This is a genomic window from Nonomuraea sp. NPDC050663, assembly GCF_044456985.1.
In the GTDB taxonomy this organism is placed as follows: Bacteria; Actinomycetota; Actinomycetes; order Streptosporangiales; family Streptosporangiaceae; genus Nonomuraea.
Map to the genome: position 1 here is coordinate 155,197 of NZ_JBITGL010000017.1, position 55,759 is coordinate 210,955.

53 protein-coding genes, 5 pseudogenes and 2 riboswitches (1 of these 60 cut by a window edge) are annotated in these 55,759 nt (G+C 69.7%); of the genes and pseudogenes, 17 read left to right on the forward strand and 41 right to left on the reverse strand.

Annotation, left to right across the window (positions count from 1 at the left end; all coding sequences use genetic code 11):
• Positions 1-32: 32 nt before the first annotated feature.
• From ACIBH1_RS38580 to ACIBH1_RS38605, 6 genes are all read right to left on the reverse strand, one after another.
• Complete coding sequence (locus tag ACIBH1_RS38580) at positions 33-968, reverse strand: TIM barrel protein (protein ID WP_181610911.1); 936 nt, start codon at positions 966-968, stop codon at positions 33-35.
• Between the two features lie 513 nt (positions 969-1,481).
• On the reverse strand, positions 1,482-3,986 hold the full coding sequence (locus ACIBH1_RS38585) for an ATP-dependent Clp protease ATP-binding subunit (RefSeq protein WP_397319007.1): 2,505 nt from the start codon (positions 3,984-3,986) through the stop codon (positions 1,482-1,484).
• 448 nt (positions 3,987-4,434) lie between these two features.
• Entirely contained in the window at positions 4,435-4,773 is a 339-nt protein-coding gene (locus ACIBH1_RS38590; protein ID WP_181610909.1) for an Lsr2 family protein, read from the reverse strand.
• A 464-nt stretch (positions 4,774-5,237) separates the two neighbouring features.
• Positions 5,238-5,708, reverse strand: a complete 471-nt coding sequence (locus ACIBH1_RS38595) for an RDD family protein (protein WP_397319008.1) — start codon at positions 5,706-5,708, stop codon at positions 5,238-5,240.
• Between the two features lie 100 nt (positions 5,709-5,808).
• The gene (locus tag ACIBH1_RS38600) at positions 5,809-7,362 is read right to left on the reverse strand and encodes an RDD family protein (protein WP_397319009.1); all 1,554 of its coding nucleotides are present in this window, start codon (positions 7,360-7,362) and stop codon (positions 5,809-5,811) included.
• An 86-nt stretch (positions 7,363-7,448) separates the two neighbouring features.
• Entirely contained in the window at positions 7,449-8,009 is a 561-nt protein-coding gene (locus tag ACIBH1_RS38605) for an amino-acid N-acetyltransferase (RefSeq protein WP_397319010.1), read from the reverse strand.
• Between the two features lie 253 nt (positions 8,010-8,262).
• Positions 8,263-8,400, forward strand: a riboswitch (cyclic di-AMP (ydaO/yuaA leader).
• A gap of 11 nt (positions 8,401-8,411) precedes the next feature.
• On the opposite strand from ACIBH1_RS38605, the gene ACIBH1_RS38610 reads away from it, so the two are divergent.
• Positions 8,412-9,464 (forward strand): NlpC/P60 family protein, encoded by a 1,053-nt coding sequence (locus ACIBH1_RS38610; protein ID WP_397319011.1) that lies wholly within the window; start codon positions 8,412-8,414, stop codon positions 9,462-9,464.
• Between the two features lie 29 nt (positions 9,465-9,493).
• Here the strand turns inward: ACIBH1_RS38610 and ACIBH1_RS38615 are convergent, their stop codons facing one another.
• A complete protein-coding gene (locus tag ACIBH1_RS38615; RefSeq protein ID WP_181610905.1) occupies positions 9,494-9,706 on the reverse strand; it encodes a LuxR C-terminal-related transcriptional regulator in 213 nt (70 codons plus the stop codon).
• A gap of 423 nt (positions 9,707-10,129) precedes the next feature.
• On the opposite strand from ACIBH1_RS38615, the gene ACIBH1_RS38620 reads away from it, so the two are divergent.
• Positions 10,130-11,023 carry a cytochrome P450 gene (locus ACIBH1_RS38620; RefSeq protein ID WP_397319012.1) on the forward strand — a complete coding sequence of 298 codons (894 nt, stop codon included), beginning with the start codon at positions 10,130-10,132 and terminating at the stop codon, positions 11,021-11,023.
• Here ACIBH1_RS38620 and ACIBH1_RS38625 read toward each other — a convergent pair.
• The gene (locus ACIBH1_RS38625) at positions 11,005-11,403 is read right to left on the reverse strand and encodes a winged helix-turn-helix transcriptional regulator (RefSeq protein WP_397319013.1); all 399 of its coding nucleotides are present in this window, start codon (positions 11,401-11,403) and stop codon (positions 11,005-11,007) included. The genes ACIBH1_RS38620 and ACIBH1_RS38625 overlap by 19 nt on opposite strands.
• Before the next feature lie 77 nt (positions 11,404-11,480).
• On the opposite strand from ACIBH1_RS38625, the gene ACIBH1_RS38630 reads away from it, so the two are divergent.
• Both ACIBH1_RS38630 and ACIBH1_RS38635 read left to right on the forward strand, forming a co-directional pair.
• Complete coding sequence (locus ACIBH1_RS38630) at positions 11,481-12,401, forward strand: NADP-dependent oxidoreductase (protein WP_397319014.1); 921 nt, start codon at positions 11,481-11,483, stop codon at positions 12,399-12,401.
• A gap of 96 nt (positions 12,402-12,497) precedes the next feature.
• The gene (locus ACIBH1_RS38635; protein WP_397319015.1) at positions 12,498-14,045 is read left to right on the forward strand and encodes an asparagine synthase-related protein; all 1,548 of its coding nucleotides are present in this window, start codon (positions 12,498-12,500) and stop codon (positions 14,043-14,045) included.
• Here ACIBH1_RS38635 and lysX read toward each other — a convergent pair.
• On the reverse strand, positions 14,029-15,486 hold the full coding sequence (gene lysX, locus ACIBH1_RS38640; protein ID WP_397319060.1) for a bifunctional lysylphosphatidylglycerol synthetase/lysine--tRNA ligase LysX: 1,458 nt from the start codon (positions 15,484-15,486) through the stop codon (positions 14,029-14,031). The genes ACIBH1_RS38635 and lysX overlap by 17 nt on opposite strands.
• 156 nt (positions 15,487-15,642) lie before the next feature.
• On the opposite strand from lysX, the gene ACIBH1_RS38645 reads away from it, so the two are divergent.
• Positions 15,643-16,125 (forward strand): hypothetical protein, encoded by a 483-nt coding sequence (locus ACIBH1_RS38645; RefSeq protein WP_397319016.1) that lies wholly within the window; start codon positions 15,643-15,645, stop codon positions 16,123-16,125.
• A gap of 52 nt (positions 16,126-16,177) precedes the next feature.
• On the opposite strand, the gene ACIBH1_RS38650 is transcribed toward ACIBH1_RS38645, so the two are convergent.
• From ACIBH1_RS38650 to ACIBH1_RS38670, 5 genes are read right to left on the reverse strand one after another with little or no spacing between them, the layout of a single operon-like run.
• The gene (locus ACIBH1_RS38650; RefSeq protein WP_397319017.1) at positions 16,178-16,960 is read right to left on the reverse strand and encodes a type III pantothenate kinase; all 783 of its coding nucleotides are present in this window, start codon (positions 16,958-16,960) and stop codon (positions 16,178-16,180) included.
• Positions 16,960-19,434: an L-aspartate oxidase gene (locus ACIBH1_RS38655; protein ID WP_397319018.1), complete on the reverse strand. Its 2,475-nt coding sequence runs from the start codon at positions 19,432-19,434 to the stop codon at positions 16,960-16,962. The genes ACIBH1_RS38650 and ACIBH1_RS38655 overlap by 1 nt, the downstream gene beginning before the upstream one ends.
• A gap of 32 nt (positions 19,435-19,466) precedes the next feature.
• The gene (locus tag ACIBH1_RS38660; protein WP_397319019.1) at positions 19,467-20,243 is read right to left on the reverse strand and encodes a hypothetical protein; all 777 of its coding nucleotides are present in this window, start codon (positions 20,241-20,243) and stop codon (positions 19,467-19,469) included.
• Entirely contained in the window at positions 20,240-20,887 is a 648-nt protein-coding gene (locus ACIBH1_RS38665; RefSeq protein ID WP_397319020.1) for a response regulator, read from the reverse strand. Before ACIBH1_RS38665 ends, ACIBH1_RS38660 begins: the two co-directional genes overlap by 4 nt.
• Positions 20,878-22,080 (reverse strand): histidine kinase, encoded by a 1,203-nt coding sequence (locus ACIBH1_RS38670; protein WP_397319021.1) that lies wholly within the window; start codon positions 22,078-22,080, stop codon positions 20,878-20,880. Before ACIBH1_RS38670 ends, ACIBH1_RS38665 begins: the two co-directional genes overlap by 10 nt.
• Before the next feature lie 135 nt (positions 22,081-22,215).
• Between ACIBH1_RS38670 and ACIBH1_RS38675 the strand changes: the two genes are divergently transcribed.
• Complete coding sequence (locus tag ACIBH1_RS38675; protein ID WP_397319022.1) at positions 22,216-22,863, forward strand: DUF998 domain-containing protein; 648 nt, start codon at positions 22,216-22,218, stop codon at positions 22,861-22,863.
• Complete coding sequence (locus ACIBH1_RS38680) at positions 22,863-23,468, forward strand: DedA family protein (protein ID WP_397319023.1); 606 nt, start codon at positions 22,863-22,865, stop codon at positions 23,466-23,468. Before ACIBH1_RS38675 ends, ACIBH1_RS38680 begins: the two co-directional genes overlap by 1 nt.
• On the opposite strand, the gene panD is transcribed toward ACIBH1_RS38680, so the two are convergent.
• The 4 genes from panD to ACIBH1_RS38700 form a co-directional block, all read right to left on the reverse strand.
• Entirely contained in the window at positions 23,398-23,808 is a 411-nt protein-coding gene (gene panD / locus ACIBH1_RS38685) for an aspartate 1-decarboxylase (RefSeq protein ID WP_397319024.1), read from the reverse strand. The genes ACIBH1_RS38680 and panD overlap by 71 nt on opposite strands.
• Before the next feature lie 25 nt (positions 23,809-23,833).
• Positions 23,834-24,643, reverse strand: coding sequence for a pantoate--beta-alanine ligase (gene panC, locus ACIBH1_RS38690; protein WP_397319025.1), 810 nt, complete (start codon positions 24,641-24,643; stop codon positions 23,834-23,836).
• Positions 24,634-25,524: a Rossmann-like and DUF2520 domain-containing protein gene (locus ACIBH1_RS38695; protein ID WP_397319026.1), complete on the reverse strand. Its 891-nt coding sequence runs from the start codon at positions 25,522-25,524 to the stop codon at positions 24,634-24,636. The genes panC and ACIBH1_RS38695 overlap by 10 nt, the downstream gene beginning before the upstream one ends.
• 256 nt (positions 25,525-25,780) lie before the next feature.
• On the reverse strand, positions 25,781-26,002 hold the full coding sequence (locus tag ACIBH1_RS38700; protein ID WP_397319027.1) for a chaplin family protein: 222 nt from the start codon (positions 26,000-26,002) through the stop codon (positions 25,781-25,783).
• 157 nt (positions 26,003-26,159) lie between these two features.
• Between ACIBH1_RS38700 and ACIBH1_RS38705 the strand changes: the two genes are divergently transcribed.
• The 4 genes from ACIBH1_RS38705 to ACIBH1_RS38720 are packed head-to-tail and all read left to right on the forward strand — an operon-like array spanning position 26,160 to position 30,147.
• A complete protein-coding gene (locus ACIBH1_RS38705; RefSeq protein ID WP_397319028.1) occupies positions 26,160-27,116 on the forward strand; it encodes an SAM-dependent methyltransferase in 957 nt (318 codons plus the stop codon).
• 4 nt (positions 27,117-27,120) lie between these two features.
• The gene (locus ACIBH1_RS38710) at positions 27,121-27,603 is read left to right on the forward strand and encodes a cation:proton antiporter regulatory subunit (protein ID WP_397319029.1); all 483 of its coding nucleotides are present in this window, start codon (positions 27,121-27,123) and stop codon (positions 27,601-27,603) included.
• Positions 27,604-28,770 (forward strand): cation:proton antiporter, encoded by a 1,167-nt coding sequence (locus tag ACIBH1_RS38715; RefSeq protein ID WP_397319030.1) that lies wholly within the window; start codon positions 27,604-27,606, stop codon positions 28,768-28,770.
• Between the two features lie 33 nt (positions 28,771-28,803).
• Entirely contained in the window at positions 28,804-30,147 is a 1,344-nt protein-coding gene (locus tag ACIBH1_RS38720) for an FAD-binding oxidoreductase (RefSeq protein ID WP_397319031.1), read from the forward strand.
• On the opposite strand, the gene ACIBH1_RS38725 is transcribed toward ACIBH1_RS38720, so the two are convergent.
• Complete coding sequence (locus ACIBH1_RS38725; protein WP_397319032.1) at positions 30,105-31,283, reverse strand: cytochrome P450; 1,179 nt, start codon at positions 31,281-31,283, stop codon at positions 30,105-30,107. The genes ACIBH1_RS38720 and ACIBH1_RS38725 overlap by 43 nt on opposite strands.
• Complete coding sequence (locus ACIBH1_RS38730; protein ID WP_397319033.1) at positions 31,283-31,999, reverse strand: TerC family protein; 717 nt, start codon at positions 31,997-31,999, stop codon at positions 31,283-31,285. The genes ACIBH1_RS38725 and ACIBH1_RS38730 overlap by 1 nt, the downstream gene beginning before the upstream one ends.
• 101 nt (positions 32,000-32,100) lie before the next feature.
• Positions 32,101-32,216, forward strand: a riboswitch (SAM riboswitch).
• Positions 32,217-32,251: 35 nt separating this feature from the next.
• Here ACIBH1_RS38730 and ACIBH1_RS38735 point away from each other — a divergent pair.
• On the forward strand, positions 32,252-33,541 hold the full coding sequence (locus ACIBH1_RS38735) for an aminotransferase class V-fold PLP-dependent enzyme (protein ID WP_397319034.1): 1,290 nt from the start codon (positions 32,252-32,254) through the stop codon (positions 33,539-33,541).
• Here ACIBH1_RS38735 and ACIBH1_RS38740 read toward each other — a convergent pair.
• Positions 33,538-34,275, reverse strand: a complete 738-nt coding sequence (locus ACIBH1_RS38740) for a DoxX family membrane protein (protein WP_397319035.1) — start codon at positions 34,273-34,275, stop codon at positions 33,538-33,540. The genes ACIBH1_RS38735 and ACIBH1_RS38740 overlap by 4 nt on opposite strands.
• Positions 34,276-34,395: 120 nt before the next feature.
• Here ACIBH1_RS38740 and ACIBH1_RS38745 point away from each other — a divergent pair, with 120 nt between their 5' ends.
• Both ACIBH1_RS38745 and ACIBH1_RS38750 read left to right on the forward strand, forming a co-directional pair.
• Positions 34,396-35,553 (forward strand): NADH-quinone oxidoreductase subunit D, encoded by a 1,158-nt coding sequence (locus ACIBH1_RS38745; RefSeq protein WP_397319036.1) that lies wholly within the window; start codon positions 34,396-34,398, stop codon positions 35,551-35,553.
• The gene (locus tag ACIBH1_RS38750) at positions 35,550-36,650 is read left to right on the forward strand and encodes an acyltransferase (protein WP_397319037.1); all 1,101 of its coding nucleotides are present in this window, start codon (positions 35,550-35,552) and stop codon (positions 36,648-36,650) included. Before ACIBH1_RS38745 ends, ACIBH1_RS38750 begins: the two co-directional genes overlap by 4 nt.
• 10 nt (positions 36,651-36,660) lie before the next feature.
• Here the strand turns inward: ACIBH1_RS38750 and ACIBH1_RS38755 are convergent, their stop codons facing one another.
• A complete protein-coding gene (locus tag ACIBH1_RS38755) occupies positions 36,661-37,488 on the reverse strand; it encodes a helix-turn-helix transcriptional regulator (RefSeq protein WP_397319038.1) in 828 nt (275 codons plus the stop codon).
• Positions 37,489-37,673: 185 nt separating this feature from the next.
• Here ACIBH1_RS38755 and ACIBH1_RS38760 point away from each other — a divergent pair, with 185 nt between their 5' ends.
• Positions 37,674-38,543, forward strand: coding sequence for an NmrA/HSCARG family protein (locus tag ACIBH1_RS38760; RefSeq protein WP_397319039.1), 870 nt, complete (start codon positions 37,674-37,676; stop codon positions 38,541-38,543).
• The gene (locus ACIBH1_RS38765) at positions 38,540-39,061 is read left to right on the forward strand and encodes a cupin domain-containing protein (RefSeq protein WP_397319040.1); all 522 of its coding nucleotides are present in this window, start codon (positions 38,540-38,542) and stop codon (positions 39,059-39,061) included. Before ACIBH1_RS38760 ends, ACIBH1_RS38765 begins: the two co-directional genes overlap by 4 nt.
• 2 nt (positions 39,062-39,063) lie before the next feature.
• On the opposite strand, the gene ACIBH1_RS38770 is transcribed toward ACIBH1_RS38765, so the two are convergent.
• The 14 genes and pseudogenes from ACIBH1_RS38770 to dacB all read right to left on the reverse strand — a co-directional run bounded on the left by ACIBH1_RS38770 (position 39,064) and on the right by dacB (position 49,987).
• A complete protein-coding gene (locus ACIBH1_RS38770; protein ID WP_397319041.1) occupies positions 39,064-39,522 on the reverse strand; it encodes a DUF3180 domain-containing protein in 459 nt (152 codons plus the stop codon).
• Positions 39,519-40,025, reverse strand: coding sequence for a 2-amino-4-hydroxy-6-hydroxymethyldihydropteridine diphosphokinase (gene folK, locus ACIBH1_RS38775; protein ID WP_397319042.1), 507 nt, complete (start codon positions 40,023-40,025; stop codon positions 39,519-39,521). The genes ACIBH1_RS38770 and folK overlap by 4 nt, the downstream gene beginning before the upstream one ends.
• The gene (gene folB, locus ACIBH1_RS38780) at positions 40,022-40,387 is read right to left on the reverse strand and encodes a dihydroneopterin aldolase (RefSeq protein ID WP_397319043.1); all 366 of its coding nucleotides are present in this window, start codon (positions 40,385-40,387) and stop codon (positions 40,022-40,024) included. Before folB ends, folK begins: the two co-directional genes overlap by 4 nt.
• On the reverse strand, positions 40,384-40,818 hold the full coding sequence (locus ACIBH1_RS38785) for a nuclear transport factor 2 family protein (protein ID WP_181610876.1): 435 nt from the start codon (positions 40,816-40,818) through the stop codon (positions 40,384-40,386). The genes folB and ACIBH1_RS38785 overlap by 4 nt, the downstream gene beginning before the upstream one ends.
• Positions 40,819-40,831: 13 nt before the next feature.
• Complete coding sequence (folP, locus tag ACIBH1_RS38790; RefSeq protein WP_397319044.1) at positions 40,832-41,710, reverse strand: dihydropteroate synthase; 879 nt, start codon at positions 41,708-41,710, stop codon at positions 40,832-40,834.
• Positions 41,711-42,020: 310 nt separating this feature from the next.
• Positions 42,021-42,374 (reverse strand): annotated as a pseudogene (folE, locus tag ACIBH1_RS38795) (GTP cyclohydrolase I); the annotation flags it as partial.
• 444 nt (positions 42,375-42,818) lie between these two features.
• Positions 42,819-43,115 (reverse strand): annotated as a pseudogene (locus ACIBH1_RS38800) (LAGLIDADG family homing endonuclease); the annotation flags it as partial.
• 219 nt (positions 43,116-43,334) lie between these two features.
• Positions 43,335-43,565: pseudogene (locus ACIBH1_RS38805) on the reverse strand (GTP cyclohydrolase I); the annotation flags it as partial.
• Positions 43,562-45,556, reverse strand: coding sequence for an ATP-dependent zinc metalloprotease FtsH (gene ftsH, locus ACIBH1_RS38810; protein ID WP_397319045.1), 1,995 nt, complete (start codon positions 45,554-45,556; stop codon positions 43,562-43,564). The gene ftsH and the pseudogene ACIBH1_RS38805, both read right to left, overlap by 4 nt.
• A 213-nt stretch (positions 45,557-45,769) precedes the next feature.
• Entirely contained in the window at positions 45,770-46,327 is a 558-nt protein-coding gene (hpt, locus tag ACIBH1_RS38815; protein WP_397319046.1) for a hypoxanthine phosphoribosyltransferase, read from the reverse strand.
• A gap of 20 nt (positions 46,328-46,347) precedes the next feature.
• A pseudogene (tilS, locus tag ACIBH1_RS38820) lies at positions 46,348-47,088 on the reverse strand (tRNA lysidine(34) synthetase TilS); the annotation flags it as partial.
• A gap of 135 nt (positions 47,089-47,223) precedes the next feature.
• Positions 47,224-47,457 (reverse strand): annotated as a pseudogene (locus tag ACIBH1_RS38825) (ATP-binding protein); the annotation flags it as partial.
• 27 nt (positions 47,458-47,484) lie between these two features.
• On the reverse strand, positions 47,485-48,564 hold the full coding sequence (locus ACIBH1_RS38830; protein WP_181610871.1) for a zinc-dependent metalloprotease: 1,080 nt from the start codon (positions 48,562-48,564) through the stop codon (positions 47,485-47,487).
• A gap of 22 nt (positions 48,565-48,586) precedes the next feature.
• A complete protein-coding gene (dacB, locus tag ACIBH1_RS38835; protein WP_397319047.1) occupies positions 48,587-49,987 on the reverse strand; it encodes a D-alanyl-D-alanine carboxypeptidase/D-alanyl-D-alanine-endopeptidase in 1,401 nt (466 codons plus the stop codon).
• Between the two features lie 80 nt (positions 49,988-50,067).
• Here dacB and ACIBH1_RS38840 point away from each other — a divergent pair, with 80 nt between their 5' ends.
• Positions 50,068-50,565 (forward strand): inorganic diphosphatase, encoded by a 498-nt coding sequence (locus ACIBH1_RS38840; protein ID WP_181610869.1) that lies wholly within the window; start codon positions 50,068-50,070, stop codon positions 50,563-50,565.
• On the opposite strand, the gene ACIBH1_RS38845 is transcribed toward ACIBH1_RS38840, so the two are convergent.
• The 5 genes from ACIBH1_RS38845 to ACIBH1_RS38865 form a co-directional block, all read right to left on the reverse strand.
• Positions 50,562-51,674 carry an NlpC/P60 family protein gene (locus ACIBH1_RS38845; protein WP_397319048.1) on the reverse strand — a complete coding sequence of 371 codons (1,113 nt, stop codon included), beginning with the start codon at positions 51,672-51,674 and terminating at the stop codon, positions 50,562-50,564. The genes ACIBH1_RS38840 and ACIBH1_RS38845 overlap by 4 nt on opposite strands.
• A 56-nt stretch (positions 51,675-51,730) precedes the next feature.
• Complete coding sequence (locus ACIBH1_RS38850; protein ID WP_397319049.1) at positions 51,731-52,372, reverse strand: hypothetical protein; 642 nt, start codon at positions 52,370-52,372, stop codon at positions 51,731-51,733.
• Positions 52,373-52,378: 6 nt separating this feature from the next.
• A complete protein-coding gene (locus ACIBH1_RS38855) occupies positions 52,379-53,896 on the reverse strand; it encodes an RNA polymerase sigma factor (protein WP_397319050.1) in 1,518 nt (505 codons plus the stop codon).
• Positions 53,897-54,064: 168 nt separating this feature from the next.
• On the reverse strand, positions 54,065-54,853 hold the full coding sequence (locus ACIBH1_RS38860) for a hypothetical protein (protein ID WP_397319051.1): 789 nt from the start codon (positions 54,851-54,853) through the stop codon (positions 54,065-54,067).
• A 64-nt stretch (positions 54,854-54,917) separates the two neighbouring features.
• On the reverse strand, positions 54,918-55,759 hold the 3' portion of the coding sequence (locus tag ACIBH1_RS38865) for an ABC-F family ATP-binding cassette domain-containing protein (RefSeq protein WP_397319052.1). It continues 769 nt past the right edge of the window; 842 of the gene's 1,611 nt are visible here — the last part of the coding sequence; the start codon falls outside the window, past its right edge; the stop codon is at positions 54,918-54,920.

The window sequence follows — 55,759 nt, forward strand, 5'->3', positions numbered from 1 at the left end:
CCAGGCCGCTTCAGCGGAGGATCGCCAGCACCTCAGGCGGCCAGTTGCAGGCCCAGGCCCGTGAGGTTGGTGCGGGCCCAGTCGAGCTCCTCCGCCAGCACCGACACCAGTGCCCCCGGGCCCTTGGCCTTCAGCGGGGCAGCCAGGTGGTGCATCTCGACCTCGATGTGCGCGGTGCCCGCCACGGCCCCCGACAGCATGGCGGCCAGCGTGTCGTGCAGCACGGCGCCCGTGTCGGGGCTCTCGTGGTTGTGCACGTGTCCGAGCTTCACCACGGGCGCCCCCGCCTGGGCCAAGCCGCGCAGGGCGGTGCCCGATTCCTCGGTGTCGCCGCACGCCAGGTTGCACGCGTCGAGACAGACGCCGAGATGCTCGGAGTCGATCCCGCCCACACGCTCCAGCGCCTGCTCGGTCGTCTCCAGGACGCATCCGGGCCACGGCTCGAAGCCGACGCGGATGGTCTTGCCGGTGACGCTGTAGATGCCGCGCAGTTCGCGGGCCAGCCGCTCCAGGCGGCGGGTGGCGATGGAGTGCAGGTCGGCGGGCCAGTCGCGGCGCCAGCCGATCGGGATCGTGGAGATGCTGCCGAACCGTACGTCTTCGGGCAGCAGGAAGGCGAGGATCTTCGCCAGTGCCATCGTGTAGCGGTATCGCTCGGGCTTGGCCCAGTCGGGGCCGGGCGCTTCCTGGTGCCGCCCGCCGGTGCCGTTGAGGCTGACGACCTCCAGCCCGCGCTCCTCCAGGGAGCGGCGCAGCCGTACGAGCTCGATGCGGTCGGCGGTCAGGTGGTCGGCGACGCCGGGAGACAACCACAGGCCGATGCCCATGCGCTCGACGCCGAGGCGCTTGCGCACGGGTACGGCGTAGCGGGTCAGGTGGGCGATGAGGTTCTCGAGGTCCTCGGCGGGGTGGACGCCGGCGTTGTAGGCCAGGTGAACGAGAGTTCCGTCCTCGTGACGCAGGCGCATCGGCTTCCTCCACGGCTTCGACTGTCGGCGTTCTCGCCTGCCTCGAGCATTCCGGCTCCGGGGTCTCCGGTGCGTCCGCCCTGAGTTGACTGCTTACTACTCCCCAGGGAGCAGCCTCACCCTAGGCGCATGCTCTTGGGGGAGACTTGCGTGAGACTTGGCGATGTCTTGCTCTACGGAGTGTAGTACTACTTCTGGTGGTGGTATAGCCGATCCGGCAACCATTCCATCTCAGTTCGCGAGACGCGCACTATGGGCGCTTTTCCCCACAGCGCCCTCAGGGCCGAGGGCGCCCGTGCCAGGGAATTGCCAGGAAGGGAAAATCGAGAAGAACAGCTTCCCGGACGCCGACCCGGTCTGGGACGAGGTCTCGGTGAAATTTACCGACGACACGCTCACCGGGGAGGGCACGTCAAGACCCGACGGCCCAAGGTCCGGCCCCCGACTCGCAGGTGAAATGAGAAAAGGCCCTCGCTCCGAAGCGGAGCGAGGGCCTTTCTCAGGCAGAACCGGTCAGTTCTGGATCGGCTCGGCGATCGCGGCGGCCGAGTCGGGGACCCGGGCCGGGGCGGTCTCGCCGACGAAGGCGAACGTGGCGTTGTCGCCCTCGCCCTCGACCGTCACCTTGATGATCTGACCAGGACGCAGCTCGCCGTACAGGATCTTCTCCGACAGCGAGTCTTCCAGCTCGCGCTGGATGGTCCGGCGCAGCGGGCGAGCACCCATGACGGGGTCGTAGCCGCGGTCGGCCAGCAGCTGCTTGGCCTCGTCGGAGACCTCGAGCCCCATGTCGCGGTCCTTCAGGCGCTCGGCGACCTGGGCGAGCATCAGATCGACGATCTGGATGATCTCCTTCGGCGTGAGCTGGTGGAAGACCACGATGTCGTCGACACGGTTGAGGAACTCGGGCCGGAAGTGCTGCTTGAGCTCCTCCTGGACCTTGGACTTCATCCGGTCGTAGTTGGAGTCGGCGTCGTTGTTCTTCGCGAACCCGACCCCGATGCCCTTCGAGATGTCTCGGGTGCCGAGGTTGGTGGTCATGATGATGACCGTGTTCTTGAAGTCGACGACGCGGCCCTGGGCGTCGGTCAGGCGACCGTCTTCCAGGATCTGCAGCAGCGAGTTGAAGATGTCCTGGTGGGCCTTCTCGATCTCGTCGAAGAGGACCACGGAGAACGGCTTGCGCCGCACCTTCTCGGTGAGCTGGCCACCCTCTTCGTAGCCGACGTATCCGGGCGGGGAGCCGAACAACCGCGAGACGGTGTGCTTCTCCATGAACTCGGACATGTCGAGCGTGATGAGGGCGTCCTCGTCACCGAACAGGAACTCGGCGAGCGTCTTGGCGAGCTCGGTCTTACCGACGCCGGACGGGCCGGCGAAGATGAATGAGCCACCGGGACGGCGCGGGTCCTTCAGGCCGGCGCGGGTGCGGCGGATCGAACGGGACAGACCCTTGATGGCGTCGTCCTGGCCGATGATCCGCTTGTGCAGCTCGTCCTCCATGCGGAGCAGGCGCTGCGACTCCTCCTCGGTCAGCTTGAAGACCGGGATGCCGGTGGCGGTCGCGAGCACCTCGGCGATGAGCTCCTCGGTGACCTCGGCCACGACGTCCATGTCGCCGGCCTTCCACTCCCGCTCGCGGCGCTCGCGCTTGAGCTGGAGCTGCTTCTCCTGGTCGCGGAGGGCGGCGGCCTTCTCGAAGTCCTGCGCGTCGATCGCGGACTCCTTGTCGCGGCGCACCTTCGCGATCTTCTCGTCGTACTCGCGCAGGTCCGGCGGAGCGGTCATCCGGCGGATGCGCATCCGCGAACCGGCCTCGTCGATGAGGTCGATCGCCTTGTCGGGAAGGTAGCGGTCGCTGATGTAGCGGTCGGCGAGCTGCGCGGCGGCGACCAGCGCCCCATCGGTGATGGAGACGCGGTGGTGAGCCTCGTAGCGGTCGCGCAGGCCCTTGAGGATCTCGATCGTGTGGCTGAGCGACGGCTCGGCCACCTGGATCGGCTGGAAGCGGCGCTCGAGCGCGGCGTCCTTCTCAAGGTACTTGCGGTACTCGTCGAGCGTGGTGGCACCGATGGTCTGGAGCTCGCCACGGGCCAGCATCGGCTTGAGGATGCTGGCGGCGTCGATCGCTCCTTCGGCGGCGCCCGCGCCGACGAGGGTGTGCAGCTCGTCGATGAACAGGATGATGTCGCCGCGCGTGCGGATCTCCTTGAGCACCTTCTTCAGGCGCTCTTCGAAGTCACCGCGGTAGCGGGAACCGGCCACGAGCGCGCCGAGGTCAAGCGTGTAGAGCTGCTTGTCCTTGAGCGTCTCGGGCACCTCACCCTTGACGATCTTCTGTGACAGGCCCTCGACGACGGCGGTCTTGCCGACGCCGGGCTCGCCGATCAGAACCGGGTTGTTCTTGGTCCTCCGGGAGAGGACCTGCATGACCCGCTCGATTTCCTTCTCACGGCCGATGACCGGGTCGAGCTTGCCCTCGCGGGCAGCCTGGGTCAGGTTTCGGCCGAACTGGTCGAGCACCAGGGAGGTGGAAGGAGCGGACTCCTGCGGACCGCCGGCCGCGGCCGGCTCCTTGCCCTGGTAGCCGTGGAGCAGCTGGATGACCTGCTGCCGCACACGGTTGAGATCGGCTCCAAGCTTCACGAGCACCTGGGCCGCCACACCCTCACCCTCGCGGATGAGACCGAGCAGGATGTGCTCGGTGCCGATGTAGTTGTGGCCCAGCTGCAAAGCCTCACGGAGCGACAGCTCGAGGACCTTCTTGGCCCGCGGGGTAAAGGGAATGTGCCCCGACGGAGCCGACTGGCCCTGGCCGATGATCTCCTCGACCTGCTGACGCACACCCTCAAGGCTGATGCCGAGACTCTCCAGAGCCTTGGCGGCAACGCCCTCACCCTCGTGGATCAAACCCAGAAGGATGTGCTCAGTGCCGATGTAGTTGTGGTTGAGCATCCTGGCCTCTTCTTGGGCCAAGACGACAACACGCCTCGCTCGGTCGGTGAACCTCTCGAACATCTCGTCGCTCCTCACAGAGCGGTCAGCCCAGGCCCGGCAAATCCGGTCCCGTCATCCCGCATGCTAGCCCTGGCTCGGCGATCCTTGGCCCTCTGCCGCTCTATAGCAGAGAACGTTCCCCGAGAGCAGGGCGTTCACCCTCCATCCAACTACTGTCTGAGGGTGGTGTGTTCCCGATACGCCGCAAGCGAACGAGGTTTAGGGGCTCTCGGAGAAAGCATCACGAGGCAGTCCCCACATCCTACGGGCCAGATGGCCGAAAGACCTCACGCGCTGATCGCCGAGGGCGAACACCCGACCGTGGCGGTGAACGGTCGTACGGCGCCGCGAGGGGCTGTGATCAAAGCGCGGAGACAAGAAAAGAACGCAAAACCTGACAGCAAGACGATCATGCGCTTATGGCATCCGCCGGGGTTCTTGGCGATCGTCATAAGCGCATGGGCGTCGACTAGTGAGCCGCTTCGTACTGCTCCACGATGTTTCCCGCGATGCGGCCGCGCTCGCTGACGGGCAGCCCCCGCTCCTTGGCCCAGGCGCGGATACGCGCGCTCTGGTCGCGGCTCATCTGACGAGAACTCGCCCGGCCGCCGCCACGACGGCGCACGGCGGTGGCGCCCGACTTGCGAGCACCCTGCACGAAAGGCGTCAGTGCGTCACGCAGCTTCTTGGCGTTTCCGTCGCTCAGGTCAATCTCGTAGGAGGCACCGTCAATAGCGAAGCTGACCGTCTCATTGGCCTCGCCTCCATCGAGGTCATCGATGAGAATCTCCTGGATCTGCTTGGCCATCTACGCATTCCTTTCCGGAGTATTGCTTCATTCGCCTGCCCAAACATATACCCGGAAAGGCGTCGGCACAATTCAACGCCACGTGATTCCGATGGGCGGCGGATCAGTTCTGGTTCTCGGGCCCTTCGGCGGCGTTTGACCGCCGGCCCGCAGCCTCCGACTTGACCAACTTCACCACGCCATAGATGAAGACGGCGGCCACGACAGTGGGCGGAAGCAACGCAGTGATTACATCGGTAACGGCTTGCATTCGTCCTCGACTCCACGGGGGGCACTTAATGCACAAGCAACACCACGGACGTGCGGCGCTGCTACGCGCCGCCGGACAGTACACGACCCTAGCGCGATCGACGTCCCACCCGCTCAGCGGGGGTGATGGGACACCACGTGCTCAGCCTAATACCAGTCTGGGCAGAGTTCTTACCGGATCATGGGAAATCTACGCAATTGTGTTGCTTGCCACGTCATCGTCCATCTTTGACCACTACCGTTCCAGCCCAGCGGTCATCGAGTCCTCGCTGGCGGGGCTTGTCGATCAAGATGAACAACCCCACGGCGAACACCAGCATTCCGGCAAGCAGATTGGCCAGCGGAATGCCCATCACGATCGCCGGGCCCGGATAGAGCAGGGCCCGTTTCAGCGCGGCGGTGCGGGTGTGCGGGGAGACACGAATCTTCATGATCGACTTACCGAAGGTGCGGCCACGCCTGGAAAGGGCGAGCCACTCATAGCCGGTATAGGCGGCGCCCGCCAAGAACCAGGCGCCCACGACGATCAGGCCATCCGGAAGGCCGACAGTCCGGAAGAAGAGCCACAGCAGGATGGACAGAATGTAATAGAGGACGCCGAAGACGAGCGCCTCAATGAGGCGCGCCGCGAAGCGTTCCCACCATTCGGCGGGGACCCCACGCGTCCCTGGCGGGGTCTCGGTCATATCCACTCACCTCCCACCGGGCTATATCGCACATTTTGGTTCGGGCCCGGGTACGAAACAGGGGCCGGCATCTGCCGGCCCCCGTTTGTGCTCGGTCGGGTTACTTGACCTTCACGACCACGGTCTTGGCCCACTTGTCGGCGAACGTCTGCTGAAGAGGCTTGTCCCACAGCAGCGAAGCGCCGTTCACGGCCACCAGCAGTCCGCCCAGCCCCATTCCGAAGGGAAGGAAGAAGGCGAGGCCGTAGAGAATGTAACCGCCGTAGGTCACCAGCGCCCGCTTGAACGAGACGTCCGTCGGCAGACCGCCGGGCTGCACGGGGCCGCCCACCTGGACCACCTTGATGCCCATGATGATCTTGCCGACCGTCTGGGCCTTCAGCTGGTTCATGAAGAAGTCGTAGCCGACCCAGACCGCCGTCGTCACGATGGCGATGACGAGGTAGTAGAGGACCCAGCTGCCGCTCGATCCGCCCGTCGCCCAGTTGTAGCTCGGGACGAGGAAACCGAAGATCGCGGTCAGGATGCCCGCCACGACTCCGAGGATCACGCCGTCGACGATCCTGGCCACCAGGCGCTGCCACCACTCGGCGAGCGGGGCGGGGGCGCCGGGAGGCTGCACGCCCACCGGCTGGTGCCCGTAGCCGGGCTGCTGGCCGTAGGCGGGCTGGCCGTACTGCTGCTGGCCGTAGGCAGGGGGCGTGCCGTACTGCTGCTGGCCGTAGTCGGGCTGCTGCTGGCCGTACGCCGGCTGGGCGTAGCCGGGCTGGGTGCCCTGACCGTACTGCTGGCCGGAGGCGGGCTGCTGGCCATAGGCCTGCTGACCGTAGGCCTGCTGCTGGTCGCCGTAACCCTGCTGCTGGTCGCCATAGCTCGGCTGCTGCTGGCCGTAGCCTTGCTGCTGACCGTAGCCGGGCTGCTGGCCGTACTGCTGGCCGGAGGCGGCCTGCTGACCGTAACCCTGCTGCTGGTCGCCATAGCTCGGCTGCTGCTGGCCGTAGCCCTGCTGGCCCGACGCCGACTGCTGGCCGTAAGCCTGCTGCTGGTCGTAGGCCTGCTGCTGGTCGCCGTAACCGGGCTGCTGCTGGCCATAGCCCTGCTGGCCGTAACCCTGCTGGCCCGACGCCGACTGCTGGCCGTAGGCCTGCTGGTCGCCGTAACCCTGCTGCTGGTCGCCGTAGCTCGGCTGCTGCTGGCCGTAGCCCTGCTGCTGACCGTAGCCGGGCTGCTGGCCGTACTGCTGGCCGGAGGCGGCCTGCTGACCGTAACCCTGCTGCTGGTCACCGTAACCGGGCTGCTGCTGGCCGTAGCCCTGCTGGCCCGACGCCGACTGCTGGCCATAGGCCTGCTGCTGGTCGCCGTAACCGGGCTGCTGCTGGCCGTAACCCTGCTGGCCGTAGCCTTGCTGGCCGTAGCCCTGCTGCTGACCATAGCCCTGCTGCTGGCCGTAGCCCTGCTGCTGCTGGCCGTACGGCTGCTGCTGGCCATAGCCCTGCTGGCCGTAACCCTGCTGCTGGCCGTAGGTGCCGTCTTCGGCGCGGTAGCCGACGACGGTCACGTCTGGGTCTGCGTTCTGCTGTCCGTATTCGGGAGCCCGGGGCTTGTCGTTCTCATCGGGATCACCCTGTGGATACGGCGGCTGTCCGGTGCTCACCGTGTCACCTCACTTCGAGTTCGCATGTGGCACATGTCAGGACACATGCTTGCTGCTGCCCAAGGTATCGGCATAGGTATCAACAATCACCTTTCCCCTTGGTCAACACTCGCGTCATTTGCCGCCAGGTGCAGCAGCATCCGAGTGTTGCCGAGGGTGTTCGGCTTGACGTGCTCCAAGTCGAGAAACTCGGCCACGCCCTCGTCATAGGAGGCCAGCAGTTCGGCGTACACCTCGGGCGACACGGGGGTGCCGTCGATGGGCAGGAAGCCATGTCTGGCGAAGAAGTCAACCTCGAAAGTGAGGCAGAAGACCCGGCGCAGGCCGAGTTCGCGGGCGGTGGAGATGAGTGCGGCGACAATCCGGTGGCCCACGCCCGTGCCCCGGAGATCGGGATCCACGGCGACCGTACGGATTTCCGCGAGGTCCTCCCACAAGACGTGCAATGCGCCGCAGCCGACGACTTTTCCATCGTGTTCGGCTACCCAGAATTCCTGGACATCCTCATAGAGGGTGACGGTGGCCTTCTCCAGAAGCCGTGGCCCGGCACCGGCATAGGTGTCGACGAGACGCTTGATCGTCCGTACGTCGGCCGTGCGTGCACGCCTGACGAACGTCTTGGTCTCGCGCTCGGCGACCTGCTCCATGAGGCTCCAGCGTACCGATCTATTTACGGCTAGCCCCTATCTCCGGCCTGCTCGGCCGCCGAGCCCCAGGAGTCACCGCTGGTCACAGCAGTCCCAAAGCACCGTAAACTGCGCACAACACTCGGGTGACCGCGCGTGCGCGTGATCCTGGCGTGATCCGGACGATGCCAAACCTCAACGGAATTCGCAGTTCTGGTTGAGCAGGAACTGATCGTGCACTAGTGTCCAGCGTCGATATCCCTTTGTGATCCTGCGGGGGGATGCGCCCAATCCCCTCGTCGGGGGAACCGGGGAACCACAAATGCACCTGGGGTGAGTCCGAGCAGCCGCTCGGTAGGGCTGCTCCGGCCCGAACCCGACAGCTAACCCGGTCGGCGCGGTGAGAGGAGAGGTGGCTGCTTGGTGAAGCGCACACGCGGTCGTGGAGGGAAGTCGGCGGGCAAGCACGCCCGCCCCCCGGAACACCCCGCGCTCGCCGCCCGGCGCGGCAGGCGGGTCGTGGCCGTCTGCGCGGCCCTCATGGCGCTGACCGTCGCCTTCCCGCTGGGATCCGCGGCGGCCGATCCCGAGCCGACGATCAACGAGCTGGCCAAGCAGGCCGAGGGGCTTCACACCCAGATCGGGCAGCTGACCGAGCAGTACAACGGCCAGCGGGTGAAGCTGAAGGACGCCGAGAAGACCTCGGCCGAGGCCCAGAAGACCCTGGCCAGCCGCCAGCGCGAACTCGCCACCAAGCGCCGTACGGCCATGCTGCTGGCGCAGAGCGCCTACATCTCCGGCGGGTACGACCACGCGATGGCCTTCAGCCAGAAGGGTGACCCCGACACCTTCCTCGACAGCGCCGCCACGACCTCCGCCCTGGAGGAGCAGCACAGCGGCCAGCTCAAGGAAGTGGCCCAGGCGATGAACAAGGCGACGCAGGCGGAGAAGGACGCCACCGCCAGGATCAGCCAGGTGCAGGAGCTCATCTCCGATCTCGACGGGCGGCGCGACAAGATCGTCAAGCTGGTCGCCAAGGTCGAGAGCAAGCTCTACTCCGATGCACTCGCCCAGGCCAGCAACCGCGGCCGCGCCGTGCGCGTCAACCTGCCGATCATCGGCAGCGGCAAGGCCGCCGAGGCCACCCGCTGGGCGCTGACCCAGCAGCTCAAGCCGTACGTGTGGGGAGCCGAGGGCCCCAACTCCTACGACTGCTCGGGTCTGGTGATGGCCGCCTACCAGAAGGTCGGAATCAGCCTGCCGCACTACACGGGCGATCTCTGGACGGCCGGCAGGCATGTTTCCAAGGAGGAGCTCAGGCCGGGTGACCTGGTGTTCTTCTACAGCGACCTGCACCACGTCGGCATCTACGTCGGCGGCGGCATGATGGTGCACGCCCCGCAGACCGGAGATGTCGTCAGGCTGGCCCCCATCGGCCGCCGCCCGTGGGCGGGAGCCGTACGTATCGCGGACTGACGCCCGTCAGCCGGAGACCAGCCGACGGCCTAGATAAGCTGACGGCGCGCAGCCCAGGCGACCGCCTCGATGGCGGTCGCCACTCCGATGCGGTCGCAGATGACCCGCAGACGGCGTCGTACGGTCCGCCCGCTGATGTCCAGCCTGCGGCCCACCCGATCGACCGTGACGCCCTTGGCCAATTCACCGAGCAGAGCCAGATCGGCCCGGCTCAACTCAACGCCCTCGGTGAGTAAATCCATCCGGAGCCTCCCCCCACTGCAGAAGCCGGCGGTGTCTCGCCCGAGCGAAACGGTAAACGCATTCTGGAAAGGTCGTCAAGGTGGGCCATCTCCCCACTTGACCAGCGCTATTGACGTGATCAACACAATGTGAACTACTCACGATATGTCAGAACACGTCGTGATGAGCCGGGAGATCTCGACAATGATCCTGACACCCGGGCTGCGTGCCTCGTGACCGCAGCGGATCTCCTCGGCTTCGATCCCGCCGACCCCGAGTTTCTTCGCGACCCATACCCAACTTACGGCCGCCTCCGAGAGCATGCTCCCCTGGTCAGAACGCCGCTCGGTATGCTCCTCGCGACGACCCATGAACGATGCACGGCCGTGTTACGCGATCCCCGTTTCGGCCATGGCGCAACCGGAGCCGAATCCTTCCTGTTCATGGATCCGCCGCAGCACACAAGACTGCGTTCACTCGTCAGCAAGGCCTTCACCCCGCGCATGGTGGAGCGGCTGCGGCCGCGCATCGAGGGCATCGCCAAGCAGCTCGTCGACGAGCTGCCCGCCGAGGCCGACCTGATCGCCCGCTTCGCCTACCCGCTGCCCGTGCTGGTCATCACCGAGCTGCTCGGCGTCCCCGCGAGCGACCACGAACGTTTCCGCGGCTGGAGCGAGAAGCTGGCCCGCAGCCTCGATCCGCTGCTGCCCTCCGACGAGGAGGCCCAGACGTTGCGGGCACGGGCGGAGTTCCGCGAGTACTTCCGCGAGCTGATCGTCCTGCGCCGCCTGTGGCCGGGCGACGACCTGCTCAGCGTCCTGGTCGAGAACCAGGAGCTGACCGAGGACGAGATGGTCGCGACCTGCATCCTGCTGCTGGTGGCGGGGCACGAGACGACGGTCAACCTGATCGCCAACGGGGTGCTGGCCCTGTCACGGCACGACATGTGGGCTCTGGCCTCCGACCACCCCAAGCAGGTCGTGGAGGAGGTCCTGCGCTACGACCCGCCCGTGCAGCTGACCGGCCGGGTGAGCCTGGTCGACACCGAGATCTCGGCCAGGGGCCAGATGGTGCTCCTGCTTCTCGGGGCGGCCAACCGCGACCCGGCGATCTTCCATTCGCCCGAGATCTTCGACCCGCTGTCAAGCTCGCCCAGGCACCTGGCCTTCGGGCTGGGCATCCACTTCTGCCTCGGGGCGACGCTGGCGCGGCTGGAGGGCGAGATCGCTTTGAAGGAGCTGGCCCGACGGGAGCCACGGCTCCTGGAGCGTGCTCCGCCGTACAAGGAGAACCTCGTGTTGCGCGGGCTCGCGCGGCTTCAGGTCAGGCTGTCGTAGCGGCCGCGCGCCTCCTCGACCTCCTCGATGTGCTCCTCGGCCCAGGCCTTGACCGCCGCCATCAGCGGCAGGAGGGTACGGCCCAACGCGGTGAGCTCGTAGTCGACACGCACCGGCACGGCGGGGGTGACCGTGCGGGTGACCAGGCCGTCGCGCTCCATGGAGCGCAGGGTCTGAGTGAGCATCTTCTGGCTGACCCCGGCGATCCGCCTGGCCACGTCGCTGTAGCGGCGCGGCCCGTCGGACAGGGCGACCAGCACCAGGCTCACCCACTTGTCGCTGAGCGTGTCGAGCAGCTTCCGCGAAGGGCACTTGTCGATGTAGGCGTCGTAGGCGACCTTGGCCTCCGCGCGACGTTCGGCTGCTGTCTGGGTGGACACGACGCTCCTCGTGGTGAGTTACGCACTTCTGGGTGCCTTCTTACCAGAAGAGAGCAACTCTTCCTAGGGTCGTGGCCATGAGAGCACTGATCGCCCGTGACGGGCAGCTGGACATCATCGAGACGCCCGCCCCTGAGGCGGGGCCGGGCCAGGTACGGATCAAGGTCGAGGCGGCGGCCGTGAACCCGATCGACGTGGTCACCGCGGCCGGCGTGCTGCCCGACTACGGGCTCGCGCCCAAGCGCGACGCGTGGGCGCTGGGCTGGGACGTGGCGGGCGTCGTGGACCAGGTGGGAACGGGAGTACGGCTCGGCGTCGGCGACCGGGTGATCGGCCTGTCGGACCGGCTCGCGATCCCCTTCAAGGCCCAGGCGGACTACGTGGTGCTGGACTCCGCCGCCGTGGCGCCCGCCCCCGAGGGCATCGGGGCCGTCGAGGCCTCCACCCTGCCGCTCAACGCGCTCACCGCCCTCCAGGCTCTGGACCTGGCCCGCCTGGACGCCGGCCAGACGATCCTGATCACGGGCGCGGCGGGCGGGCTGGGCGGCTACGCGGTCGAGCTGGCGGCCCTGCGCGGGCTTCGTGTGGTCGCGGTGGCGGCGCCGCAGGACGAGCAGGCCGTGCGCGGCTTCGGCGCCGAGTGGTTCCTGCCGCGCGGCGACGACCTGTCGTCGGGGGTGCGTGCGCTCGTTCCCGGCGGGGTCGACGGCGTGGTGGACTCCGCCGCCGTGGGCCTGGACGCCCAGGACAGCGTGCGCAACGGCGGCGTCTTCGTCGCCGTGCAGGCGGGCGCCGCTCCCCTGCCGCTGCGCGGTCACCGCGTCGAGACGGTCTTCGTCACCGCCGACGCCATCCAGCTCACCGCCGTCTCGCGGCTCGCGCAGTCAGGGCGCCTCTCGCTGCGGGTGGCGGGCACCTACCCGCTGGAGCGGGCGGCCGAAGCTTACGAGCGCGTGGGCAAGGGCGGGCTGCGGGGACGGCTGGTCCTGGTTCCCTGACATTGTCCGGGTTTCTTGACAAAGCACGGCAAGCCTTCATTACTGCCCCGGGCAACCCTATGATCGCGATCGGGCTAGTCGAGGGGGTTCGTGGGGGTGTCAAGCGGGCCGTGGTTCGTGTGCCTGCCCGACCACCCCGGAGCGCGGGCCGCGGCGGAGACCTTCCTGGCCCGGTGCCCGCACGTGGTGCACCACCGCTCGGGCCGCCCTTGGCTCGCGGGCGACTGGCCGGAAGGCTGGCTGAGGACACGAACCCGCGCGCGGACCCTGTTCGGGCCGGAACCGGGGAACGAGCGCACCTGCCACGTCCTGTCCAACGACGACGGCCGGATGCGCCTGCGCGGCACCCTCTCGGGCGGCGCCCGCCTGTTCCACGCCCGGCTCGCCGGGCTGACCGTGGTCGCCGACCGCGCGGACGTGCTCGCCGCGCTCGTGGGGGCCGAGCTCGACCAGGAACGGATCGCGGCGCACCTGTTCGACCTGCCCATCGAGCCGGTCCCGCCGTGGCGCGGCGTGCATGCCGTACGGCCCGACCACGCCGTGGAGATCGACCCCGACGGCCGGGCCAGGCTCGTGCGGGTGTGGTCGCCGCCGGAGCCCGAGCTGCCGCTGGAACCCGGCGCGCGGGCCGTCGCGGCCGCGTTGCGCGAGTCGGTCGACGCCCACCTCGGCACAGGGGTCAGGTCGGCCGACCTGTCGGGCGGGCTCGGCTCGACGTCGCTCTGCTTCCTGGCGGAGGGGTTGACGACCGTGGTGACCACCGTGTCGGACGACCCGGCCGACAACGACCTCGACTGGGCAGAACGGGCGCTGCGCCACCTGCCGCCCGTGGAGCACCTGACCGTCACCCCCGGGCAGTACGGCATGCCGTACGACCAGGCGGTGCGCAGCGGGCAGCGGGTGGACCTGCCCTTCCGCGAGCTCCGGGCCTTCGGCATGTTCCGCGCCCAGGGCGAGATGCTGGCGGCCAAGGGCAGCCAGGTCCACATGACGGGCTTCGGCGCCGACCGGTTGTTCGTGCCGCCCGCCTCCTACCTGGCCAGGCTGGCGCGCAGGAGGCCGCTCCTGGCGCTGAGCCACCTGCGGGCCATGGGACCGTCGCGCTCGCTGGTGCGCATGATGGCCGACACGAGCGCCTACGGCGACTGGTTCCGCCCCGGCCGGTGGGGCACACCGGTGGTCTTCCCCGCGTGGGTGCTGCGACGGCTCTGGCGGGCGACGCTGCTGACCAGGCAGCTCGACCAGGCCGGCGCCGATCTCGGCCTGCGCACCGTGCATCCGTTCTGCGACGGCCCGCTGGCAGAGGCGGTGCTGCGGGTGCGGCCCGAGGAGCGCGGCGACCCGCGACGGCACCGGCCGCTGCTCGTCGCGAGCATGCGGGGGATCGTGCCCGACGAGAACCTGGGGCGCACCAGCAGGGGGCGGGCGGGCATCGACGCCCGCGCGGGCCTGCGGGGCAACCAGGCGGAGCTGCTCGCGTTGTGCGACGACTCGATCCTCGGCGAGCTCGGGCTGATCGATCCCGACGTGCTGCGCAGCACGCTGCTCGGCCCGATACGGCACGAGGCCCTCGCGCAGACGCTCGCGTGCGAGGCCTGGCTGCGAGGGCGCCGGAGTGCCGTGGGGCTCAGGAAGTCGGCTTGACCAGCGGGAAGAGGATGGTCTCGCGGATGTTCTTGCCCGTGAAGGCCATGACCAGCCGGTCGACGCCCAGCCCCATGCCGCCCGTCGGCGGCATGCCGTACTCGAGCGCGGTGAGGAAGTCTTCGTCGAGCTGCATGGCCTCGGCGTCGCCCCCGGCGGCCAGCAGCGACTGCTGGGTGAGCCGCTCGCGCTGGTCGATGGGGTCGGTCAGCTCCGAGAAGGCCGTGCCGAGCTCGGTGCCGAACCCGATCAGGTCCCACTTCTCGGTCAGCATAGGGTTGTCGCGGTGCTTGCGCGCCAGCGGCGAAGTCTCCATGGGGTAGTCCATGACGAACGTCGGCTGGACGAGGGTGTGCTCGACGAGCTCCTCGAACAGCTCCTGGACCAGCTTGCCCTGGCCCCACTTGGAGTCCCAGTGGACCTCGTGCTTGTCGGCGATCTCGCGCACCCGCTCGATGGGCGTCTCGGTGGTGACCTCTTCGCCGACGGCGGTGGAGACCGCGCCGTAGAGGGTGATGCGCGGCCAGCGCTCGCCGCCCAGGTCGACCTCGCCGTCGCCGAACGGCACGACGGTGGTGCCGAGCGCCGACACGACCGCCTTCTGGATCATGCGCTGGGTCAGGTCGGCCATGTCGTCGTAGTCGAGGTAGGTGCCGTAGGCCTCGAGCATGGTGAACTCGGGGTTGTGGGTGGAGTCGGCGCCCTCGTTGCGGAAGTTGCGGCCGATCTCGAAGACCTTCTCGATGCCGCCCACGACCAGGCGCTTGAGGTAGAGCTCGATCGCGATGCGGAGGTAGAGCTCCATGTCGTAGGCGTTGATGTGCGTCTTGAAGGGACGCGCGGCGGCGCCGCCGTGGATGGGCTGCAGCTGGGGGGTCTCGACCTCCAGGTAGCCCTCTTCGTGCCAGAAGTCGCGGATCGCGCGCACGACGCGGCTGCGCACGTAGGCGGTGGCGCGGGCCTCGTCGTTGACGATCAGGTCGAGGTAGCGCTGGCGCACGCGCGCCTCGGGGTCGGTCAGGCCCGTGTGCTTCTCGGGAAGCGGGCGCAGGCACTTGGAGGTGATGGCCCAGCGGTCGGCCAGGATCGACAGCTCGCCGCGGCGGGAGGTGATGACCTCGCCCTCGATGCCGACGTGGTCGCCGAGGTCGACGTCGGACTTCCAGGCCGCCAGGGAGTCTTCGCCGACCTTGTCGAGCGAGATCATGACCTGCAGGTCGCCGGAGCCGTCGCGCAGGGTGGCGAAGCAGAGCTTGCCGCCGATGCGGTTGAGCATCACGCGGCCGACCACGCCGACGCGGTCGCCGGTGGCGGTGTCGGGCTCCAGGCCGGCGTATTTCTCCCTGAGCGCGGCGTTGGTGGTGGTACGCGGGAAGTTCACCGGGTACGGGTTGACACCTTCACGCTGGAGGCGGTCGAGCTTCTCCCGCCTGATACGCATCTGCTCAGGAAGTTCCACAGCACTAAAGGTTACCGAAGTGCAAGCGGTGGTCAGCCGGATGCATGATCCATGAAAGCGGGCCGACTTATCACTTTCTTACGGGCTCAGGGGGGAACCGGCAAGGCGCCGGTCCAAGGGGAGCCCAAGGGAGACACCATGTTCAAGAAGATCGTCATCGGTCTGGTCGCCGCTGCCGCCGCCACCGCCATGGCCGCCTCGGTGCCCGCCGCCGCCAGCGCCACCACCGTCCCGTCCGACTACCACAGCGACTGGGGCTACTACTACGCCAAGCACTACCTGGCCAAGGCCAAGGGCCACATCTCGGTCGACTGGTACGACCACCACAGCAACACCACCGAGGTCTCGGGCAAGCTCTACGACCTCGACCCCCGCAAGTACAGCCAGGGCGGCAAGTGCGCCTACGTCAAGTTCCAGGTGAACTACCTGGGCGACGACCACCACGAGTGGGAGCAGGTCTACAGCAAGAAGTACTGCGGCTACCCCGGCTACAAGTCCTTCCACTTCGAGGAGGACGACGTCCGCAGCGTGCGCGTCAAGGTCTGCCAGACCGACAAGCACGGCAACTACTTCACCAAGTGCAGCAAGTGGAACTACCTCTACGACTACGAGGCCGTGTGATCGCCCTGACGCACCCTGTGATGCCCTCCCGCAAAGGCGCGGGAGGGCATTCTCACGTCGTGTTGCGGTTGTAGATGAGCCGCAGCCCGATCAGGGTCAGCCAGGGTTCGTGGATGTCGATCGAGCGGGCCTCGCTGACCACCAGGGCGGCGTGCGCGCCCGTCGCGACCACGGTCACGTCGTCGGGGTCGTCGGCCAGCTCGGCGGCCATGCGCTCGACGATGCCGTCGACCTGCCCGGCGAAGCCGTAGATGATCCCCGCCTGCAACGCCTCGACCGTGTTCTTGGCGATCACCGAGCGCGGGCGGACCAGCTCCACCTTGTGCAGCTGCGCCCCGGCGGCGGCCAGCGCCTCCATCGAGATCTCGACGCCCGGAGCGGTCACCGCCCCGACGTACTCCCCCTTGGCGGAGACCGCGTCGAAGGAGGTCGCGGTGCCGAAGTCGACGATGACGCAGGGCCCGCCGTACTGGTCGATGGCGGCCAGCGCGTTGACGATGCGGTCGGCGCCGACCTCCTTGGGGTTGTCCATGCGGACCGGTACGCCGGTGCGCACTCCGGGCTCCACGATGACCGCCGTCACGTCGCCGTAGTAGCGCCGGCACATCTCGCGCATCTCGTTCAGCACGCTCGGGACGGTCGAGCAGATCGAGATGCCGGAGATGTCGACGTTCTTCAGCAGGGGCGAGAGGTTGAGCAACCCTTGCAGCACGACGGCGAGCTCGTCGGCCGTGCGGCGGGCGTCGGTGGCCAGCCGCCAGTGTTCGACCACCTCGTCGCCCTCGAACAGGCCGAACACGGTGTGGGTGTTGCTGACGTCGATCGTGAGCAGCATCAAGCTCCCCGTAGGTCCAAGGCGATGTCGAGCGCCGGCGCCGAGTGCGTGAGCGCGCCCACCGCAAGGTAGTCCACGCCAGTCTGAGCCACAGCCGCCGCCGTTTCCAAGGTCAGCCCGCCACTGGCTTCGAGCCGCGCGCGGCCGGCCACCAGCTCGACGGCCTCACGCAACCCGGCGACGGTGAAGTTGTCGAGCAGGATCTCCGCGGCGCCCTCGGCGAGCACCGGCTCGATCTGGTCGATGCGGTCCACCTCCACCTCGATGGGCAGGTCGGGGTAGGCCTCCCGCACCGCGCGGAACGCCTGGGCCACTCCACCCGCCGCCACGACGTGATTGTCCTTGATCAGGGCGGCGTCGGACAACGACATCCGGTGGTTCGTGCCGCCGCCGGCGCGCACCGCGTACTTCTCCAGCGACCGCAGCCCCGGCAGGGTCTTGCGGCTGTCGCGCACCGCCGCCCTCGTCCCGCGCAGCGCCTCCACCCACATGGCCGTCTGCGTGGCGATGCCCGACAGGTGCGTGAGCAGGTTGAGCGCGGTGCGCTCCGCGGTCAGCAGGGCGCGGGTGGGCCCTTCCACCGTCATCAGCACGTCGCCGCGCGTCACTCGCTCGCCGTCCTTGGCCCTCCGCTCCGCGCGGCCGACGCCCAGGGCCAGGAAGACCACCTCGGCGACGGCGAGTCCCGCGACCACGCCGTCGGCGCGCGCCACCACGTCGGCCACCGAGACCTGCTCCCCGGGGATGGTGGCCAGGCTGGTCACGTCGCCCGCGGCCTGCAGGTCCTCGGCCAGCGCGCGGTCCACCACCTGCTGGACCTCGGCGGGGTCGAGCCCGGCCGAGCGCAGCTCGTCGGCGGTGCGCCGCGGCATCGTGTGCGGTGCGTAGGTCATGGCAAGCCCCTCCTCGGTCAGCCTGAGGTCGATGTGCCCCAGCCATTCGTCGTCGTCACGCTCGGGGAAGTCCTCGCGCCAGTGCGAGCCCCTGGTCTCCTGGCGTACGCGGGCGGCGGCCACCAGGGCGGAGGCCACGGTGAGCAGGTTGGTCGTCTCCCACGACTCCACGCCCGGCAGGACCGCCACGGGCGTCCACTGGGCGTCGGTCAGGGCCTTGGCCACCTGCTTCAGCGATCCGGCGCTGCGCAGGACACTGGCGCCGCGGCTCATGTGCGCCTGGATCCGCGCGCGGGCGCGCGGGTCGACCAGCCCTGATTCCGGACGGCCCGGCGCCACGGGGCCGGGCGCGTGCTGGGCGAGGAAGATGTCGGAGGCGATGCGCTCGGCGAAGACGAGCCCTTCGAGCAGGGAGTTGGAGGCCAGCCGGTTGGCGCCGTGCACGCCCGTGCAGGCCACCTCGCCGCAGGCGTACAGCCCCTCGATCGACGTACGGCCCAGCAGGTCGGTCCTGACGCCACCGCTCGCGTAGTGGGCGGCCGGCATGACGGGCACCGGCTCCGCGGCCGGGTCGAGGCCGTGCTCCAGGCAGGCCTGGTAGATCGTGGGGAAGCGGGACTTCCACAGGTCGGCGCCGAAGTGGCGGCCGTCGAGGTAGACCTGGCCCGGCTCACGCATGATGGCCTTGGCGACCACGTCACGCGGCTGGAGCTCGTCGGTGAACCGCTCGCCCGCCTCGTTGATCAGGTAGGCGCCCTCGCCGCGCACCGCCTCGGAGATCAGCGGCTGCTGCCCGGTCGAGTCCTCACCCAGCCACAACACGGTCGGGTGGAACTGCACGAACTCCAGGTCCCTGACGACGGCTCCGGCCCGCAGCGCCAGCGCCACCCCGTCGCCGGTGGAGACGACCGGGTTGGTGGTGGAGGCGTAGATCTGGCCCATGCCGCCGGTGGCCAGCACGACCGCGCGGGCGTGGACGGCGCCGACGCCGTCGCGCGCGCCCTCGCCCATGACGTGCAGAGTGACGCCCGCGGCGCGGCCCTCCCCGTCCTTAAGCAGGTCGAGGACGAGCGCGTGCTCGATCACCCTGACCTGCGGGCAGGCGCGCACCGCCTCGGTCAGGGCACGCTGCACCTCGGCGCCGGTGGCGTCGCCGCCGGCGTGCACGATCCTGTTGCGATGGTGCCCGCCCTCGCGCGTCAGTTGCAGGCCGCCGGCGGCGTCACGGTCGAACTGCGCCCCGCGCTCCATCAGCCGGTGCAGCGCGGCGGGCCCCTCGGTGACCAGAGCCCGTACGGCAGGCACGTCGCAGAGCCCCACACCCGCCACGAGGGTGTCCTGCAGATGCTCCTCCGCCGAGTCCGCGGGGTCGAGCACGGCGGCGATGCCGCCCTGGGCCCATTGCGTGGAGCCGGACGAGAGCACGTCCTTGGTCACCACCAGGACCTTGGCGGAGGGGTCGAGCTCGACGTGGCGCAGCGCCACCGTGAGCCCCGCGATACCGGATCCGACCACGACCACATCGGCGTCAACCGTCCAGCCCGGCTCGGGCGCCGTCAGCTTGAGGGGAACCATGGGCATCCTTTCGTCACTATGACGATAACCCCTCCGGGCTAGCGGATCCGCAGGGACCCCTCCGTCACGCGAGCGGTGATGACGCTGGTCGCGGCCTCGCTGGTCGCCACATCCACGGTCTCGCCTCCACGTGTGACATCGCTCACAACGCGGTAGCGGCCCTCGTCCGGCACGTCGAGCGCGATCGTGCCCTCGGTGAGGATCGCCGAGACCTTCTCTGGGACCCCGGCGAAGTCCAGCGTCACGTCACCGACCAGGCTCTGCACGTCGACCTCAGGCGAGCGCAGCCCGGCGGCCACGACGCTGCCGCTGCGGGTGCGCAGGGTCAGCGCGCCCGAGGCGTCGCTGACCATGACCGTGCCGTCGGCGGCGGTGAGGCGGAGCGCTCCGTGCACCCCCGTGACGGCCAGCAGCCCGTCGCCGACGTCGGCGCGCAGCCTGGTCCTCGGCGGCACCCAGACGCGGTAGTCGGCCTCGCAGAGCGACCCGGTCAGGTGGGTGCTCCTCTGGCACTCCAGCTCCAGCCGCAGCTCGCCGCCCTCGAACGTCTGGACCACGCGCGGCTCCGCCCTGTCCCAGCGCACCTTGCGCTCGACCCTGACCTCGCCCGGCCTCCCGGCGAAGACCTGCACCTCGCCGGGGCCGCGCACGGCGTTGAGCGCCAGGTCGGCGGCGGCCAGCGGGTAGGTCTGCTGCGCGGTCACCTCCTGGCTCGGCGGGCGCTCCAGCAGCACCCAGCCGACGAACACCCCGGCGGCCAGGGCGATCGCGGTCGCCACGGCGCCCCAGGCCACCCAGGTCGCACGCGAGGTCACCTGCCGGACTCCAGGAAGCGCAGCACGGCCAGCACCCGCCGGTGGTCCTGGCTGTCGGCGCTCAAATCGAGCTTGGTGAAGATGTTGTTGATGTGCTTGGCCACCGCGCTCTCGCTGATGACGAGCGTGGTGGCGATGCCGGTGTTGGCGCGGCCCTCCGCCATCAGGCGCAGCACGTCGATCTCACGCGGGGTGAGCCGGTCGAGCGGGCCGTTGTTGCCGCGGATGAGCAGCTGGGCGACCACCTCGGGGTCGAGCGCGGTGCCGCCGCCCGCCACCCGGTGCACCGCCTCCAGGAACTCCGACACGTCGGCCACCCGGTCCTTGAGCAGGTAGCCGACGCGGCTGGTAGCGGTGGCCAGCAGCTGGGTGGCGTAACGCTCCTCGACGTACTGCGACAGCACCAGCACCGCCAGGTTGGGCCGCTCCCCGCGCAGCACGAGCGCGGCCCGCAGCCCTTCGTCGGTGTGCGTCGGCGGCATGCGCACGTCGGTGACGACCAGGTCGGGCTCGTGCTCGTCGACCGCGCGCAGCAGCTCGTCGGCGTCGGCGACGGCGGCGACGACCTCGATGCCGGCCGAGCCGAGCAGCCGGACCAGGCCCTCGCGGAGCAGGACGGAATCTTCGGCGAGCACTACCCGCATGGCAGCTCCACGGTGATGGTTGTCGGTCCCCCGAGGGGGCTGTCGATGGCGAGGGTGCCGTCGACGGAGTTGACGCGCTGGGCCAGGCCGCGCAGGCCGCTGCCCGCCCCCAGCTTGGCACCGCCGCGGCCGTCGTCGGTGATCTTCAGCGTCAGCCGGTCGCTCGTGCGGACCACCTCGATGGAGGCCCTGGCGGCTTCCGCGTGCTTGACGATGTTGGTGAGCGCCTCGGAGACGACGAAGAACGCCACCGCCTCGATGGCGGGAGCGGCCCGTTCCGCGACGTCGACGCTGAGCCGTACGGGGAGCGGTATCCGGGCCGCCAGGCCCGACAGCGCCGCGTCGAGTCCCTGCTCGCTCAGGATCGCCGGGTGCAGGCCGCGCACCAGGTCGCGCAGCTCCTTGACGGCCTGCTTGGCCTCCTCGTGGGCCTCTTTCAGCGCCGCCTTGACGGGCTCGGGCGCGTCGGTGAACTGCGCCCTGGCCATGCCCAGGTTCATCGCCAGGGAGACCAGGCGCTGCTGGGCGCCGTCGTGCAGGTCGCGCTCGATGCGGCGGCGCTCGGCGTCGGCCGCGGCGACGACCTCGGCGCGACTGACGGTCAGGTTCTCGACCTTGTGGGTCAGCACGTCGCTGCGGGTCGGGCCGAGCATGCGGCGGGCCACGAACAGGTTGGCCTGCGCCACCGCCTGGGCGATCAGCGGGGCGAACGCCAGGAGCAGCAGGCCCGTGGGAGTGAGCTCCAGGAGCGTGCGCCTGCTCTGCGGGCTCCAGAGCAGGCTGGTGGCCATGGTCGCCCCGCCCGCCCAGGCCGCGGTGACCACGGCGGCGCCGATGACCCCGGTGATCGGAGCCACGAATAGGTGATAAATCAGGGTCCGCCAGGTCTCGCCGCGCCGCCACGCGAACCGGTCGGCCGGGAACGACGGCATCGGCAGGCGCTCGCCGAGGAAGGCCTCGAACCGCGCGCCCTGCCGCACGGTGTAGGCGTGCAGGCCCTTCGACAGGTGCCGCAGCACGGCACGCGACAGGAAGAAGGTCCAGCTCAGCCCCAGGGCCAGGACCACGTGCAGCAGGATGAGCACGAACGGCGGCAACGCGAGCGGCAGGCCCACCACGGCGTGCGCGGTGTTGAGCCAGGCGCGCGACGACCAGGGCAGGTTGCGCGCCTTTGGGGCCTGGATTGCGGTCACAAGGCACAACCGTAATGCCCCTTAGATGGTGCTTCGCGAAGTCAGGGTGGAGTCTCCAGGGTGGTGCAAACTGCACCCCAAATCGGATGATCACGCCAGCGACCCGAGGGGCCTGACCTCGGGATTCTTGGTGACATGACGACGACGCTCCGCCCTCTCGCCCACCTGGCCTACCTCGGACTCGGACTGACCGCGGGCATGACCGTGCTCGGCCACGTGGGAGCCGACTCCCGCCTTTCGGCCATCGGCAGCACGATCAGCGACTTCGCCGCGGCCGACTTCACCGGGCCGGTCTCGGTCGGCATCTTCCTGTGCGTGGCCGCCTCGCTGGCCCTCTACGGCGGGTTGCACAAGATCGGCGCCCCGCTGACCCGCTGGACGCGCACGCTGTTCCTGACCTGGTGCGGCAGCCTCTTCGTGACCGCCGCGGTGCCCACCGACGACCCGTTCACGATGATCGAGCTGAGCACCGCCGGCTACGTGCACCGCTACTCCTCGGCGCTGGCCTTCGTCGCGCTCATGGCCTTCACCTGGTTCTTCGGCCGGGCGATGCGCGCCGACGGCCGCTGGAAGGACCTGGCCGGCCGGGTGCGCCGGATGACGCTCGCCGCCGCCGGCAGCGGCGCGGCCATGGTCGCCACCACCTACCTCGGCGACCGCTTCCTCATCGGCCTGATCGAGCGGGGCATGGCGGCCTTCGCCGTCGGCTCGCTCATCGTGGTCGCCCTGAGGGTGCTCAAGCTCGCCGAGCGTCCGGCCCCGCGCCTGGCCCTGGCCTTCTGATGCCGGTCGCGGACTGGCTCGGCCACCTGCCGGGCGGCTGGATCCTCGCCCTCACCGGGCTGGCCATGGTGATCGAGGCCGGGCTCCTGGTGGGCCTCATGATCCCCGGGACCACGTTGCTGCTGACGCTCGGCATCCTGACCCAGCTCGGGGTGGTGCCGCTGGCGGGCGGCCTGGCGACGGCCGTCGCGGCCACGGTGCTGGGCGCCCAGCTGGGATTCTGGAGAGGGACCACGACCGGCGTGCCGCTCACCCGCCTGGTGGAGCGCCCGCTCGGCCGGGCGGCGGAGCTGGTGGCCAAGCACGGGAGCAGGGCGGTGGTGATCGGGCACTGGAGTTCGTTCGGCCGCAACCTGGTCCCCCGCCTCGCGGCAGCGGGACGCATGCCGTACAAGACGTTCGTGTCGGCGGTCGTGCCGAGCGGGGCCCTGTGGGCCACCGCCATGGTGCTGATCGGCTACACCCAGGCGGCGGCCCTGCAGCACTACGCCGGGCTGGTCGGCCCGTGCGTCGCGGTGGTGCTCGTGGTCGCGCTCATCTGGACAGCTCGTCGCCGCGGGTCGTCCCAGGGACCGGTGCGGCCAGGTCGGCGCCCAGTTCGATGATCCGGTTGCCGCCGTCGACGTGGACCACCTTCGGGTCGAAAGTCTTCAGCTCGTCGTCGTCGATCTGTACGTAGCTGATGATGATCACCAGGTCGCCGGGTGAGACCAGGCGGGCGGCGGCGCCGTTGATGCCGATCACACCGGAGCCCCGCTCGCCGAGCAGGGCGTAGGTGACGAGCCGGTTGCCGTTGTCGATGTCGACGACGTGCACCTGCTCGCCCGGCAGGATGCCGGAGGCGTCGAGGAGGTCTTCGTCGATCGTGATCGAGCCCACGTAGTGCAGGTCGGCCTGGGTCACCGTGGCACGGTGGATCTTGCCGGACAACATCGTCCTGAGCATGAAACGGCTGCCTTTCGCTGAGGGGTCACAGCTCCAGGAGAACGTTATCGATCAAGCGAGTAGTCCCGATACGGGCGGCGACGGCCAGAACCGCGGTGCCGTAGTACCTGTCGTCGACCTCGGTGAACGTCGCGGGATCGACCAGGACGAGGTAGTCGGGCTCGATCCCCTCGTCGGCCAGGACGGCCTGGGCGGCACGCAGCACCGCCGACGGTGCCCGCTCGGCCTGCCCCGCCCGCAGCGCCCGCGACAGGGCCAGGGCCCTGACCCGCTCGTCGGCCGAGAGGTAGACGTTGCGGCTCGACATGGCCAGCCCGTCGTCCTCGCGCAGCGTGGGAGCGCCGACGATCTCGACCGGCACGTTGAGGTCGCCGACCATGCGCCGGATGACCGCCAGTTGCTGGGCGTCCTTCTGGCCGAACAGCGCCACGTCGGGGCGGACCAGGTTGAAGAGCTTCAGCACGACGGTCAGCACGCCGTCGAAGTGGCCGGGGCGTACCGCGCCCTCCACGATCGTGCCCATGGTCCCGGACGAGACGGTCACCTGGAGCGGCGAGGGATACATCTCCTCGACCGACGGCGCGAAGACGGCGGCCACGCCCTCGGCCTCGCAGGCGGCCAGGTCCTGCTCGAAGGTGCGCGGGTAGCGGGAGAAGTCTTCGCTGGGCCCGAACTGCAGCGGGTTGACGAAGACGCTGACCACGACGTGGTCGGCGTGCTTGTGCGCCAGGCGGATCAGCGAACGGTGACCCTCGTGCAGCGCCCCCATGGTCGGCACCAGGGCGACCCTGCCGGCCAGCTCGGGGAGCTCGTCACGCGTGCGTGCTAGGTCCATATGTTGCCTCCCAAGGCGTCCAGGAGACGCTCGGCGGCTTCGGGCTTGAGCAGCCCGGCGGCCAGCGCCCGGTCCGCCGTGAGCCTAGCGAGCACCACGTAGGCGTCGGCCGCCTCGGGCGCCGCCAGGATCAGCGCGTCGACGTGCTTGCGCACCGTGCCCGCGTCGCCGCGCACGACCGGGCCGGTCAGGCCGGAGATGCCCATCCGCAGCACGTTGTCGAGCGCCGCGCCCAGCAGGGGACCGAGCATGCGTCCCGGGTGCTCGACGCCGATCTTGCGCAGCAGTTCGGACGACTCGGCGATCAGGGTCACCATGTGGTTGGCCGCTCCGGCCAGGGCCGCGTGGTAGAGCGCGCGGTCGGAGTCGTCGATCCAGACGGGCTCGCCGCCCATCTCCAGGACCAGCGCCTCGGCGATGGGGCGCAGCGGCTCCGGCGAGGTGACGCCGAAGGAGCAGCCGGTGATCCTGGTGAGGTCGTCATCGCGCCCGGTGAAGGTCATCACCGGGTGGAGCGCCAGCGGCAGCGCGCCCTCCCTGATCGCCGGCTCCAGGACCTGCAGGCCGTACGCGCCGCTGGTGTGGGCCAGCAGCTTGGTACGCAGGTCCGCCCCGGTGGCGGCCAGGCCGGTCACCAGGTCGGGCAACGTGTCGTCTGGCACGGTCAGCAGGATCAGGTCCGCCGCGCGCACCACCTCGTCCGGCGGCACGGGCTCGACGCCGAGCCGCTCGACCGCCCATCGGTGCGAGCGGTCGGAAACACCGCTCGCGGCCACCACCCTGTGCCCTGCCGTCGCGAGCGCCGCGCCCAGGGCCGAGCCGACCTTGCCTGCCCCGAGCACGCCGACCTTGAGCCGACCGGGCCGATCACCAGCCTCCATGCCGACCAGAGTAGTCGGAGCTCCGACTCTTACCCCGTGTGACGTGACTGGGGTTTTGCCGCGAGTTGAGGTAGTGACAAAACAGACAAGGGCATACAAACATCGCACCCCCTGCCGCAGGAAATCGAACGAGGGGATCGATTCATCGCATGACAGCGGGCGCCGGGTTCCGCTTGAAACCGACGCCCGCATGACGATGTGCTACCCATGGAGGTGCAGCCCGGTCGGTCGACGAACCGACCGGGTCTCCCGACGTCTAGCGGTGCACGTGGGCCCAGGCGCCACCCTGGCAGCCGGCGATGGCCGTGCCCGCGATGGCCAGGGCGTTGCCGCAGACGTTGATGGGCGCCGTGATCGGCAGGAAGATCTGGTTCCCCGACAGCACCCCGCTGTCGCCACTGGTGATGTCGGCATGGGCCGGGGCGGCCAGAGACATCAGAGCGAGGACACCGGCGACGACGGCGGTCTTCTTGAGCATGAGGAACTCCTCTCGATAGGGGCGGAACCATCGGCGGCGACCGCGCCCGCTGGGGGTCGGGCCGGGCGATGTCCCGATGACAGTGCGTAACGTTAGCGCAAAGCGATCACAACAAGTAGTCAGTTAGATACTCAGCGTGTCATGAGATAGTCATGGCATGTGGCTCACCTGGCGCGCGGCAATGGAGCACGCGCTCTACGGCGATGACGGCTTCTACCTGCGCGAACGCCCTTCAGGCCACTTCCGCACCTCCGTCGGGCCGATCTTCGCCGCCGCGGTGCTGCGCCTGCTGGTCCGCACCGACGAGGAGCTGGGCCATCCCGAGCGGCTCGACTTGGTCGACATCGGCGCCGGGGAGGGCGAGCTGGGGGCGCGGGTGCTCGAAAGCGCCCCGGCGGAGCTGCGTTCGCGCCTGCGGGTCACCGCCGTCGACCTGTCGGCCCGCCCGCGCGAGCTGGCCGCCGAGGTCGGCTGGTCGACCACGATCCCCGCGGGCATCACCGGGCTGGCGATCGCCAACGAGTGGCTCGACAACATCCCCCTCGACGTGGTCGAGCTGACCCCCTCGGGCCCGCGGCTGGTCATGGTGGAGACGGAGACCGGCGAGGAGCGACCGGGCCAGGCGCCGCACCCCGACGACTGCGCGTGGCTGGCACGCTGGTGGCCGCTGTCACGGGTGGGCGACCGCGCCGAGGTGGGCCGCGCCCGCGACGCGGCCTGGACGGCGGTGCTCGTACGGCTTGCGCGGGGCCGGGCGGTGGCCATCGACTATGCACACCCTGTGGATAACCGTCCCCGTTTCGGAACACTCGCCGGATATCGTGACGGGCGTCTGGTCTCTCCCATCCCCAACGGGACCTGCGACATCACCGCGCATGTCGCCCTTGACGCCTGCGCGGCGGCCGGGGAACGGGCGGGCGCGTTGTCCACAGAGTTGTCCACACAACGCGAAGCCCTGCGCGAGCTGGGTGTCACCGGCCTGCGCCCGCCCCTCGACCTGGCCCACCACGATCCGCGCGGCTACCTGCGCGCGTTGTCGGCGGCCACCGGGGAGGCGGAGCTGATCGACCCCTGCGGGCTCGGCGCCTTCGGATGGCTGGCTCAGCTACGGTAAATGGGTGGATATCCAGCAGACCGCCCTGCCCGGGATCGGGCTGAAACACGAATTCGACACCCAGTCGGGCCGCCACATCGCGGTGATCTCCCATCGTTCCGGGCGCCGAGACCTGATCGTGTATGACCGCAACGACCCCGACCGCGCGTGCGAGGCCATAGCACTCAACGACGACGAGGCCGACGCGCTCGTCGAACTGCTCGGCGCCCCCCGCATCGTGCAACGGCTCAACGACCTGCACCGCGAGATCGAAGGCCTCGTCAGCCTGCAGCTCCCCATCCCGGCGGGCTCCCCGTACGCCGGCCGTACCCTCGGCGAGGCGCGCATCCGCACCCGCACCGGCGCCTCGGTGGTCGCCGTCGTGCGGCGCGGCCAGGTGCAGACCAGCCCCGGACCCGACTACCGCTTCGAGGCGGGCGATGTCGTGGTCGTGGTGGGCGACGAGGAGAACACCTCCGAAGTCTCCGACATCCTCACGGACGGATAAGTGCACCACACCGCGATCGTCTTTCTCGAACTCGGTGCCATCGTCCTGGCCCTCGGCGTGCTCGGCGCCCTGGCCCTGCGGTTCGGCATCTCCCCCATTCCCCTCTACCTCGTGGCCGGGCTCGCCTTCGGCGAAGGCGGCCTGCTCCCCCTGGAGACGAGCGAGAGCTTCGTCGCCATCGTCGCCGAGATCGGCGTCGTCCTGCTCCTGCTCACCCTCGGCCTGGAGTACAACGCCAAAGAGCTCGTCACCAGCCTTCGCGGCAACGCCCTGGCCGGCGTGGTCGACCTGGTGGCCAACTCAGCCCCAGGCGTGATCGCCGCGCTGCTGCTGGGCTGGGGCCCGGTCGCCGCGGTGGCCCTGGGCGGCGTGACCTACATGACCTCATCGGGCATCACCGCGAAGGTGCTGTCGGACCTGGGATGGATCGGTAACCGGGAAACCCCCGTCGTGCTCAGCCTCCTCGTCTTCGAGGACCTGACGATGGCCGTCTACCTGCCCGTGCTCACGGCCCTGCTCGCCGGGGTCGGCGTGCTCAGCGGGGCGGTCTCCGTCGGCATCGCGCTGCTGACCGTCACCGTCGTGCTCGTGGTGTCGCTGAAGTTCGGCCGCTTCATCGAGGCCTTCGTCAGCAGCCCCAGCGCCGAGGTGCTGCTGCTCAAGGTGCTCGGCCTGGCGTTGCTGGTGGCGGGCATCGCCCAGCAGTTGCAGGTCTCGGCGGCGGTCGGCGCCTTCCTGGTGGGCATCGCCCTCTCGGGAGAGCTGGCGCACGAGGCCCGGGCGTTGCTGGCGCCGCTGCGAGACCTGTTCGCCGCGGTGTTCTTCGTCTTCTTCGGGCTCCAGACGGACCCGTCGAAGATCCCTCCGGTGGCCGGGCTCGCGGTGCTGCTGGCGGTGATCGGCATGGCGACCAAGCTCGCCACGGGCGCCTTCGCGGCACGCAGGGCCGGGGTGGCCAGAGCCGGCCGGGCCAGAGCGGGCATCGGCCTGATCCCGCGAGGCGAGTTCAACATCGTCATCGCGGGCCTGGCGGTGGCCGCGGGCGTGCATCCGGATCTGGGCCCGCTGGCCGCGACCTACGTGCTCATCCTGGCCGCCTTCGGACCGCTCGCCGCCAGGCTCGTGGAACCGCTGCTGACCCGGCTGGTACGTAGTTCTCCCAGCTAGCGGGCGATCTCGGGGCGAGCCGACACTCGTGGCATGTCGTTGAACCTCGTCCAGCCGGGTGACCCTGAGTATCCAGCTCTCTGCTCTGCGTGGAACGCGGGGATCCAGCACCGGCCCGCCCTGATCCTGGCCGCCTCGTCGGCCGAAGAGATCGCCGAGGCCGTCGCCCACGCCTCGGACCGCGGCCTGCGCGTGCGCGTGCAGGCCACCGGGCACGGCGCGCTGCGCCCGGCCACCGGCGACGACCTGCTGATCGTCACCTCGGGCATGACCGGGGTGACGATCGAGGACGACACCGCCCTGGTGCAGCCGGGCACCAGATGGAAGGCCGTGCTCGACGCCGCCCACCCCCACGGGCTGGCGCCGCTGCTCGGCAGCACCAGCGACGTCGGCGTGATCGGCTACAGCCTCGGCGGCGGACTGGGCTTCCTGGCCCGGAAGTACGGCCTGGCCGCCGACGCCATCGTGGAGCTGCAGCTGGCCTGTGGCGACGGCAGGCTGCGCTGGATCGACGACACCCGCGACCCGGAGCTCATGGGCGCGCTGCGCGGCTGCGGCCCGAGCTTCGGCGTCGTCACCGCGATGCGCATCCGCCTCGTCCCCGCCGCCGAGGTCTACGGCGGCACCATGTTCTGGCCCGCGGAACTGGCCCGCGAGGTGCTCCTCGCCTACCGCTCGTGGGTGCGCGGGGTCCCGGTCGAGCTGACCTCGGCCGTCGGCGTGCTGCACGTGCCCGACCTGCCGTTCGTCCCCGAACCGATGCGCGGGCAGTCCTTCACCCGCATCTGCCTGTGCCACTGCGGACCCGACTTCTCCGGCGTCGAGGAGCTGCTCGCCCCGCTGCGCGCCATCCCTGGGCTGATCGCGGACATGACCCAGCGCATGCCCTCCACCCGGATGGACGAGATCACCATGGACCCGGCCGAGCCGATGCCCTTCGCGATCCGCGGGGAGATGATGGCCGACCTGACCGACGAGGCCGTCGACTACCTGGCCTCGATCTCCCCGCGCGACCGCGAGCCGTACCTGCTGTGGCTGACCCGCCACGTCGGCGGCATGCCGCACCGCAACGCCGGGCTCGGCTGGGCGCAGGGCGAGTTCGTGACCGAGACCGTCAGCGTGGTGCCCGACGAGAGCCTGGCGGGAGTCGTGCGGGCCTTCGGCGACCGCTTCTCGGCCGGGCTGCGCTCGGCGGCGACCGGCTACACGCCGCTCAACTTCGTCGGCTCGCCCGAGGAGACCGGCCTGGCCTTCACCAGCCAGTACGGCACGCATCTGGCGGAGCTGAAGAAGCGCCACGACCCGGCGAACCTGTTCGGAGGCGACCGCCCGCTTCAGACCGACATCTCGAGCGAGCGCAACCCGCGAATGATGTAGTTGCCGGTCCACTCGGGCTCGCGCAGGAGTTCCAGCTTCGGCGCCTTCCGCAGGAGGGCGCCGAACGACTCGATCAGCTCGATCCTGGCCAGCGGTGCGCCCAGGCAGAAGTGGATGCCCGCCCCGAAGGAGATGTGCGGGTTGTCGGCCCTGCCCACGTCGAGGCGGTCGGGTTCGGCGAAGACCTCCGGGTCGCGGTTGGCCGAGCCGAACAGCAGCGCGACCTCCACGCCCTTGGGGATGGCCACCCCGCCGACCTCGATGTCGTCGAGCACCCAGCGCTCGAACATCTGCAGAGGGGTGTCCCAGCGCATCAGCTCCTCGACCGCGGTGGGCAGCAGGCCCGGATCTTCGCGCAGCCGCGCGAGCTCCGCGGGGTTCCTGAACAGCGCCCACCAGCCGTTGCCCGTGACGTTGACGGTGGCCTCGTGGCCGGCGTTGAGCAGCAGGACGCAGGTGCCGACCAGCTCGTCCATGGTCAGCTCGTCGATGGCGGCCAGGGCGGCGATGAGGTTGTCGTCGCCCGGGTCGGCGGCCCGCTCGCGCAGGTAGTCGCCGAACTCCTGGGCGGCGCGCACGGCGGTGTGCTGGGCCTCGATCGACGGGTTCAGCTCGTACATCCCGCAGATGTCGGCCGACCAGGGTCGCAGCAGGTGGCGGTCGGATTCGGGGATGCCGAGCATGTCGGCGATGACGGTGACCGGCAGCGGCTCGGCCACCTCGGCGATCAGGTCGCCGCCGCCCTTGGCGACGAAGGAGTCGACCAGGCTCTCGGCCGTCTTCCTGACGCGAGGACGCAGGGATTCGACCATGCGCGGGGTGAAGGCCCTGGAGACCAGGCGGCGCAGGCGGGTGTGAACGGGCGGCTCGACGTCGAGCATGCCGGCCCTGATCACCCGCCAGAACGGCTCCTGGAAGTCGGGCTCGGGCGGCCTGCCGAACTCCTCGTGGGTGGCCAGGTGCAGGTAGGAGCGGCCGAGGCGGCGGTCTCTGAGCAGGGCGTTGACGTCGGCGTGCCGGGCGACGAGCCACTGCCCGGTCGGCTCGAAGAAGCTGACCGGGCGGTGCTCGCGCAGGTCGGCGTAAACGCCGTAGGGATGAGCAACGAAATCCGGATCCCACGGATCAAAGCGCACTATTTCACTTTAGAGCGCTTCCGCATCCGGATGTTGAGCAACTCGACGACGAGCGAGAACGCCATCGCGAAGTAGATGTAACCCTTGTTGACGTGCTGGCCGAAGCCCTCGGCGACGAGGAGCACACCGATCAGCACCAGGAACGACAGCGCCAGCATCTTGATGCTCGGATGCTTGTCCACGAACCGGCTGATGGGGCCGCTGGCGAACAACATCACCAGCACCGCCACGACGACCGCCGCGATCATGACGCCCAGCTCGTCGACCATGCCGACCGCGGTGATCACCGAGTCGAGCGAGAAGACGATGTCGAGGATCATGATCTGGACGATCGCCGATCCGAAGGAGGCGACCTTCCTGCCGTTCTCCTTCTCCTCGTGCGGCTCCATGGCGTGATGGATCTCCGTCACGCTCTTGGCGAGCAGGAACAGGCCACCGAGCAGAAGGATGAGATCTCGACCCGAGATCTCATACCCGAAAACGCTGAACAACGGCTCCGTGAGCTTGACCACCCACGACAGCGCGAACAGCAACGCCAGACGGCTGATCAGCGCCGCCGCCAGGCCCAGCACCCTCGCCCGGTCACGCTGCTCCGGTGGGAGCTTCCCGGCGATGATGCTGATGAAAATGATGTTGTCAATCCCCAGGACGATCTCAAGCGCGACCAGGGTGATGAACCCGATCCATATTTCTGGGTTGGCCACCCAGTCCCACATCTGGAACCTCCTTGCGTCTCAACCTGCACTCAACGATCGTGAGTCCCAGAAAGTTCGCGACTTGCGTTTTTCGCCCCAGTGTCGGTTATAGTTCGGGCGAAGGTCATGAGTGCCAGCGCACAGCCCCGGCTTGCTGGCCGGCAACCCTCGCGTCCGCGGCGGGGTGCCCCGGGTGAGGACCTGGTCCGTCACGATGGGTGGCGGGCAAGCGCGGGCTCCGGGGTGGGCCCATGGCCTCTGAGGAGCACTGCCGTGTCCACGCTCAGCATCTTTTCCGGCAACGTCCCCGTCCAGGCACAGGCCCAGGAGCAGCAGCGAGGCCACCGGCCGCTGCCCGCGGTCCTCGGCGCCGACCTGGAGGTCCCGGTCAAGGGCGGCAAGCTGGTCCCCTACGCCAACCTCGACTACGCCGCCAGCGCCCCCTGTCTGGAGCCGGTCAGCGCGGCCGTCAACGCCGCCCTGCCGGCCTACTCCAGCGTCCACCGCGGCGCCGGTTACGCCTCCCAGCTCACCACCCAGCGCTACGAGCAGGCCCGCCACACCGTGCGCGCCTTCGTGGGAGCCCGCCCCGACGACGCGGTGATCTTCACCCGCAACACCACCGACTCCACCAACCTGCTCGCCCGCTGCCTGCCCGAGGACGCCACCGTCGTCGTGTTCGACACCGAGCACCACGCCTCCCTGCTGCCGTGGGCCAACGTGGTCCGGCTGGCGCCGCCCGCCTTCCCCGGCGAAGCCGTACGCGCCGCCGACGAGGCCCTGAGCGGGATCGAAGGGCCGAAGCTGCTCGTCGTCACCGCCGCCTCCAACGTCACCGGCGAGCTGTGGCCCATCGCGGCCCTGGCGCACATCGCCCACCGCAACGGCGCCCGCATCCTCGTCGACGCCGCCCAGCTCGTACCCCACCGCCGGCTCAACCTGACCGCGCTCGACCTCGACTACGTGGCCTTCTCCGGGCACAAGCTCTACGCGCCCTTCGGCGCGGGCGTGCTCATCGGACGCCGCGACTGGCTGTCGGCCGGCGAGCCGTACCTCAAGGGCGGCGGCGCGGTGCGCGCGGTGGCCGACGAGATCGAGTGGCACGAGGACGCCGAGCCGCGTCACGAGGCCGGCACCCCGAACGTGCTCGGCGCCGTCGCCATCGCCGCCGCCTGCGACGCCCTGTCGGCCACCGGCTGGACCGAGCTGGTGCACGAGGAGGAGCGGCTGATCGCCCGCCTGCGCACCGGGCTGGCCTCGGTCGAGGGCGTGCACGAGCTGTCGCTGTGGGGCCCCGAGCACCCGAGGGTCGGCATCGTCTCCTTCGTCGTCGACGGGTTCACCGCGCGCGAGGTCGCCGAGGCCCTGTCCGGCGAGTACGGCATCGGCGTGCGCGACGGCAAGTTCTGCGCGCATCCGTTCGTGCGTCACCTGCTGGGCACCTCCGACGGCGGATGCGAGGACCCGACGGCCTCCGCCGTACGGGCCTCCATCGGCCTGGGCACCACCGAGGAGCACGTCGACCGGCTCGTCGAGGCCCTGCGCGAGCTGCTGTCGCGTTAGGAGCCGCTGGGCGGCGTTGGCGGCTCCTGCCGCGGCGTGGTCGGCATCTGCTGCGTCGGCGGCATCTGCTCTGCCGAGGACGGCGTCCGCGGCGTTGACGGCGGGGCCGACCGTGTCCCGGAGCCTTGCCCCGACTGCGGCGTCGGCGGGTCCTCGGAGACGAGCGCGTCGATCTCGGTGAGCTCGTCCTGGGTGAGCCGCTGCGAGGGCACCTCCCGCTGGCCGACCGGCGGGGCGGCCGGCCCCGTGATCACGGCAGGGGTGGTCACCGGGGCGGTGGTCCCCGGTGCGGTGGTGACCTTGTACGCCTCCTTGCGCTCCTTGTTGCGGCGCATGACGCCACCGAACAGCCCGTCCAGGCTGATCCGCCCCGGTCCCGCGACCATCAGGAGCAGGCAGCCCGCGCCGAGCGCGCCGACCAGCTCCCAGCCGTTGTCGGTGACGAAGATGCCGTTGTAGATGTGCACGTAGGCGATGGCGCCGACGCTCACCGCCAGCAGGGCCAGCGCGACGATCCGGGTGATCAGGCCGATCACCAGCAGCGCGCCGCCGCCCAGTTCGGCCACGGCGGTGAAGGTCGCCGCGGCTTCCGGCATCGGCACGCCCGCCTGGACGAACATCTGGGTGGTGGCGTCCAGGCCGTTCTGCCACTTCTGCCAACCATGGGCGATGAAGATCACGCCGATGGTGACTCGCGCGATCAGCGCGCCTAGGTCATAGACGATCTTCCCCATGACAAATCCCCCCGTTCATCACCTTTCTCCCCAGGTGGATCACCCGAAATGCGGAACCTTGCCGTTCCTTGACCAAGTGGTGCGCTGGATCACCCGTTGTGTGGGTGGCAGCATGGGCCTATGACAGAACGGGTGGTGGGCATCGGAGCGGGCGCCGCCGAGGTGGGCAAGGAGCTCGCCACCGAGGACATGGTCCTCAACATCGGCCCCCAGCACCCGTCCACGCACGGAGTGCTGCGCCTGAAGCTGACCCTCGACGGCGAGCGCATCTCCAGCGCCGAACCGATCATCGGCTACATGCACCGCGGCGCCGAGAAGCTCTTCGAGGTCCGCGACTACCGCCAGATCATCATGCTCGCCAACCGCCACGACTGGCTGTCGGGCTTCGCCAACGAACTCGGCGTGGTGCTGGCCGCCGAGCGGCTGCTGGGCATGGAGGTGCCACCGCGCGCCGTATGGGCGCGCACGCTGCTGGCCGAGCTCAACCGCATGCTGTCGCACCTGATGTTCCTCGGCTCCTACCCGCTGGAACTGGGCGCCATCACCGCCATCTTCTACGCCTTCAACGAGCGCGAGCGCATCCAGGCCGTCATGGAGGAGATCTCCGGCGGGCGCATGCACTACATGTTCAACCGTGTCGGCGGCCTCAAGGAAGAACTGCCCGAGGGCTGGCTCGACCGGGTCTCCCAGACCCTGGCAGAGGTACGGCGGCGCGTGCCCGACATCGAAGGGCTCATCCTCGGCAACGAGATCTTCCTGGCCCGGACCAAGGGCGTCGGCGTGCTCACCCGCGAGCAGATCATGCAGTTCGGCGTCAGCGGCCCGATCGCCCGCGCCTCCGGCGTCGACTTCGACCTGCGCCGCGACCAGCCGTACCTGGCCTACAACGAGCTGCCCGTCAAGGTCGTCACCCGCACCGCGGGCGACTGCCACGCCCGCTTCGAAGTGCTCTTCGAGCAGCTCCTGGTCTCGCTCGACCTGGCCGAACGCTGCGTCGAACGGCTGCGCGAACTGCCGCCAGGGCCGATCAACCAGCGCCTGCCCAAGGTGCTGAAGGTGCCAGAAGGGCACACCTACGCCTGGACGGAGAACCCCCTGGGCATCAACGGCTACTACCTGGTCTCCAAGGGCGACAAGACGCCGTGGCGCATGAAGCTCCGCGCGGCCTCCTACAACAACGTGCAGGTGCTGCGCGAGATGCTGCCCGGCCACCTGGTCGCCGACATGGTGGCCATCCTCGGCTCGATGTTCTTCGTCGTGGGTGACATCGACAAGTGAGCTCACCAGCAGCACCCCGTGACGCGTACGTCGACTGGCTCCGCGCTCTCAGCCTCATCGTGGTCGTCGTCTGGCACTGGGCCTTCACCATCCTGCAGTGGACACCGGAAGGGCCCATGCCGACCAGCCCGCTCGGCTTCACCTCGGGGCTGTGGATCCTCACCTGGCTGCTGCAGGTGCTGCCGCTCTTCTTCTACGTCGGCGGCTACGTGCACCTGCTGTCGTGGGACAGGGCCTGCGCCCGCGGCGTCGGCATCGGCTCGTTCGTGTGGCGGCGCATCCGCGCCCTCGCCGTGCCCGCCCTCGTCCTGTCCGCCGCGTGGATCACCATCGGCGTCGTCGTCACCATCGTCTTCGACGTGACGTGGATGCCCCTGGTCGTGCTGCTCATCCTCAGCCCGCTGTGGTTCATGGCCGTCTACATCGCCCTGGTGGCGCTGCTGCCCGTCGCGTTGTGGCTGCACCGGCGCTACGACGTGCTGGCGCTCATCTGGCTGGGCGGCGCCTCGCTCGTGGTCGACGTCGTACGGCTGCGCTACGGCATCGAGTGGGTGGGGTGGCTCAACATGATCCTGGTGTGGGGGCTGGCCCACCAGGCCGGCTTCTTCTACCAGCGGATCGTGGTGCTGCCCAGGCGCTACGACATCGCGATCCTGTGGACGGGACTGTTCGGGCTGGTCGGCCTCGTGTACTCCGGCATCTACCCGGGCTCCATGGTGGGAGTGCCGGGCGACAAGTGGTCGAACATGGCGCCGCCCACCTTCGTCATCGTCTGCCTGCTGATCTTCCAGATCGGGCTCGTCGAGGTCCTGCGCCCGACCATGGAGCGGGTGCTCCAGCGGCCCCGGTGGAAGAAGGTCAACTCGACCATCAACCGCTACGCGCTGCCGCTGTTCCTGTTCCACACCACCGGGATGGCGATCGCGCTGGGCATCTCGTGGGCGCTGCTGGGCCGTCCCGGCGCGCACACGCCGCCCGACCTGTACTGGTGGCTGGAGCGGCCCATCGCCATCCTCGGACCGCTGATCTGCACGGTGCCGGTGATCGCCCTGTTCACGCGGCGGCGGGCGGCCAGGGAGCGGACTCGCGTTTCCTGAAGTTCCGAGGTCAGCCCAGAAGCGCGGCCACCCGGGCACGGTCCGCCTCGTCGGCCGGGACCTGCAGCACCATCAGCAGGTCGGGGTCCTCGACGAGGCGGAGCTGGAACATCTCCAGGCTGATCTCCCCGACGCCCGGGTGGCGCACCTGGATCGTCGCCGGGCGGAACGAGCGCACCGGGTACTCGGCCCACCAGGCGCGGAACTCGGCGCTGGCCGACGACAACTCCTCGACGAGTTGCGCGCCGCGCGGATGCAGGTCGGAGGAGGCGCGGAACTGCGACAGCACGGCACGCGCCGCGGGCTCCCAGCGGGCCAGGCGGGCACGCTCCCCGGCCTCGGCGAACATGAACCACAACAGGTTGCGCCTCCCCGGCGCCATCGTGGCCGGGTCGTGGCGGACCTTGGCGTAGGCGGCGTTCCATGCCAGGTAATCGAGGTGGGCGTCATAGACGCAGGCCACGTTCGGCATGGCGGCGTCGACGAGGCGCTGCAGCCGGGGCGACGGGACCTCGGGCGGGTGCGTGGGCCGGGCGTCGGGGGCGGGCAGGTCGGCCAGGGTGCGCAAGTGCCGCCTGTCGTCGGTGTCGAGTCGGAGCGCGCGGGCCAAAGCGTCGATCACCTGGGCCGAGGTGGAGATGTCGCGGCCCTGCTCCAGCCACGTGTACCAGGTCAGGCTGACCCCGGCCAGCTCGGCGACCTCCTCGCGCCTGAGGCCGGGCGTGCGCCGCGTGCCGTACGCGTCGGTGACGAGCCCGACGTCGGAGGGCTGCAACTTCGCGCGGCGAGCACGCAGGAAGGACGCCAGTTCCGCGCGTCGTGCGCTGCCGTCGCTCACCGGCTCGCCCCCTGACTAGGGACCCCCTGACCAGGCGCCCGAGTGACCGCAGGCTAGCAGTAGCGCTACCAGGAACCGCCGGGCGGATCTCCGTACGCTCGAGATCAGCGAGAGGCGATCTGAGAGGTGCGAGAGCGGCTCTTCCTACTCTCGAAATCCGTGTGAGGCGACCTGAGAGGTGCGAGATGAGCAAGCCTGTCTTAGTGATCGGGGCGACCGGTCAACAGGGTGGGGCCGCGGCGCGTCAGCTGCTGCGGCGTGACAAGCCCGTACGGGCCTTCGTGCGTGATCCTGAGGCGCCCGCGGCGCGGGCGTTGCGCGAAGCGGGAGCGTCGCTGGTCCGCGGCGACCTGGACGACACCGAGAGCGTGCGGGCGGCGCTCGACGGAGCGTCGGGCGTGTTCCTGGCGCTGACCATGATGACCGGGCCCAGGATCACCGCCGAGGGGGTCGCGGCCGAGGAACGGCGCGGCAAACTGGTGGTCGACCTGGCCGCGCAGAGCGGCGTGGACCACCTGGTGTACTCCTCGCTGGCCGGGGTCGACGAGCCGACCGGCATCCCCTACTACGAGAGCAAGGGCCGCATCGAGGCGCACATCAGAGCCTCGGGACTGCGCTTCACGATGGTGCGGCCCGGCTCCTTCATGGAGAACTTCACCACGCTCACCCGGCCGGTCGTGACCGGCGACGAGATCGTGGTGAACCTGGCGATCCGGCCCACGAAGCCGATGAACCTGATCGCCGTCGACGACATCGGCGTCTTCGCGGCGCGGGCGCTCACGTTCTCGACGGAGTACGCCGGCGAGAGCATCGAGCTCGCCGGCGACCGGCTCACCGGCGAGCAGATCGCCGAGGCCTTCGGACGCGCCACCGGCCTGCCCGCCCGCTTCCAGCAGGTGCCGATCGAGCGGCTGCGGGCCTTCGACCCCGAGGTGGCCAGGACGTTCGAGTGGATGGACACGCGGGAGACCCCGCCGCCCGACATCGACGGCCTGCGCGCGCTGCACCCCGGCCTGCTAACCCTGGAGACCTGGCTGAAGGGATGGACCCGATGAGCGACGGACTGCTGCTGCCCCCTGGACAGGGATCGCCGATCCCGTCGGCGGGGATGACGCTGAAGGTCGGAAGCGAGCACTCGGCCGTCTGGTCGGTGTTCGAGGCGACCGTGCAACCCGGCTTCGACGTCGGGGCGCACCTGCACACCGAGGCCGAGGAGTTCTTCTACGTCCTCGACGGCGAGCTCGACCTGCTGGCCTTCCACCCCAGGGGCGAGGCGTCGGGCGACTGGCTCACGTGGGAGTCGGAGAGCGGCCAGAAGGTGTATCGGGGCGGGCCGGGGAGCTCGATGTTCGTGCCGCCCGGCACCCCGCACGCGTTCACCAACCCGGGCACGACCCCGGCGCGCATGCTGTTCGTGGTCTCACCGACCGGGCACGAGCACTACCTCAGGGAACTGGCCGACGTGATCGGACGCGGCGGGCCGCCCGACCAGGACACGATCGTCGAGCTGCGGGCACGCTGGGACATCCAGCAGCTCACCCCGCTGCTCCCCAACCGTCACGCGATGCGCTGACCTCAGGCCTGGCCGCGCTCCTCTCCTGGCTGCTTGGGCACCTTGCAGCAGTGTTCGAGGTAGAGCGCGGCGCAGATCAGCAGGACGGACGCCACGAAGGACCCCGCCGTGACGAAGAACTCGCCGCGCGGCGTGTCCTGGCTGAGCAGCTGCACGGTGTGCAGGGCGAACCCGGCGAACACCCCGGCGATCAGCGCCCCGCCGTACGCCGAGGCCTTGGCCAGCGCCGTCAGCCTGACGACGGCCAGCGGCTCCACCGGCTTGGTGTCGGGCCGGCGCTCGATCCTGGCCTTCGTGGAGTTGCCGGTGATCGCCTCACCGATGGCCAGCAGGAGGAGCGTCGGGATCGCGGTCCACGGCACGAGGGGCAGCGAGGAGTAGAACTGCCGCACCAGGATCAGGGTGAGCAGCGCCACGATGACGACGACGCCGACGAGGTGCCAGGGCTTGACCGGCTTCAAGCGGGCCCCTGCAGCTTGAGGTCGCCGCGCAGCCGTACGCCCTGCTTGTCGAGGCCGTCGAGCAGCGCCTGGATCGACCCGTGTCCGGGGATCTCGGCATCGGGGTCGACCTGCGACCACGGCACCAGGACGAACGCCCGCTCGTGGGCGCGCGGATGCGGCAGCGTCAGCTGCGGCTCCTCGGCGCAGACCAGGTCGCCCACGGCGATCAGGTCGACGTCGAGCGTGCGCGGGCCCCACCGCTCCTCGCGCACCCTGCCGAAGGCGGTCTCGACGCTCTGCGCCCGCTCCAGCAGCGTGTAGGCGTCGACGGTGGTGTCGGCGAGGACGATGGCGTTCAGGTACGGGCGCTGGTCGTCGGGGCCGCCGACCGGATCGGTCTCGTAGACCGGCGAGACGGCGATGTAGTCGAGGCCGGGCGCGTCGAACAGCGCGTCGACCGCTCCCTGCAACGTCTGGAACCGGCGGCCGAGATTGCTGCCGAGGGCAAGGACTGCTTTCATGCGCGGCTCCGCCTGATCGTCACGATCACATCGTCGAAGGGCAACGGGATGGGAGCGGCGGGCTTGTGCACGCTGATCTCCACCTCACGCACCAGGTCGTTGTCGAGGCAGACGTCGGCCAGGCGCTGGGCGAGCGTCTCGACCAGGTTGACCGGATCGCCCTCCACCACCTTCACCAGCGCCTCGGACAGCTCGCCGTAGTGGACCGTCTGGGTCAGGTCGTCGCCGGAGGCCGCCGCGCGGGTGTCGAGGAAGAGGGTCGCGTCGACGACGAACTCCTGCCCCAGGTCGCGCTCGGCCTGGAAGACGCCGTGGCGGCCGCGGGCCCGCAGGCCCGTCACCGAGACTCGATCAAGGGTCACTCGTCTTCATCTTCCTCGTCGTCGTTCTGCAGCACGGGCGAGCCGTGGTGCATCCACAACCGCCAGCCCTCCGGGGTGCGGATGTAGACGTTGCTGGCCACCACCTTGCCCGCGGCGAAGCTGGACTCGCCCTCGTCGCCCGCGGTCAGGATGTTCTCCACGCACGTCAGCACCGCCATGTCGCCCAGCACGCTGGTCTTGACGTCGGTGAGGACGAACTGGATGTAGGTGGTGTTCGCCATGATCAGCGCCCACGAACGGAGCACCTCGGAACGCCCCGCGAGCAGGGTCCACCCAGGGTGAACGCAGGTCACCTGGCCTTCCGCCGAATCCTCCGCCCAGACCTCGGTCATCTTGTCGAGGTCGGCGTTCTCGATGGCGGTGTAGAAGGCCTGGTTGACCGTCTCGATCGCCGTGGTGTCCACGCTCATCTGGCCGCCTTGCTCACGTACTGCCTCCAACGTTTCCGACCGGTTGATCTGCTGCCGCCCGCCGCCAGGCCGCGGCCACGCGGACGGCGTCGGCATTCGGGCCCACCTCGTGCACCCGCACGCACCACGCGCCGCTGCGGGCGGCGAGCGCGGAGACGGCGACCGTGGCGGCATCGCTACGGTCGAACGACCGCGGCGTGCCATCGGGGTCGGCCAGGAGCCTACCGAGGAAGCGTTTGCGCGAGGCGCCGATCAGCACCGGATATCCCAACTCCAGCAGCCGGTCCATTCCGGCCAGCACTGCCCAATTGTGCTCTGCCGTCTTGGCGAATCCCAGGCCCGGATCGAGGATGATCTGGCTTTCCGCGACACCTTCGGCGAGCACCATCGCCACCCGCTTGGCCAGCTCCTCGCGCACCTCGCCGACCACGTCGTCGTAGATCGCCCGGCTGTCCATGCTGTGGCTGTGGCCGCGCCAGTGCATGACGACGTACGGCACGCCGGTGTCGGCCACCACGCGCGGCATGTCGGGGTCGGCCAGGCCGCCGCTCACGTCGTTGACGAGCTTGGCGCCCGCCTCGACCGCGGCCCTGGCGACCTCGGCGCGCATCGTGTCGACGCTCACCGCGACGCCCTCGGCGCTGAGCCTGGAGATCACCGGGACGACCCTGGCGAGCTCCTCGTCGAGCGACACCCGCGCGGCGCCCGGCCGGGTGGACTCGCCTCCCACGTCGACGATGTCGGCACCCTCGGCGACCAGCTCGAAGCCGTGGCGCACGGCCGTCTCCTCGTCGAACCACAGGCCGCCGTCGGAGAAGGAGTCGGGGGTGACGTTGACCACGCCCATGACGAGGCACCGATCCTCGGCTGGTAGTCCGGGCACGCTCATCATGTGACCAAGCCTAGGCGCTGCGACTGGGCACCACGTGCCACGGGTCCCGGTTGTGGACGGCTCAACAGCACGCCGCCAACCCGGGCACGGCCACAGGCGTGGGCCGGGGCGGACGCCGGATCTGCGGTAGCGGCGAGCCTGGGACCGGCGGCGAGTCTGTGGTCGACGCGGGATCTGGGCCGACGCCGGATCTGGGGTGGCGGCGGGGCCGGGGCCGCGGCGGGCCTGAGGACGACGGCGGACCTGGGGGCGGGGACGACGAAGGGGCCCCGGGTGGGAGCCCCTTGAACGAGCCATGCGAAGCCGTATCTCAGCGGCCCAGGATCAGTGCCATGGCCTCGGCCCGCGTCTTGTCGCTGGTGCGGAAGTCGCCGCGCACCGCCGAGGTGAGCGTCTTGGCCCCCGGCTTGCGCACCCCCCGCATCGTCATGCACAGGTGCTCCGCCTCCACGACCACGATCACGCCGCGAGGCTCCAGCACCCGCATGAGCGCGTCGGCGATCTGCGAGGTCATGCGCTCCTGGACCTGCGGCCTGCGGGCGTAGACGTCGACGAGGCGGGCGAGCTTGGACAGCCCGGTCACCTGCCCCTTCTCGTTGGGGATGTAGCCCACGTGGGCCACACCGTGGAAGGGCACGAGGTGGTGCTCGCAGTTATGCGTCAAATGCCCACTGATCAGGAACGTGGGGTGGGGATCACACTTGAAGCTGTGAACCGTGAAGGGTTTACTGCCCTCGGCTTCGATCGGCCGCACTTCGATCACACGGGCCCACTCCGACTCCACCAGGCGGGACTCTTCGGCGTACTGGGCCGGGAACCCGTGCTTGCGCAGCCAGCTGTCGGCGACCCAGAGCGCGGAGCGCCGCTGGGTCGCCGGGGTGAAGCGAGCACCGATGACAGCCGCCAGGTCCTGGAGGAAGGGGGCATTGCCGCTCACGATGGTGGCGCCCTTGCTCTTGGGCGAGCGCCAGCCGTCTCCGTCGATGTATCCGTCGAGGAATCCCTGGAAGGTACCGATCTCGTTCAGCACCACCCGGGGGAAACGCTGACGCATGTGGTGGGCGTCGCCGCCGACGTACTGGCGCATGAGATCGGCCAGGTAGGACGAGACGACACGCACCCGGAAGCCCGATGTGTCAAGACCGGTGTACCCAGAAGGCCGGGAGACGCTTTCGATCTTCGCGTGGATGCCCATGGCCCGCTCGAGGGCCACCTGGAACTTCTTGGCGTACTCGCGGTCGTTGACCACGAGCGATACGTAGTTCGTCCCCACGGTGCCGTCGGCGCACAGAGTGCCGATCACGTAGCCCATGTCGTAGCCGAACACCAGCTCCGGACGACCGCGGTTCAGCCGACGTGGCGGTGTCCATTCGACGAACAGGCCCTCGACGTCCTTGGCCTCCATCCACCCTTCGGGGGTTGCCAGGGGGTGGTCGGGGGTCACCTTGAAGGAGCCCTTCTCGGTGATGACCTCGACAAGACCGCGCACCTGCTTGGAGCTGATCTGGGTGACGGTGGTCTTCTTCACCTCACCACGGACCAGCGTGTAAAGCTCGTCGCCGACCTGGACGTCAGCGGCCCGCTTCTGTCCGCCGACGGCATTGACAGGCTGCTTGCTCGGGACGCAGGTGGAGTACACCTCGATGTCGCGCACGAGCACCATCTCGTCGTGGTCGACGTCGAAGACCTTGGTCAGGACGTCTTCCGGAGCCTGGTGCAGCCCGGAGTACTGCTCCGCCATCGCGCGGGCCACGCGGGACGGGGTGTCGAGCAGGCCGTCGCGGTCGGGGTCCTCGCCGATGGCGACGAGGATCTCACGGACGGCCTTCTCGATGCGGGCCTTGTCGACGGTCACGCGCCGTCTCCGGGCTGGATGGCCTTGGGGTGCCCCGAGGCCAGCGAGCCGTTGCCCGACTGCTCCTTCGGGGTCAGCACCGGGGGCCGCTCGGAGGGCAGGCGCTTGCCGTAGCCGGCGTAGGACGGGCGGTGCTCGCGCACGACGACCGGGGCGAAGACCTGGAGGACCATCTCGCGCGAGAGGGTCTCCTTCTCCATGAGCTCCAGCACCAGGTTGTCGAGGACGTCACGGTATTCGACGAGGATGTCCCACGCCGCGTCGTGAGCGGTCTCGATCATCCGGCGCACTTCCTCGTCGATCGTCGAGGCGATCTTCTCGGAGTAGTCGCGCTCGTGACCCATCTCGCGGCCGAGGAAGACCTCGCCGTTGCCGGAGCCGAACTTGCGGGCGCCGAGCTGCTCGCTCATGCCGTATTCGGTCACCATGCGGCGGGCGATGGAGGTGGCCTTCTCGATGTCGTTGGAGGCGCCGGTGGTGGGCTCGTGGAAGATGAGCTCCTCCGCCGCGCGTCCGCCCAGCAGCATCGCGAGCTGGTCCATCATCTCCGAGCGGGTCGCGAGGAACTTGTCCTCCATCGGCAGCGTCATGGTGTAACCCAGGGCGCGGCCGCGCGACAGGATCGTGATCTTGTGGACCGGGTCGGCGTTGGGAAGCGCGTGCGCCACGAGCGCGTGACCGCCCTCGTGGTAGGCGATCATCTTCTTTTCCTTGTCGGACATGACCCGGGTCTTGCGCTCCGGGCCCGCCATGACGCGGTCGATCGACTCCTCGAGGACGTCCATCGAGATCAGCTTCTGGTCGGCGCGCGCGGTGAGCAGCGCCGCCTCGTTGATCACGTTGGCCAGGTCGGCGCCCGTGAACCCGGGGGTACGGCGGGCGATGACGTCGAGGTCGACGGTCTCGTCGAACGGCTTGCCTCGGCCGTGGACGCGCAGGATGCCCTTGCGGCCCTCGAGGTCGGGGCGGTCGACGGTGACCTGGCGGTCGAAGCGGCCCGGGCGCAGCAGCGCCGGGTCGAGGATGTCGGGGCGGTTCGTCGCGGCGATGAGGATCACGCCGCCCTTGACGTCGAAGCCGTCCATCTCGACGAGCAGCTGGTTCAGCGTCTGCTCGCGCTCGTCGTGACCGCCGCCCAGGCCGGCGCCGCGGTGGCGGCCGACGGCGTCGATCTCGTCGATGAAGATGATCGCCGGGGCGTTCGCCTTCGCCTGCTCGAACAGGTCGCGCACGCGGCTGGCGCCGACACCGACGAACATCTCGACGAAGTCGGAACCGGAGATCGAGTAGAACGGCACGCCCGCCTCACCCGCGACCGCGCGGGCGAGCAGGGTCTTGCCGGTGCCGGGCGGGCCGTAGAGCAGCACGCCCTTGGGGATCTTGGCGCCGATCGCCTGGAACTTGGCCGGGGCCTGCAGGAACTCCTTGATCTCCTGGAGCTCCTCGATGGCCTCGTCGGCGCCCGCGACGTCGGCGAAGGTGGTCTTCGGGGTGTCCTTGGTGATGAGCTTCGCCTTGGACTTGCCGAAGTTCATCACTCGGCTGCCGCCGCCCTGCATCTGGTTCATGATGAACAGGAACAGCAGGATGATGATGACCATCGGCAGGAAGCTGAGCAGCAGACCGACCAGGATGTTCTCCTGGGGCACGTCGACCGTGAAGCTCTTGGTCTTGCCCGCGGCTTCCTGCTTCTGCAGCTCCTGGACCAGCGCCGGACCCTGGCCGGTGATCCAGGAAGCCTGGATGCGGTTGGTTTCGGCGTCGTTGGGCTTGACCTGTATGGGAGTCGTCAAGGTCAGCTCCATGCGCTGATCCTTGTCGATGATCTTCGCCACGCTGACGTTGCCGTCTTGGATCTGCTTGAGAGCCGTCGACGTGTCCGCCTGCTTGAAGTTCCCGTCGCTGCTCCACAGCGAGGTCACGAGCAGGAGCAGCACGACGATGCCCAGGATCCACAGCAGTGGCCCACGTGTAAATCGCTTGAGATCCATCCGATGCGGAACCCCTTGCGGGCCCGTCCCTTCCTGACCAAGGCCTGAAACCCTCGGTGACCCGGGGGCGCGGCGGATGCCGCTGCTATCTGAACTACCCGGAGGCGAAGCCTCTAAGTGTCAGACGGTACACCGGTAGAGCGCACAGGGTCACTGCCCGCGCCACCGGCCTTGCCCTACCAACGTACGTCAGGTTGCCCAATGTTCCCTGAACTATTGGCCGTTGTAGACGTGGGGCGCCAGCGTGCCGATGAAGGGCAGGTTGCGGTAGCGCTCGGCATAGTCGAGGCCGTAGCCGATCACGAACTCGTTGGGGATGTCGAAGCCGACGTACTTGACGTCGATCGGCACCTTCACGGCGTCGGGCTTGCGCAGCGCGGTGCAGATCTCCAGCGACGCGGGGTTGCGGCCCTTGAGGTTGTTGATCAGCCAGTCGAGCGTCAGGCCGGAGTCGATGATGTCTTCGACGATGAGCACGTGGCGGCCCATGATGTCGGTGTCGAGGTCCTTCAGGACCCGCACGACGCCCGAGGACTTGGTGCCCGCCCCGTAGGAGGAGACGGCCATCCAGTCCATCTGGACCTGGTTGCTCAGTGCCCTGGCCAGGTCGGCCATCACCATGACCGCGCCCTTCAGCACGCCCACAAGCAGCAGATCCTTGCCGGCGTAGTCGGCGTCGATCCGGGCCGCGAGCTCCTTGATCTTGGCCTGGAGCTCGTCCTCCGGGATGAGGACCTTTTCGAGGTCCTTGCCCATGTCGGCTGCGTGCACCTGGGATTCCTTCGGTCGGCTTAAGACTGGAACACCAGGGTGCCATACCGTCGCAGGGCACACAGACCCCCGGGCAGGTCAACGGCCTTCTGCCCGTGCCATGCCGTGATGAGGCGGTCGACGGCGCGCACGTGGCCCGCCGTGAGCGCCGAGGAGGGCGATCCGGCGCGCAGCGCGGCCCGCCGCAGGACGCGGGTGCGGACCGCCTCCGGCAAGGCCTCCAGAGCCGGTACGGCAAGCGTCACGGGATCGGGGATATCGCTTAGAGCGCAATCCGCGTAGGCCCTCGCGGCCCACTCGTCGAGCGCGTCCGCGTCGGCACGGGCGAGCCCGGCGGTTCTGGCGAGGGCCTCGGCGACTCCCGGGCCGAGTTCGCGCTCCAGGAGCGGCAGGACGGCGGTGCGCACCCGGACCCGGGTGTAGCGGGGGTCGAGGTTGTGGGGGTCGCCCCACGGGCGCAGGCCCAGGGCCTCGCAGGCGGCGACGGTGGTCTTCCTGGGGAGGGCGAGGAGCGGGCGGCGGTAGCGGCCTGCCGTACCCGACATGCCCGACAGCGACCTCAGGCCGCTCCCTCTGGCCAGACCGAGCAGGACCGTCTCCGCCTGGTCGTCGCGGGTGTGGCCGAGCAGGACCGCGGCGGCGCCGAGCCGGTCGCAGGCCGCGTCGAGGGCGGCGTAGCGGGCCTCGCGGGCGGCGGCCTCTGGTCCCCCGCCGGTGCCGACGGTGACGGTGAGCACCTCGGCGAAGTCGAGCCCGAGCCCGGCAGCGGGAGCGGGAGCGCCGGTGGCGTCGGAGGCGAACGAGTCCGCGCAGGCCGAGCCATGAGCGACGGGCGGCGTGTCGGCGGCGGGCGCCGTGACGTGGGTGAAGGCTGGGCGGAGGGCTGGGGCGGTGGCCAGGGCGGCGACCGTGCGGGCCTGGGCGGCCGAGCCCTCCTGGAGGCGATGGTCGACGGTCAGCAGCCCCGCGCGCAACCCCGCACGCGGGGCGACGAAACCGAGCGCCGCCGCCAGCGCGAGCGAGTCGGCCCCGCCGCTGCACGCGACGAGCACGAGCGAGCCTGAGCCGAGATCCGCCAGCGCCTCGCGTACGGCGCGGCGGACCTCGGCGACGGCAGGATGCGGACCCATGGCAGCCATTGTGCCCGCCGCGACCTGCTACGCAGGGAGCGCGTCACTCCCCAGCACCCGGCGGCACCAGGAGTCGGGGTCGGCGATCTCGTCGAGGGTGGGGAGGGTCTCCGGCGAGGTCCAGATCCGGTTGAAGCCCTCCATGCCGACCTTGTCGACCACGGCGGTGACGAAGGCCGAGCCCTGGGCGTACTGCTTCATCTTGAGCTCCAGGCCCAGCAGCCGCTTGATGGTGCGGTCGAACCGCCCGCCCGCCGCGCGACGCTGCTGGAACTTGGCCCTGATGTCGACCACGGACGGCACGACGGCCGGGCCGACCGCGTCCATGACGAAGTCGCCGTGCCCCTCGACCAGGGTCATCACCGCGGTGAGGCGGTCGAGGATGGCCTTCTGCTCGGGGGTCTGGATGGCTTCGATCAGGTTGCCGTCGCCTTCGCGCAGGACCACGTCGGCCACGGTGTCGGCGGCCTGGCGCAGCCGTTCCATGAGCGTCGGGAGGTCGAGGTCGGAGGCGAGCAGGAACTCGGTCATCTGCCCGCGGACGTATTCGCGCAGCCACGGCACGCCGGTGAACTGCACGCGGTGGGTCTCCTCGTGCAGGCAGACCCACAGCCGGAAGTCACGCGGGTGGACGTTGAGCTCGCGCTCGGCGTTGACGATGTTGGGGGCGACCAGCGTGAGGCGGCCGACCGCCTCCTGGCCGCTGGGGTCGGGCGGCAGGAACAGTTCGTACTGCCCCAGCACCCGGGTCGCCAGGTAGGCCAGCACGGCGCCCACCTCCACGCCCGTGATGCGCGAGCCGACGGCGGTGACGATCGCGGGCGTCTGGTTCTGACGCTCCGACATCCGCTCGGTCAGGGGTTCCAGCACCACGCGGAAGCCCTCGACGTTGGCCTTGATCCATCCTGGCCGGTCGACGATGGTGGCGGGCTGCGGTGGGGTCTCGGTGTGGATCTGCGTGAACTCCCGGACGTGGCCTTCGGCCTCGCGCGAGAGGGTGCGCAGCTCGGAAACGGCTTGCCTGGCCTCTTCGCGGCTTACCTGCGGGCCTGGGCGGACCAGGCGCGTTCCGGTAGCGACGGCCAGATCCCAGTCGATCACCTGCATACCGTCCACCGTACGTGCTCGCTCAGGAGCGTGCGACGATGGCGGCCAGCCGATCGAGAACGGGTTCCGCGGTGAGCGGAACCTTGTCGGCCAGGAAGGCGAAGCTGACCAGCCGCCCTTCGCGGGTGGTGGCGAAGCCCGCCAGCGTGTTGACGTTGTTGAGCGTGCCGGTCTTGGCGCGCACCAGGCCCGCTTCCGTGCGGGCGTCCTTGGCGGTGAAGCGCCTGCCGTTGCCGAGCGTGCCGGAGAAGCCGGCGATCGGCATGCCGGAGACGACGGCGTGGAGTTCGGGGTGCTGCGGCGAGGACGCCAGCGCCACCAGCCTGGCCAGCGCGTCGGCGCTGATGCGGTTGCGGGTCGACAGGCCGCTGCCGTCGGAGACCGCGATGCCCTTGGCCATGCCGAGGCGCTGCAGCACCTTCTGCACGGCCTGCGCGCCGCCCTCGAACGAGCCCGGCAGGCCTTCCTTGAGGGCCACGTGCCTGGCGAGCGCCTCGGACAGGTCGTTGTCGCTGAGCGTCAGCGCCCGCTCGACCAGGGCGTAGACGGGTTCGGACTGGACCTGGGCGAGCTCGGGCGATCCGGGCGGCGCCGTGGCGGAGGCGATCTTCCCCGTGACGCTCACGCCGTACCGCCTGAGCAGTTTGCCGAAGGCGGCCGCGGCGTGGCTCGCGGGGTCGTTCACCCGGGGGCTCGACATCGACGGGTTGGCCTTGCCCGAGTCGATCATGAGCGCGGACACCGGCGCGACGTTGCCGTCGGGGATGTAGCTGGGCTTCCATCCCGGCCCTGACGACGGGCCGGTGAACATCGAGTCGTCGAAGCTCAGGCCGACCTTGGTGACGCCCTGCTCCTTCAGCGCGGTGGCGGTGCGCTGGGCCAGCTGCGCCAGGGAGGCCTGCTTCGGGTAGGCGCCCGCCTTGGCGCTGGGCCCCGCCAGGGTCGGGTCTCCGCCCCCGACGAGCACGATCGAGTTCTTCGCCGCGCCCTGCACGACGGAGGTGGTCAGGCGCGTGTCGGGACCGAGGGAGGCCAGCGCGGCGGTGCTCGTCACGATCTTCGTCGTGGAGGCGGGCGTGATTCCCGCGGCGGCGTTCCTGGCGAAGATCTGCTGCCCTGAGGCCACGTCGATCACCACGGCGCCCACGCTCGAACCCAGCGCTTTGTCACCCAGCGCGCTGGAGAGTTGGCTGGCCAAAGTACTCTTAGTCGGGAGAGTTCCGTTACCGCCCGCGGCCAGCACAGGCCCTGAGGTGATGACGGGCGCGACAGAGGGGGAGGCAGCCGGCTCCGGCCGGACGGGCGCCTGCTCGGTCATCGCCGCCAGGTTGAAGTCTTCGTGCGACACCGCGTAGGTGCCCGCGGCGATGGTCGCGACCTGGAGCATGGCGAGTGTGGTCAACGCCACCCAACGCTCACGCATCCAGCTCTCCCTACTGTGTTCGCCTACGAGACATTAACGCCCCTCAGGCAGTGCCCGGGGGGTCGAGTGGAGGAAGCGTCGTGGAGTTCGACGTCGTCGTTGAAATTCCGAAGGGACAGCGGAACAAGTACGAAGTGGACCACGAGACCGGCAAGATCAGGCTCGACCGGCTGCTGTTCACCTCCACCCAGTACCCCGCCGACTACGGCTTCATCGAGAACACCCTCGGTGAGGACGGCGACCCGCTCGACGCCCTGGTGTTGCTGCAGGAGCCGACCTTCCCCGGTTGCTACATCACCTGCCGCGCGGTCGGCATGTTCCGCATGACCGACGAGGCGGGCGGTGACGACAAGGTGCTGTGCGTCCCGGCCACCGACCCGCGCATGGAGCACATCCGCGACATCCACCACGTCCCGGAGTTCGACCGCCTGGAGATCCAGCACTTCTTCGAGGTCTACAAGGACCTGGAGCCCGGCAAGTCCGTCGAGGGCGCCAACTGGGTGGGCAGGGTCGAGGCCGAGGCCGAGGTCGTGCGGTCCTTCGAGCGGCTGAAGGAGCAGGGCGGGCACCACCACTAGCCCGCCGGTCGTGTAGCCCCGACGAGGTCGCGTCGCCACATCGAGGCGACGCGGACCACGTCGCCCGTCTGCGGGGCGTGCACCATCAGGCCCTTGCCGATGTACATCCCCACGTGGTGGATGGTCCCGGGGTCGCTGCTGACGTAGCCGAAGAACAGCAGGTCGCCGCGGCGCAGCTGGTTGATCGGCACGTGCGGCCCCGAGGTCCACTGGGTGCCCGTCCAGTGGTCCAGCCTGATCCCGACCTTCTCCCAGGCCCGCATGGTCAGCCCCGAGCAGTCGTAGCTCGACGGACCGTCGGCCGCCCACACGTACGGCTTGCCGAGCTGGCTGAGCGCCCAGTTCGCCGCCGCGTCCCCCCTGGTCGAACCGGTGGCCAGCGAGTAGCGGGCGTAGATGGATCGTTCCATGGCCGCCTGCCTGGCTCTGGCCAGCCGCTCGGCCTGGCTGCGCGCGGAGTCGAGCTCCGATTCGAGCTCCCGCTTGACGGTCATCAGCTCGCGCGTCTCCCGCTGCTGCTCGGCGACCGCCTTCTGCGCGGCCAGCTTGGCCGCCTCGGCCCGCTCGGCGGCCTCCTGCTGGTCGAGGAAGGCCTGCTCGGCGTGCTCGCGCAGGATCGTGGCGACGGTGCGCATGTCGCGGCTGCGGTCGAGGATCTGCCCGCGTTCGCCGCCGATCTGCCGGAGCACGCTCACGCGGTGCAGGAAGTCGTCGTTGCCGATCATGCCGAGGATCGGGCTGCGCACGTCGAAGCCGCCGTAGGTCTGCGCGGCGATCTCCGCCACGTCCGCCTGCGCGCCCACCACACGCTGCTCGGCGGCGACCATCCTGGCCAGGGCGTCGCGGTGCGTCTGCTCGGCTCGCGCCAGCCGTACCTTCTCGCCGTTGTAGGCCTCCACCTGGCGTTCCGCGGCGGCGTCGAGCGTGGTGAGCCGGGCCTCCGCCGCCGCCAGGCGGGCGGTCGCGGTTCCCAGCTCCTTGGTGCGCTGTCGTACCTCCTGGCGGGCGTCGGCGACCTCGTCGGCGGAGGGGCCCGGCTTCGCTGCGGCCGGCGAACACGTGGTCACGAGCAGACAGGCCACCAGGAATCCGGCTCTGATCGGGCTCATGGTTACCACAGTTCCCAGTCGTCACGCAGAGCACACATGAAACTCACGTAACGTAATCATCGCAGGCGAAAGAGGCGTTCCAGCCACGGTCGGACACCCAGGGGCGGCGGCGCGGCGCCGCGCGGGTAGGTGAACACCGGCGCAGGACTGCCGTAGGAGGCGTGCAACTCGGCCGCCTTGCACCAGTCGGCGCCCACCTTCGCCGCTGCCCAGGCCGCCGCGATCGCCGCGCGGGCCTCTGGGTTGCGCTCGTAGGTCTGGTAGAGGGTCATCGCGGCGTGCGCCGCCTGGTGGCCGTCACGCGGGTAGGCGGTCTCGGCCAGGTAGGGCGCGATGACCCGGCCGCCGTGCCGAGTGGCCAGAGCCCAGGTCCAGTTGGCCACGACGAGGGCGAGCACCGAGTCGGGCACCGCGGCCGCCGCGCCGTACATGCGCTCCTGGCGCGGGCCGGTCAGCCGCCGCGACGGCCAGAGCCATTCGAGGTCGGCCGGCGCCTCGGCGACGGCCAGCCACGACAGGACGGCCAGCCCGCGCGCGGTCTGCAGCCTCGACAACTCCAGGATGTCGCGCAGCATGCGCGGGCCGGGGTCCAGCCAGGTCGGCCAGCCTGCCCGCTGGCTGCGCGGGACCAGCTCGGCCAGTTCCTCGCGCACCGCCAGCGGCAGGACCTTGATGCCCCTGACCTCGAAGGCCTCCACGACCGGTCAGGCGGCCTTGCCGGCGGTGGGCGCCGGCTCCTGCGTGGGCTCCTGGGCAGGCGGGGTCTGGGGCGGGGTCTGGGGCGGGGTGCCCGCGGGCGGCGTCGCCGGAGGCGTGGTGGCCGGAGGCGTGGTGGCCGGAGGCGTGGTGGCCGGGGGCGGGGTGGCAGGAGGCGTGGTCTTCGGCGGTGGTGTCTGGGCGGGCGGCGTCGTCGCCGGGGGCTTGCCCGGTCCCTTGCCGGGCGGGCAGTCGTCGTCGCGGCCCGGCCTGTCGTGGTGGTCACGGCTCGGCTGGTCGTCGGGGGCGGTGTCGACGGGCGGCGGCGCGGCGGGCGGCGTGGTCGCGGGCCCGGCGGTGGGTCCGGCGGTGGGGCGCGGGGCCTTGGTCGGCTGCTGAATTGGGCCAGCCGTGCCCGACGGGGCGACCACGCCGACGACAGGGCTCCCGCCGTGCGGCGGCGCCTGGACGAGCGGCTGCGTGCCCCGGCTGTCGAGGATCGGGACGACGACGAGGTCGTCCTCGCTGGGTTCCGGCTGCCAGGGAAGCAGCAGGCCGGGCGACTCCCCGATCGGGCCGAGCCTGCCCGCCGCCACGCCGGGCACCCCGGGCTCCGAGCCGAAGTAGTGGAAGACGCTCGCGATCGCGACCACCGCGGCTAATCCGGCGAGCGCCCCAGCAAGCGCCTGAGGCCACCGGCGAGCCTTCCTGCCCGTCGGGCTGGGAAATCCGGCGGCGTCCAGGGTGGCCGACCGGCGGGCCACGTAGCGGCGGTAGGGCACCAGCTCGGGGTCGGCGAAGCAGCTCAGCACCCGCACCCGCAGCGACTCGGGCAGCCTGACGGCCGGGAGCAGCTCGAAGACCTTGGCCGCCGACACCTGGCGCAGCCGGTGCGGAGCGCAGATCTCGCATCGGATCAGGTGCCGGACGAGGTGGTCGCGCATCTGGCCGGTCAGCTCGCCGGAGAAGCCCGACAGGATCAGCGCGCGGCGGGGGCAGTCGTAGGGGCCCTTGCGGGCCAGGATCTCGGCGGTGATCGCGTCGCGCAGGCGCTCGCGGGCGTCGTCGAGGTCGGTCTCCAGGTGGCGCACAGGCACGCCGAGCACCGAGGCCACGTCGGGGAGCGGAAGGTGGTGGGTGGTCGACAACTCCAGGATCTCGCGGTCCTCCGCGGGCAGGCTGCGCACCGCGTTCCAGGCCATGATCCGCAGGTCCGCGTCGTCGGGGTCGTCGAGCTCCGGTGGGTGCGACGCGCTCTCGTCAGGCTGTACGGCAGGGCGCCGGCGCAGGCACTCCACCCGGGCCAGCGCGTACAACCACGCCCCCAGCCTGTCGGGGTCGCCCAGCCGCTCGATGTGCGCCTCGGCCGCGATCAAGGTGTCGCGCAGGGCCACCTGGGCGCTGTCGGCGCTGGCCAGCAGGCTCCAGCAGTAGCGGTAGACGCTTTCTGCGTGGGAGTCGTACAGGGCGGCGAGGGCTCCGGGGTCACGGCCGCGCAGGGCCTCGACCAGGACGCGGTCATTCATGTGACTGAAGGTAATGGATTGGTAACTTGCAGTTCTACCCTTTCGACGCGAATTCCAAAGGAGTTCAGTTATTCGCGGGGATCTCGGCACCCACCAATAAGTCCGGATATTTCATTGCTGAACACTTTATTGATGGTTGGAGCCGGGGCCGTGGCCCCGGCCGGTCAACTAGTGCTCGTCCCCGGGCATGGCCTGGGGCGCGCGGTCGCGCAGGAACGGCTCGGTGGTCGGCTTGACGGTGTGCACCGGCACCGCGCCACCCAGCGCCAGCTCCTCGTAGGGCCGGGCGGTCGAACCCCAGGTGCGCACCACGGTCTCGGTCCTGGCGACCTTGGCGCTCGACGGCACGCCGTCGACGGTGAGGATGAAACGCGGCGTGGTGCCCGTCTTCACGTCGTCGACGAAGGCGCTGCCGCCACCCAGCAGCTTGCCCGCCGAGTCGCGCAGCAGGGCGCTGACCACCAGGCTGCTGGCCGGCATCCGGTACGGGTTGGCGACCGTGCCCATGACCAGGTAGCTGCCGTCCTTCTGACGCAGCGACTGCACCCGCGACGTGCGGAAAGGCTTGAACGCCGAGACCACGCGCGCGGCCTGGCGCCACTGCGCGGGACGGTACTCGATGGTCACCTTGGCGGGCTTGCCGTCGGCCACGGCCTGGCCGGTGAAGGCCAGCTTGCCGCCCGGCGGCACGGCGTCGAGCGGCTGGTCCATGCGGACCACTTCGGCGCCCTTGGAGTCACGGCCCACGACCGTGGCCACCACGTGCTCGCCGAAGTGCCAGGGATTGTCGTTGGAGAGCACGCCGGCCCAGTTGACGACGTAGCCGTCGTCGGACTTGACCACGGTCGAGGCCTGCTCGGCCAGAGCGAGCGGCTTGAGCTGAGCGGTGGGTGCCTGCTCTTCGCCGGAGCATCCGGTAAGGAACAGGGCAGCCAGGGCGAGGACGGTGATTCGCACGTATCGGTACTAGCCGCTGAGAAGGTACGGTAACCGCTGGACACGCGACAGCCGTACCAACTCTTTAACGGGCCCGCACTACTCGCGTTTCGTCCCATACGGGTTCGGGCGATTCGTACACTTTGCCGTCGGAACCGAATACCAGATAGCGGTCGAAGTCCTCGGCGAACCACCGGTCGTGCGTGACGGCCATCACCGTGCCGTCGAAGGCGTTCAACCCCTCCTGCAACGCGTCGGCACTGGCCAGGTCGAGGTTGTCGGTCGGCTCGTCGAGCAACAACAACGTCGCGCCCGACAACTCCAGCAGCAGGATCTGCAGCCGGGCCTGCTGGCCTCCCGACAACGTCTCGAACCGCTGCTCCGCCGTACGGCCGGCCAGCTCGTAGCGGGCCAGCAGCTTCATCGCCTCGTTCTTCAGCCGGGCGTGCTCGGTCATGACGATCTCGACGGGCTCGCGGCCCAGCAGGTCGGGACGCGAATGCGTCTGCGCGAAGTGGCCGGGCACCACCCGCGCGCCCAGCCGGGCGACGCCGGTATGCCTGACCTGCTCCCCCGCGACCAGCTTGAGGAAGTGCGACTTGCCCGACCCGTTGGAGCCCAGCACCGCGACGCGCTCGCCGTACCAGATCTCCAGGTCGAACGGCTTCATCAGGCCGGTCAGCTCCAGCTGCTCGCAGATGACCGCGCGCTTGCCGGTGCGCCCGCCCTTGAGGCGCATCGAGATCAGCTGGTCCTTCGGCGCCAGCTCGGGCGGCCCCGCCTCCTCGAACTTGCGCAGCCTCGTCTGGGCCGCGTGGTAGGCGGGCGCCATGCCGTCGTTGTAGCGCGCCTTGTTCTTGAGCATGTTGACCAGCGCCTTGAGCTTGGCGTGCTCTTCGTCCCAGCGCCTGCGCAGCTCGTCGAGCC

Coding starts and splice junctions, on each gene's coding strand:
- ACIBH1_RS38655 (WP_397319018.1), bottom strand. CDS start 19,434: ATGCCCATGGTTCCCCTCAAGCTGACGGCGCCCGAGCCGGGCTGGACG.
- ACIBH1_RS38705 (WP_397319028.1), top strand. CDS start 26,160: ATGTGGCTCACCTGGCGCGCGGCAATGGAGCACGCGCTCTACGGCGAT.
- lysX (WP_397319060.1), bottom strand. CDS start 15,486: ATGCGTATCAGGCGGGAGAAGCTCGACCGCCTCCAGCGTGAAGGTGTC.
- ACIBH1_RS38645 (WP_397319016.1), top strand. CDS start 15,643: ATGTTCAAGAAGATCGTCATCGGTCTGGTCGCCGCTGCCGCCGCCACC.
- panD (WP_397319024.1), bottom strand. CDS start 23,808: ATGCTCAGGACGATGTTGTCCGGCAAGATCCACCGTGCCACGGTGACC.
- ACIBH1_RS38740 (WP_397319035.1), bottom strand. CDS start 34,275: ATGGGGAAGATCGTCTATGACCTAGGCGCGCTGATCGCGCGAGTCACC.
- ACIBH1_RS38580 (WP_181610911.1), bottom strand. CDS start 968: ATGCGCCTGCGTCACGAGGACGGAACTCTCGTTCACCTGGCCTACAAC.
- ACIBH1_RS38760 (WP_397319039.1), top strand. CDS start 37,674: ATGAGCAAGCCTGTCTTAGTGATCGGGGCGACCGGTCAACAGGGTGGG.
- ACIBH1_RS38650 (WP_397319017.1), bottom strand. CDS start 16,960: ATGCTGCTCACGATCGACGTCAGCAACACCCACACCGTGTTCGGCCTG.
- ACIBH1_RS38855 (WP_397319050.1), bottom strand. CDS start 53,896: ATGAATGACCGCGTCCTGGTCGAGGCCCTGCGCGGCCGTGACCCCGGA.
- ACIBH1_RS38695 (WP_397319026.1), bottom strand. CDS start 25,524: ATGGAGGCTGGTGATCGGCCCGGTCGGCTCAAGGTCGGCGTGCTCGGG.
- ACIBH1_RS38615 (WP_181610905.1), bottom strand. CDS start 9,706: ATGGATTTACTCACCGAGGGCGTTGAGTTGAGCCGGGCCGATCTGGCT.
- panC (WP_397319025.1), bottom strand. CDS start 24,643: ATGGACCTAGCACGCACGCGTGACGAGCTCCCCGAGCTGGCCGGCAGG.
- ACIBH1_RS38585 (WP_397319007.1), bottom strand. CDS start 3,986: ATGTTCGAGAGGTTCACCGACCGAGCGAGGCGTGTTGTCGTCTTGGCC.
- ACIBH1_RS38765 (WP_397319040.1), top strand. CDS start 38,540: ATGAGCGACGGACTGCTGCTGCCCCCTGGACAGGGATCGCCGATCCCG.
- ACIBH1_RS38700 (WP_397319027.1), bottom strand. CDS start 26,002: ATGCTCAAGAAGACCGCCGTCGTCGCCGGTGTCCTCGCTCTGATGTCT.
- ACIBH1_RS38630 (WP_397319014.1), top strand. CDS start 11,481: ATGAGAGCACTGATCGCCCGTGACGGGCAGCTGGACATCATCGAGACG.
- ACIBH1_RS38785 (WP_181610876.1), bottom strand. CDS start 40,818: ATGAGCGTGGACACCACGGCGATCGAGACGGTCAACCAGGCCTTCTAC.
- ACIBH1_RS38665 (WP_397319020.1), bottom strand. CDS start 20,887: ATGCGGGTAGTGCTCGCCGAAGATTCCGTCCTGCTCCGCGAGGGCCTG.
- ACIBH1_RS38595 (WP_397319008.1), bottom strand. CDS start 5,708: ATGACCGAGACCCCGCCAGGGACGCGTGGGGTCCCCGCCGAATGGTGG.
- ACIBH1_RS38730 (WP_397319033.1), bottom strand. CDS start 31,999: ATGTGGGACTGGGTGGCCAACCCAGAAATATGGATCGGGTTCATCACC.
- folK (WP_397319042.1), bottom strand. CDS start 40,025: ATGAAAGCAGTCCTTGCCCTCGGCAGCAATCTCGGCCGCCGGTTCCAG.
- ACIBH1_RS38845 (WP_397319048.1), bottom strand. CDS start 51,674: ATGAGCCCGATCAGAGCCGGATTCCTGGTGGCCTGTCTGCTCGTGACC.
- ACIBH1_RS38675 (WP_397319022.1), top strand. CDS start 22,216: ATGACGACGACGCTCCGCCCTCTCGCCCACCTGGCCTACCTCGGACTC.
- ACIBH1_RS38680 (WP_397319023.1), top strand. CDS start 22,863: ATGCCGGTCGCGGACTGGCTCGGCCACCTGCCGGGCGGCTGGATCCTC.
- dacB (WP_397319047.1), bottom strand. CDS start 49,987: ATGCGTGAGCGTTGGGTGGCGTTGACCACACTCGCCATGCTCCAGGTC.
- folP (WP_397319044.1), bottom strand. CDS start 41,710: ATGATGAGCGTGCCCGGACTACCAGCCGAGGATCGGTGCCTCGTCATG.
- ACIBH1_RS38830 (WP_181610871.1), bottom strand. CDS start 48,564: ATGCAGGTGATCGACTGGGATCTGGCCGTCGCTACCGGAACGCGCCTG.
- ACIBH1_RS38590 (WP_181610909.1), bottom strand. CDS start 4,773: ATGGCCAAGCAGATCCAGGAGATTCTCATCGATGACCTCGATGGAGGC.
- ACIBH1_RS38620 (WP_397319012.1), top strand. CDS start 10,130: ATGGATCCGCCGCAGCACACAAGACTGCGTTCACTCGTCAGCAAGGCC.
- ACIBH1_RS38720 (WP_397319031.1), top strand. CDS start 28,804: ATGTCGTTGAACCTCGTCCAGCCGGGTGACCCTGAGTATCCAGCTCTC.
- ACIBH1_RS38605 (WP_397319010.1), bottom strand. CDS start 8,009: ATGGAGCAGGTCGCCGAGCGCGAGACCAAGACGTTCGTCAGGCGTGCA.
- ftsH (WP_397319045.1), bottom strand. CDS start 45,556: ATGGATCTCAAGCGATTTACACGTGGGCCACTGCTGTGGATCCTGGGC.
- ACIBH1_RS38745 (WP_397319036.1), top strand. CDS start 34,396: ATGACAGAACGGGTGGTGGGCATCGGAGCGGGCGCCGCCGAGGTGGGC.